Here is a 57,671-nt window from a genome sequence, read left to right as displayed (position 1 = left end):
CAAAAGCGCACCAAGTTGTTACCGAAGCCGTGCACAAGCATGGTGGTAAGATTGCCCTTCAGTTGCTGCATGCTGGCCGCTATGCAATGCACCCATTCGCGCAAAGTGCTTCGGGTATTAAAGCGCCAATCGCTAAGTTCGCACCGAGTGAGATGAGCCCTCGCCAAATTAAAAAGACCATTGGTGCCTTTGCCAACAGTGCAGAGCTAGCTCAAGTCGCTGGCTATGACGGCATTGAGATCATGGGGTCTGAAGGTTACTTGATTAACCAATTCATCTGTAAGCGTACCAACATGCGTTACGACGAATGGGGTGGCTCTTACGAGAAGCGTATGCGTTTCCCGCTAGAGATCGTTAAATCGATTCGCGAAGCGGTGGGTAAAGATTTCATTATTATTTTCCGACTGTCGATGCTGGATTTGGTTGAACAAGGCAGCACGTTTGAAGATGTTGTTCTTCTGGCTCAGAAGCTGGAAGAAGCGGGCGTGACGATCATCAATACCGGCATTGGTTGGCATGAAGCTCGTGTTCCGACTATCGCGACGCAAGTACCACGAGGCGCATTCTCTTGGGTGACGGAAAAAGTGAAACCACATGTGTCGATCCCAGTGGTGACATGTAACCGAATTAACACGCCAGAAGAGGCCGAACGTATCCTCAGTTCAGGACAGGCCGACATGGTATCAATGGCGCGTCCTTTCTTGGCAGACCCAGACTTTGTTAATAAAGCGGCTCAAGACCAAGCTCAGTTCATCAATACCTGTATCGGCTGTAACCAAGCCTGTCTTGATAACGTGTTTAAGGGTAAGCGAGCGAGCTGTTTGGTTAACCCACGCGCTTGTTACGAGACTGAAATTGTTGTTCAGCCAGCACAGGCGACTAAGAGCATTGCCGTAGTCGGCGCAGGCCCTGCAGGTTTAGCTTGTGCGACGACTTTAGCGCAACGTGGACACAAGGTTGACTTGATTGAGAAAAATGACCGTATCGGCGGCCAGTTTAGGTTGGCAATGCAGATCCCGGGTAAAGAAGAATTCAGAGAAACGATTCGTTACTTTGCTAACCAAATCGACGCATCAGGCGTGAACCTGAAACTGGATACTGAAGCAACGTTTGAGATGTTGTTGAAGTACGATGAAGTGGTGATGGCTGCGGGTGTTGAACCAAGAAAGCTCGATATTGAGGGCATCGACCAAGAAAACGTGGTCGATTACCAAACCTTGATTCGCGAAAAGACACCAGTAGGCGAAAAGGTCGCGATTGTTGGTGCTGGTGGTATTGGTGTCGATGTAGCAACCATGCTAACCGAGCCTACTTCTCACAGTTTAGATGACTGGCTGCATGAGTGGGGCATCGATAAGAATATGGAACACCCAGGTGGGCTTTACCCTTACCCTGATTCGTTCAGCGATAAAACCGTTTGGGTGATGCAGCGTAAAGCGGGTCGTGTTGGTAAAGGTCCTGGCAAGACTACTGGTTGGATTCATAAGCGCACCCTAGAAAAACGCGGTGTAAACCTTTTAGGTGGCGTGAGCTACAACAAGATTGATGATAAAGGTCTGCATATCAGCGTTGGTAAGAAAGATCAGGTGCTCGATGCTGATTCGGTCATCGTATGTGCAGGCCAGGTGTCAGTTCGTCCATTCGAAGACATGTGGCAAGAGTTTGGTGGCAAACTGCATGTGATAGGCGGTGCTGATTACGCGGGTGAGCTGGATGCGGTACGCGCTATCCGTCAAGGTGTTGAGCTAGCGATTAAGTTATAGAATCAGCTATCAAGCTGTAATTTTATCGGTGGATATTGTTACTTAATTCGCTGAGTTAGATTTTGAACAAGGCTCCTAAGTCATAGATTTGGGAGCCTTTATTGTTTCTAATCTAGCCTAAATGGACAGCCGTTGAGATTTATTATCGTTTGTATTCTGTGCTAAAGTTCAAGTATACAAATAATAAAGAAATAGTAAGGACTTCAAATGGATGCTTTGGATCTATTGCTCAACAGACGCTCAATCGCAAAACTCTCTGATCCGGCACCTGAAGGTGTGGCGTTAGAAAACATCATCAAAGCAGGGCTGCGTGCTCCAGACCACGGTGCACTAACACCTTGGCGCTTTGTTATCGCGCAAGGTTCCGGTCTACAGAAGCTTTCAGACATCTTGGTGCGTGCCGCTGAAGCGGATGAAAGCGAAGAAGCGGTTATCGAGAAAGTAAAGAAAGCGCCGTTTCGAGCTCCAATGGTGATCACCGTGATTGCCAAAGTCACCGAGCACGAGAAAGTGCCTGCTATCGAACAACACCTCTCTGCAGGTTGTGCTGCACAGGCGATGCAAATGGCCGCAGTCGCACAAGGTTTCCAAGGTTTTTGGCGCTCAGGTAAGTGGATGTTCCACCCAGAAGTACACCAAGCATTTGGCCTAGAAGGCGACGATGAAATTGTTGGCTTCCTATACCTAGGCACTCCGGGCTGCACACCAATGAAAGTGCCAGAGCGTGACTTCTCTAAGTTCGTTGAGTTCTTATAAAGAAAGCTGAAGCTTGAATAGTGGAATGCTAACTGTATAAACAACCAGTTTTTCTTGATTTATTAGGGCCACATTAGATAATGTGGCCCTAATTGTTTGTAGCATCTGGAAAAACATGTCTCGCCTTATTATTGCTGAAAAACCAAGCCTCGGCCGCGCGATCGCCGCTGCACTGCCTAATCCACAAAAGAAAGACCAAGGGTTTATCAAATGTGGTAATGGCGATGTGGTGACTTGGTGTATTGGACACTTATTGGAGCAGGTTGAGCCAGACGCTTATGACGACCGTTATAAGAAGTGGAACTTAGCCGATCTTCCTATTGTGCCAAAGCAATGGCAGCTAAGACCGCGCAAGACTTCAAGCAAACAGCTCACGGTGATCCGAAAGCTATTGAAGGACGCGACCCAAATAGTCCATGCGGGAGACCCGGATAGAGAAGGTCAGTTACTGGTTGATGAAGTGATCGATTACTGCAAGGTATCTAAGGCCAAAAAAGAGTCGATGGACAGGCTGCTGATCAGCGACTTGAACTTACCTGCTGTGAAGCGTGCGCTCTCTCAAATGCGCAGTAACCGCGACTTTATCCCACTTTCTATTTCCGCTTTAGCGCGCTCTAGAGCCGATTGGCTGTATGGCATGAACATGACTCGTGCTTATACCTTACTCGGTCAAAAAGCCGGTTACCAAGGCGTATTGTCGGTTGGGCGTGTGCAAACGCCAGTACTCGGTTTGGTCGTAAGGCGCGATGAAGAGATCGAAAACTTTATTCCGAAAGACTACTTCACTTTGCACGCTTTGATCCCTTATCAAAATAACGGCCAGAGCTTTGATATTCGCGCGCGTTGGAAGCCAAGCGAAGCATGTAAACCATGGCAAGATGAAGAAGGGCGCGTGCTCAATCGAAAGCTGGTTGAGAATGTGGCTAACCGAATTGCGAATCAACCCGCGACGGTGACGGAATCAGAGCAAAAGCAAAGTAAACAAGCTGCGCCACTGCCTTACTCGCTGTCAGCTTTGCAGATTGATGCGTCTAAGCGTTTTGGTATGAGTGCTCAGCAGGTGTTAGACACTTGTCAGTCTTTGTACGAGAAACACAAGCTCATCACTTACCCACGTTCTGATAGCCGCTATCTACCTAAAGAGCACTACTCGCAGCGAGAATCGATCGTTGATGCTATCGCTAACAATGCCAAAGAGCTGCAAAGTGGCGCTCAAGGTGCGGACCTTTCTCTTAAATCCAAAGCATGGAACGACAGTAAGGTCGATGCTCACCACGCGATTATTCCTACTCCGAAGAAGTCATCAGTGAATGGCTTATCTGCTAATGAGATGAAGATCTATCAGCAAATCGCTCGCCAGTATCTAATGCAGTTCTACCCACCTGCGGTTTTTGCCGATGCTAAGCTGGTCTTTGATATCGCTGGTGGCGTGTTCATTGCAAAAGGGCGTCAGCTTATCAACCCGGGTTGGAAGGTGTTGATGGGTAAAACGGATACCGAAGAAAAAGGGGATGGCACGGATACGGTTCCCCCGTTGGAGAAAGGTACGGTGTTGACGTGCCGTGAAGGCGTGATTGGTGATAAGAAAACTGAGCCACCAAAGCACTTCACGGAAGCGACGTTACTTCAAGCGATGACAGGTATCGCGCGTTTTGTTGCGAACAAAGGCCTTAAAGCCATTTTGAAAGAGACCGATGGCCTTGGCACAGAAGCAACCCGTGCGGGTATTCTCGATACTCTATTCAAAAGGCAGCTGCTAACGCGCCAAGGTAAGAGCATTCACAGTAGCCCTGCGGGCAGAGGTTTGATTCATGCCTTACCAGAGGATTCTACCTTTCCAGACATGACGGCACACTGGGAGCATCAGCTGCAAGGCATGGCAGAACGAAATCAAGCGTATCAACCTTTCATGCAAGCGCTAGAAAGCAAGATTGATGGTTTGATGGGCAAGGTAAAAACCGGCGAAGTTCCTGAGTCTCTGCGCCATCTTCCTAAAGTCGAGAGACCTGCCTTCAAACGCCGTAAAGGCGGTGGTGCGAAGAAGTCTTATGCCAAGAACGGTTCGTATGCTAAGAATGGTTCGTACGCTAAGAAAGGTACTTCCGCTAAAAAGAGCACCAAAAGCTAAGACTTTTTGAGGTTAGGATTAACGTCCGACTTTACGGCCACAACGTTTAAACAGCTGCTGCCAATAGTCGACATGGCGACGAGTTGATGCTCGAAAAGCTTGATGTGCATCTTGAATGGGAAAGTAATAACTGTGCAGTTCAGGTTGCGCGTCAAACATCCCTAGTTGCGGGGCTAACTGCTGATAATAGCCATCCAGCTGCGCCATATAAGGCTGAACCTTGCCTATGTATTGCTGCTCGAATACATTGTTGAGATAACGAAACTTAGTGGTGTCTCGCTGCTTGCCGCAGATTATGTTGCCATCAAAAGTAGTGAGTTGCTTAGTAATGGTATCTAGCTCTGCCGAAGCAAGAGCCAGCGAATAGTATAAATCTCCGAGCGTTGAACTCTTCTCTAATACCTCTTGAACCTCAATGGTTTTGCCGGAAACGAGCGGAATGTTTAACGCTTGATTGATATGTTCTAAGGCATCACTGGTTTGTCGTACCTGATCGCCGATATCAGCGCGTAACCACTGACTACCCCGCATTTGTGACTGCATCGCATCGCTAGCATAGATGAGATTCCATTGATGCAGCGGAAACTGTGCGAGTTTCTGTTGCTCAATTTCTCTTAGCAATTCTACGATCTCTGGGTCTAATTCATTACTGGATAAACATTTACCCACACCTTCAAGTAGCGCGGCTTGATAATCGTAATTACGAAACTCATCCGCGACCTTTCCCAGAACCGAATTTCTTTCTGCTATCAGATTGAACAGTCCACATTGACGAAGCTGGTAGCTGTCGATGAGGCCGATAGAGAGTGAGGGCACGTCAAGAAGCAGTTCTCGTTTTCTCGGTAGGCTTTCAAATTCCCATTCCTCTTTTATCTCGTCAGCATCTTGTACTCTAGCTATCTTGGTTTGATAGTCGTCGAACAAGTCGCCGGGACCATCACTGAAACAGCCAGCTAGCATCACTGTCAGACAAAACAGCGTTGAGTGCTCAACTAGGTTTGAGAGATGCCCTGCATTCATCTGTGGATTACCAGTCTATTTCGCTGCCATCGAAATTGAAGAAGTGACCACTTACTTCGATATTCGCTGACTCGATGACTTTAATAAGGCCAGAAGCTGAGGTGTCGGTGTCGATCAGAGCGTTTGGCCCTCCCATTTCAGTCTGTACCCAACCTGGATGCAGTGCTAACACCGTAAAGCCATCATCGGTTAAGTCGTTGCTTAAGCTCTTCACCACGGAGTTTAGAGCGGCTTTAGAGGAGCGATAGATGTAACCGCCGCCTGAGGTGTTCTCGGTCATGCTGCCGACTCTAGAGGATAAACAAGCGACCTTTTTGATATCGCTGCCTTCTAATAAAGGCAATAGCGTTTCGACAAGCTTGAGCGGAGCGATGGTGTTGACTTCGAATACACGACGCCACTCTTCAACATCGGTATTACCCAGTCCGTAGCCTTTTGGACCATAGTAGCCAGCGTTGTTGATCAAGATATCAATCGACTCTATTTGCGAAGGGAGTTGGCTTACTGCTTGGTAATCGGTTATCTCTAATTGAATGCAGGTAAGGTTGGTGTTGTGGTCTGCCAGTGAGAGCAGTTCTTTTGCTGAATGGGTATCACGATAAGTCGCGTACACCTTGTGGTTACCTTCCAAGTATTGTCGAGTCAGGCTTAAGCCAATGCCGCGGTTCGCTCCAGTAATAAAAATAACGCTCATGGTGATTCCTTTTCAGTTCAATTAGTTAAGTTTGATGGCTTAACACGAGAAAATCAACGCTCCACCAACTGGCCATTAGCATTCCTACAAAAATCATTACTGCTGCCGCTGAGCCGCAGATCACCCCAAAGATGAGTATTACGCTTTTCATTGTAGTCTCTTTCCGTTAATTAATAGTAACGATAATCATTATCATTATCATTATCATTAATTCAGGTTGTCGCCAAGTCTGAGACTGTTATGATTTTGAGAAAGATACGCAATTAACCTGATTATGATTCCTTTAATTTACCACCCAATCTATTCACAGTTACCTTTACCAGAAGGTCATCGCTACCCAATCAACAAATATCAGTTGTTGCATAGTGCTGTTGAGGCGCTGATGGATCGTGAACCTCGATGGAAAAGCAAGTTTGAAGTGTGCCAACCAACGCCGGTTTCGGTTGAACAGGTAAAACAGGTTCACGATAGCGAATATGTCGATTTGCTCGTGTCTGGTAATTTGCCTGCGGCTAAAATGAGACGCATCGGTTTCCCGTGGAGCGAGCAACTTATTGAGAGAACACTCTACTCAAGTGGTGGAACCTGCTTGGCCGCTGAAATGGCAATAGAGAGTGGTTTAGCGATTCATTTGAGTGGTGGTTATCATCATGCGCATCATGATTTTGGCAGTGGCTTTTGTTTGTTGAATGATTTGGTTTTAGCGGCAAAACACGCTCTGACCTTTGAACATATCGATAAAGTGCTGATCGTTGATAGCGACGTTCATCATGGTGATGGCACAGCAACTCTTTGCCAAGAGAACGACGACATCATTACTCTGTCGTTCCACTGCGATAAAAACTTCCCTGCACGAAAACCGTTGTCTGATTTAGATGTGCCGTTAAGTCGTGAAACGGAAGATGAAGAGTTTCTAAGGTGTTTCGAACAAGTCACTAAGTTAGCGATTGCTCACCATCAACCTGATCTGATTATTTATGATGCGGGGATCGATATCCATCAAGACGATGAACTGGGTTATTTGAATGTCTCGACACAAGGGATATTTGAGCGCGACTGCTTGATGATTAGCTTAGCGAAATCAGACTCCATTCCGATGGCGTGTGTTGTTGGTGGTGGCTATCGAACACAGCATCAAGATCTGGTTCCTATTCACATGCAGTTATTGAAAGCGGCACTAGCCGTGAATAGTTGACCTGTTGAACTAGGTTTTCTCCAGATACAAAAAAGCCGCTGATTTCTCAGCGGCTTTCTTTAATGTGGTGGAGGGATAGGGATTTGAACCCTAGAACCGCTATTAACGGTTGCCGGTTTTCAAGACCGGTGCTTTCGACCACTCAGCCATCCCTCCAATGGCTCGTATAATATAAGGGTGGCTTTCGCTTGTAAATACCCTTATCAACTGACTGCTTTTTTTATGAACGCTTTTTGGTGTTTTTGTTCTAAATGATTATTTATTGTTCGGTTTATTAAGAAACCGACAAAATCTAATACTCAATAAGCCAAGTATTCCTAACTTTCGTTATACGCGAAGTGTTTCTGTACCATTAAAAAAAGAAAGTATCTAATTGGCTTGCAGGCAAAGTTATGAGGGGAGTGGCTTAGGCATAAGAACTTTCAGCTAGGGACTTTTAACTAGGAACTTGTAGCTTAGAACTCTGAGTTTGGAATTTAAAACTAGGTATAAAGTGAATGAGTTTGAAACTGGGACTGCAGAGAGTTTTGTTAGATGAGCTTTATATTTTAAAAAGCTTCAGATGCAAAAAAGCCGCTGATTTCTCAGCGGCTTTCTTTAATGTGGTGGAGGGATAGGGATTTGAACCCTAGAACCGCTATTAACGGTTGCCGGTTTTCAAGACCGGTGCTTTCGACCACTCAGCCATCCCTCCAGTGGCGTGAATAATATAAGGGGCAGAGGATCTTGTAAACCCTTAATTTTCATAATTTTGTTTTGTTGCTTGTTTTCTAATCACTCACGGCAATAAAAAAGGGAAGCGCTTGGCTTCCCTTTTCTGTGTGCTGATTATTTAGTCATTTTTTGTGTAGAAACGCTGTAGCTCGGTTAGGCCTTGCATCAACACAGGTAAGCGAGGGCTTACGTTTTTCAAGCGTTTGTAATTCTGGTCGTACAATTTGTAGTTGCCAAATTTATCTAATACCGTTGTTTGTTGGTCAGTAACAAGAGCAAGTTCACGAGAGTCGCCCGCGAGGATCCATTTTCTGTTACGTTCATTAAACAGGCTGCGACCACTACTGAAGTCCGTTGGATTCGAAGATACGCCCAATAGCTCTTGCATCAGTGTTACTGATACGTCTAGATGACTAGAACGGTGGGTGTATTCAGAAGCAGACTTACCTGGCCAGCTGATAAACAGTGGTACTTGTAACTGATAACGACTGTAGTTGGAGTTTGCACCCCAGCTGTTGGTTTTGGTTTCGTTAAACTCAGTACCGTGGTTAGAGGTAATGATAACTACTGTGTTGTCGGCGAGCTCTAAGCGTTCCAGTTCAGCGTAGATAGTTGCTAACTGAGCATCGGCCGCTGTTGCTGACTTTTGATAATCTGCAGCAAAACGTTCTGCTGTTGTTAACGTTGAGTCCGACTCTGAACTTGAATCGTAGCCGGCGAAGTTATCCAGTGTAGTCAGTTCAATAAAGTTAAACCAAGGGCGCTTAGCTTGCGGTGATTGAATCCAGTCAGACCAAGCTTTTATGGCACTCTGGTCATCATAAGTTGCTTGCTCTGGCATCACATCACGGCCTCGGAAGATGATATCCGAGTACAGTGCATCACTAAAGTTGTCGCCACTGAAAGCAGCAAACTTGTAATCGTGATTCTCTAAAACATCGAGTAATACTGCTCTTGACCCTTGAGCTTCAATGCTGCTTGCGTAGCTACTCGGTAGGCCGTAGAACAAGCCAAAAATACCAAACATATCGTTACTTGAACTGTAGTGGTTGGTGAAGTTGATCGACTGTTGTGCGTAGGCATAGCTGTTTGGCATCGCTGTCGCATTAAGTGCGTCAGAGCGAAGGTTGTTCACACTCACCATCAGGATATTAAGATCATCACTGCGGCGGTTGTATTGAATTTTTTCTAGCGGGTAGCTAACTAGGTTTACGTTCTCTTTGTTCGCTTCTAAACGCTCAAGGTACTCTTCACGGTCTAATAGGCCATGTTTTTCCATAAAGCTTTTCGCTGTCATTGGGTAAGACAGTGGGAAGTTCGCTTTCTGGCTAGTAATTGGGTTATAGAAGTACGCATCAGCCCACATGTAGGTCAAGTGGCTGCTGATGAAACACAGGAAGAAGACGGCAGTAATCGGACGGCCAATGTGTTTATGAGACAGTTTACGCTGCTTACGCCAAACCCACTCAGACAGACCAAGCTGTAGTAAGAAGATAAATGGCATAACAATGAAGAGGTGCTGCAAATCAGACGTGAATGCAGATTCCTCTCCACTGAATAAAACCTCCCACACGACAGGCGTCAGGTGGAGGTTTATATTTTGATACGTTTGGGTATCAATCAACAGGACAGTTAAACCTATGGTCGCGAAGATAACGGCAACCAAACGTAATAACTTCCTCGACGGAAGAACAAAAGTGAGCGGGAACAGCACTAATAGATAGAGCGCGAACACTAAAAAGCCAAAATGACCAACCCACGATGCAGCCAAATAGAATTGACCTAACAAGGTTTCTGGCCAAGCAGATTGAGTAATATAACGAGTACCAATCAACATCGCAGCAATGATGTTGAAAAATGCAAACCAGTGACCCCAACCAACCAGTCGAGATACACGATCGCTATATGAGTTTGCGCTGTCTACCATTTATAATTCTTTTATCCGTCAATCAAATTTAGTGAGACTTTTTATCTTCAAGAGAAGAAATTAAAGCCTCGGCAAATTTTTCAGCAATTCCTTTGCGTTGTGAAGCAGCAACATTCTGATTTAAGACATTGGTTGCGATATTTCCAGCGATCATCAGTGAAAGTTCTGGCGAAGCTTTGTGCTTAGATAGTACAGCACCTACTTCAGCTAGGATTTTTTCAACTTGATCATCTGTGTATTTAGATATAATCGGCATAAGGACTCTAATAATGATAGTAAAAGCGGCTTATGATAACCTACTATGCACGACAACTGAAACCTGAACGGTAATATTTTCACTATGAGCCTTCACCTTTCCAACGTAATTTTACACCAGCTGAGCAAGAACGATCAGGATGAGCTGATTGTTAACTATCGTGCTGAATCTCTAGAAAACGATGCTTCATCTGAAAGCCTAGTTGCTGAACTTCACCGTGTTTTTAATTCAAAAGCAGGCAAAGGGTTTGGTTCTTTCAAATCTGACAGCGAATTCCAGCAGTGGTTGCATCAACTTCGTGCTGGTGAGACAAACTTTTACGATTTTTCTCAAAAGAGTGCGCAACGTCTAAAAGACGAACTATCAAAGTACCCTTTCGCTGACGAAGGTATCTTGGTAATGGCTGAATATCAGTCACTTGCAACAGATTACCTTTTCATTGGTTTATTGCCTTCAAACCAAAGCTTAAAGGTAACTGAAGGGCTTGATATTAGTGCGACGGACTACCTTGATATCTCAAAAATGGATATCGCGGCTCGCCTAGACCTTTCAACTTATGAGACTGATAAAGAGTCAAACCGTTACTTAACTTATATTAAAGGACGTGTTGGCCGTAAAGTCGCAGATTTCTTCTTAGATTTCTTACAAGCGGAAGTCGGTTTGGATGCGAAACAGCAAAACCAAGTACTGATGCAAGCGGTAGAAGACTTCGTTTCTGACTCTAAATTAGAGAAAGAAGAAGCGATCAGTTACAAAAAGCAGGTTGCGGATTACTGTAACGAGCAGCTTAAAGCGGGCGATGAAGTGCAAGTTCGGGAACTTTCTGGTGAGCTGCCAGCAAGTACAGATGGCACAAGCTTCTTTGACTATACTAGTGAGCAAGGCTACGAGTTAGAAGACAGCTTCCCAGCCGATCGCGCAACTATGCGTAAACTAACAAAATTTGTTGGTGCTGGTGGCGGTTTGAATGTTAGTTTTGATAGTCTGCTTCTAGGCGAACGTATCTTTTACGATCCGGAGACAGACACGCTAACGATTAAAGGCACACCACCGAACTTACGTGACCAACTGACTCGCAATAAGTCATAGTCCGAAGTTAACGGATAAAAGCGGCAGCAGGATGTTGTCGCTTATTTTGTGCTTAATCTTTTAGCTACGGTCATGGCTTCAAGTTAACACGCACAAGGAATATAGATGGAACAATCATTAGCAAAGCCCAAACGCTTTAAAAAAACAGCCACCTTCTTGGTTGTGCTCTTGGCTCTGTGGTTACTTCCTTCATTGGCTCTTCTTAATTTAAGCCGTTCCTACACCAATTCTCTTGCTCAAATCGAAGAGCTCGGTATTCGAGTCAACGAGTTGAGGCAATCGCTTTATTTCTCAGAACCGCTTCGAGTCTCTCGTATCAATGATCTCGCACTCGATGCTCAATTGGTTTATTCGATCCGACTGCAGATTGAATCTGATTTCCAACACGCCTTGTTTCGTCCTGATGTGAACCAACTGTTATACGTAGCCGATCAGTTCCTTGAAAAGTTCGATGAGTTCATTCCAATCGAAAGCCAAGTTCAAGACATCGTTGATAACATTAAGATCTTGCGTGCGGATAAAGACCTTTCTCCTAAGCTAAAACCACTCCTCAACGAATTCGGCGTTGTGGTATTTGAAGCAATGTATTCTGACAATCAAAGTTCGTCAGCGACTTATCGCGCCTTTGATTCCATTCTGGAAAAATCTTATTCACTAGAAACCGAAGAGCAAGATGCACTCCAGCAGTTACTGGCGGATGCGTCAGCGTTGTTGAGTGATTACGCTCAGCTTAACTATTTGGTTGATAAGATTAAGAAAAACTCAGTGAATGAACAGATCATAAAACTCGAAGCTGAGTTTCATGATCGTCAATTTAACCTATTGTTGGTGATGCTAGGTTTAAGCTTGGTAGCGATGAGCGGGATAGTGTTTTGGGGCGTTAGGTCCACAAAAACGATGAAAGAAGCAGACCAAGAATTCAGCTCTGAACTAGAAATTAATTCAAGTAAGGAAGACGCTTCTTCTAGCGATGTTGTTTCCTCAGCAGTGCAACAAGCAGATAGCGACGCTTATGTATCCGAGAACAGGCCAAAGAGCCAGTCTTCCGAACTTCAACCTCCGCAGAGTGTTAACGTTACAAGCCAACCCGTTGTACCGCAAGACTCTATTCAGCAAGCCTCTGAGCAGGCACCAGTAGTCGAGAAACACGTTGCCAGTGTCACAGATTCAAAGCCTGCGATTGATATCGAAGACATGTTAGAAACACTCGACGGTGATGCTGAATCCGTCGAACTCTTGCTTGGTGTGTTTGTACAAGATCATGCAGGTGACTACGAGAAATTTAAGTCTTTGCTGACCAAAGATGAAACCTCCGCCGCTCGCATTGTACATAGCTTAAAAGGTGTAGCCGGCAGTATTAAAGCGTCTCGGTTAGCCATCATTGCCGCAAGTATTGAAATGACAATGAAGCAGTCCAGAGCGATCAGTGAACATGATTTAGCTGAACTAGAGCAGGCTATAAAAGCCTCTGTGGATTCTGCTCATGAATATTTAGACAGTCAGCGTTAACTTTTACAGGATTTTTGACAATACTCTGACGAAGCGCTCATACAATCCGCGCCCTTAGTCTTTGTCAGAGGTTTATATGTTACGAGTTTCGAGTCGAAGTTGGATGGTGTTGGTGCTTAGCATTGTGCTAAGTGGTTGTTCTCTCTTAGAAGTTAAGTTAGATAGTCAAACGACGCCTCTCACTCAACAAGAGTTAAATGCTCGGATCATGACGCGTGAATACGCCAAGATGTTCTTTACACGAGTAGAAGACTCAGCCGATCTCATCGCGCAATCTTACCCTGCTGATGACACATTACATCAATCTTATGTGTTGCTTTGGAAGATCCATGCAGAGCAGGGTTTACAACAAGCGGCTTACCAAACTTCCCCTATGTCTGCGTTAATTGATTCGTGGGTTTTCACTGCTCAAATGAATCAGTTTTATAGCCAAGGCGACGGCGCGGATCTGTTCGTGACGGATAATGCAGTAGAGACAGCTCGTTTTCTTGATCAAGAAGCCGAGAAGCTGGCAAAGGGTGTATTGAGCTCCAGTGATTTCAAAAACAGCAAAGCGTTCGTTGCGCAGTTTGCTGCTAGCCACCCATTTAAAGACCTCACATTCAGAAGCACACCTGCTTACCGTGAATGGCTAAGTTACCTTGGTAAAGACGAATCGCAAATCGTTCAGAGCTTAGGCACCATGCCAGAAGCCATGAGTGACGCATCTGATCGTTTAAGCCTTATGGCTGACCAGACACCGAAACTGATGTCGTGGAAGGCGGAGCTGGTTGCATTAAATAGCTCACTAACGGGTGAAGACCTATCGATGACGCTGGAAAGCCTTCGTCAAACATCAGCAAGCATGCAAGACTTCATTGAGAACAACCCGGAGTACATGCAAACACTGGCTTCTATTATGTCGACAGAAATGCAGCCTCTACTCAACGATCTTAGCGACAAGACAGACCAAAAATTAGCAATGCTCACTGAAGAGCGTGTGGCATTAGAAAAAATGGTGACACGTGAGAGAGAAGCTCTGGTAGAGATGATTGCGAAAGAGCGCATCGAGATTGCCGGCATTGTGACTTCAGAAAGAGAACTGTTCACGCAAGACCTTGACCGCGTCTCTCAAGAGGTGGTGGTACTGGCGATTGATAAACTGATGGAGTTAATCAAAGGTGTGATTATTTACTTCATCTTGTTTATCTTAGTGGTGTTCTTTGCACCGTTAGGCATCGGTTACTGGTTGGGTAAACGAACCGCCAATAAATAGATAAATACATAAATAAGTAAATCAGCAGATCAAAAAAAGAGCGCTCTAGGGCGCTCTTTTTGCATTTATCCATTAACGTTTTGAGTTACGTTCGAAAGCGTTAGCTCCTGAACTTAAGCTTGTTGCTTGCTTAACTCTGTCGCTTCTTCTGCTTCAAACGCTGGTGCTGTTGGTTCACACTTATCAACGAACCAACCCATGTAAGATGTCACGATAGTCACGATGATACAGATGAAGCTTAACCACATGAAGGGTGCGTAAGACAGCGTCGCAACACCAAGAATACTCGCCATGTAGATACCGTTATCACTCCACGGAACCATACCCGACGTTAGCGTGCCACCAAACTCAGCATTACGAGATAGGTTCTTACGCTTGTAGCCTAAACGGTCGTAGTTTTTCGCACAGATTTTTGGCGTAAGGATTAACGATACGTACATTGCAGAACCGAACACGTTACCCATGAAGGCCGTACCAATTGTGCTCGTCGCTAGTGAGCCTGCGCTGTTTACGCGGCGCTCAAACACCTTAGCGATTGTCTCTAGTACGCCCACTTTATCCAGTAAGCCACCGAAACCTAGACCAAATACGATAACCGCAACTGAACCTAGCATTGAAGACATGCCGCCACGGTTAAGAATCGAATCAATAAACTCGACGCCAGATGAGATTGAGAACGGTGCCCAAGCAGTGTTGAATGCCGTTAGGAAGTCGATATCTTGGATCATGACTGCCCAGATAATACCCAGCAGAGAACCAAAGCTGATGACCGGGAATGAAGGCATACGGAAAGCCAACAGACCAAGTACGATAAGTACTGGAACGAATGAGTAAGGCGTGATGTAGAACTGAACTTCCATCGCTTTGATGACAGAGTCTACTTGGCTCATATCAACGTTGCCCGCGTAGTGGAAACCAAACGCAGTGAACATGATACCGGTAATTACGTAGCTGATTAACGCAACTGGCAACATGCCCTTGATGTGTTCAACTACTTCAACACCAGACATTGAAGAAGCCAGAATCACTGAATCAGAAAGCGGAGACATCTTGTCACCGAAGTAACAACCTGACAGCACGGCACCTGCAGTAATCGGTGCTGGAACACCTAGACCTTGGCCGATACCCATCATCGCGATACCTGCTGTACCCGCAGCACCCCAAGAAGTACCGGTCGCCAATGCAGTTAGAGAACAGATGATCATGGTCGCTAAAAGGAAGATAGAAGGGTGGATAGCTTTCAGACCATAGTAAATGATAGTAGGTACGATCCCGCCTGAGATCCAAGTACCAACAAGAGCGCCAACGGCTAAAAGTATTAAAACTGCGCCTAAGCCATTGGATATTCCTTTGAGTGCTGCTTTTTCTAAGTCTTTGTATTGGTGTCCAAGACGAATACCAAGAACCATGATAATGAACCAGCCAATATACAAGGCGAGTTGAATTGGAAGGTCAAGCTTTGCAGTAAAGGAAAAAGCAAGGGATAGAAATAGTCCTAACGCGATGAATACCTGCAATAGGTTCGGTAGGCGAGTTTTACTCTGCTTCATAAAAGCCTCTTGTGATTTCGAGCATTTATAGTGCTTCGTTATAGTGTGTGGTGCAAAACGGACACTACAGTAATTAGTTTATTATATCGAAAAAATACGTCCAAGTTGTGATATTTGACTGTTAACTCAATCAATTGTGGTTTCATAATCTAAAATTTTGTTAAATTCATGATTGTTACATGTTGAAATCTGTCGCACGTTGTTTTCGTTTTGTAAAATAAAATTCTGATTAACCTTGGTTTGAAAGAGGGAATTACTGTTTGTGATGAGCGTCGATTGAATCGGTTTTGGCGATGTAAATGTTTGAATTTGACGATAATGGGCGCTTAATCAATGAGGTGGAGATGGAATGTCGATACAGAGATAACTGCATGATTCATTACGTTCACTTAAAAGAAACGAAAAAGTTACACTTTTTGACAAAAAGCACTTGAGTTCTGTTTCTGAAAAACTTATAGATGGGGGAGAGCAATTTTTAATTTATACATGGAGAGTGAGCGATGAGAGTAGGTCTAGTTGGTTGGCGCGGTATGGTTGGTTCTGTACTGATGCAACGTATGGTTGAAGAGAAAGACTTCGACTTGATTGAGCCTGTTTATTACAGCACATCTCAGATTGGTATTCCTGCCCCTGTTTTAGGTGGTAAAGATGCGGGTCTACTTCAAGACGCTTTTGATATTGATAGCCTAAAACAGCTTGATGCTGTGATTACCTGTCAAGGCGGCGATTACACATCAAAAGTATACCCAGCACTACGTCAAGCAGGTTGGAAAGGTTACTGGATTGATGCAGCATCTACTCTGCGTATGGACGCTGATTCAATCATCACTCTTGACCCTGTTAACTTGGCTCAAATCCAGCAAGGCATTCACAGCGGCACCAACACGTTCGTTGGCGGTAACTGCACTGTGAGCTTAATGCTTATGGCTCTAGGTGGCCTATACGAGAAAGGCATGGTTGAGTGGATGAGTGCCATGACTTACCAAGCCGCTTCTGGTGCAGGTGCTAAGAACATGCGTGAGCTGATCTCACAAATGGGTGTGATCAACGACAGCGTAAGCTCTGAGTTAGCGAACCCTTCAAGCTCAATTCTTGATATCGATAAGAAAGTGGCTGATACGATTCGTTCACCTTCATTCCCAACAGACCAATTTGGTGCTCCGCTGGCGGGCTCACTGATTCCTTGGATCGATGTGAAGCGTGAAAACGGTCAGAGCAAAGAAGAGTGGAAAGCGGGTGTTGAAGCGAACAAGATTCTTGGTCTAGATGGTCAGCCAATCCCAATTGATGGTACTTGTGTACGAATCGGTGCAATGCGTTGTCACGCTCAAGCACTAACGATTAAGCTTAAGCAAGACGTGCCAATGGACGAGATCGAAGAGATCATCGCAACGCACAATGATTGGGTTAAAGTGATTCCTAATGACCGTGACATCACGGCACAGGAGCTAACACCAGCGAAAGTAACAGGCACAATGTCTGTACCAGTCGGTCGTCTGCGTAAGATGTCGATGGGTAACGATTTCCTAAACGCCTTCACTGTTGGTGACCAACTGCTTTGGGGGGCTGCAGAACCACTACGTCGTACTCTGCGCATTATCCTTGCTGAGAAAGCGTAACTGCCTCATTTTTGAGAATAATTAACGAAGAAGCGCCTTAGGGCGCTTTTTTTGTTTCTGATGACAGAAGCCTGACTTTAAAACCTTACCTTTCGTGCGTCTTAAAGTTGGAGCTAGAAAATGAAAGCAAACCTTAAAGGTTTTACTCTTATCGAGTTGATTGTTGTTATCGTCATTATTGGTGTTTTAGCGGTTGTTGCAGCACCTAGGTTTTTAAACATACAACATGATGCTAGGGCTTCGGTTATGGAAGGATTGGGAGCATCTGTCCATACTGCGGCTGATTTGGCGTTTGAAAAAGCCGCAGTAGAAGGTATGGAAGACCAAGAATCATATTTGATTCCTGAGTACGGGCGAGTGAAGTTTGGTTATCCCGCGGTTGAAAAAGGGGGAATGGAAAACTTTTTGGCGATTGATTCAGGGTTTCATGACCTGACTAAAGAGTGGACATGGGCAGCGCATAATAATGGGCCAGTGAGCGAGCCAGACCTGTGGCTGATTACCCGGTCGGAATATTTGTCGGACGTTCTTCCTAATGACTTCAATACCGCTATCGAAAAGACCCAATGCTATGTGAAATACACGGCCGCAATGGAAGCAAATGATGATTACCAAGTGGAAGTTTTCACAGATGGCTGTTAGTTGCTTTAGTTAGGTAGTTAATAAAACAAAAAGAGCTCTTAGGAGCTCTTTTTTTGGTTTTTATTCGGTCTCGTCGGTGACGACCCGCTTGTCTGGATCTGCTAATTCGCTAGCACAGTGCTTGCAATAGATGGCGTCCGAATCATGACCCGCTCGGTTGCAGTTAGGGCACTTGACCAACTCTTTGTGCGAGTTCATCTCATTACTTAGTTCTGCAGTAATGATCCCGGTCGGCACCGCTAAGATAGAGTAACCCAATAACATGGTCAGTGATGCTATGGCTTTACCAAGCGCGGTCTGCGGCACCATGTCACCATAACCTACCGTAGTGATAGTCACGATGGCCCAGTAGATACTGTGAGGAATACTGGTGAAGCCATTGTCAGGACCTTCAATAACAAAGATCAGTGCGCCAAAGATAACCACCAAGATGCCGACGGTGCTAAAGAAGATCAGTATCTTTCGTCGTGCCATTAATAGTGAGCGCAACAGAATATTGGAATCTTGCAGGTATCGAACCAGCTTTAGGATTCGGAAGATACGCATCACACGCAGCAGTCTCACCACACCCATAAATGAAGCGCCTGGGAAGATGATCGCTAGGTAAGTCGGAAGAATCGCCAATAGGTCAACAACACCATAAAAGCTAGTGGCGTAAGATTTTGGTTTTGGAGAGCAATAGAGCCTTAACAAATACTCAAGAGTGAAGAGCGCAGTGAAGGTGTATTCGATATAACGCAGCTGTTGTGACCATTCGGTCATCACATTAGGGATGGATTCTAAGATCAAAACCAACAGCGAAGCCAAGATTGCAACGATCAGAGATATATCAAATGCACGTCCGGCTGGCGTGTGAGTACCAAAGATAATGACGTACAAATGATGCTTGAGTGGCTTGCGTGACATAAGGAGAGGTTCGTCTTCTGTTAAATACATTAACAGTCATTATACAAGCTTCATAATAACGAGGCGAGTGAAAGCCCAATTGCTTTACTCGCCTCATCTATATTTCAATATTGTTGCCCTTTATAGAGCAACCGAAATGTCGTTAAACGTTATGCCAAGCCTGGGAACAGATTACGTAGGCCATTGGCGATGAACTCGATGCCCAATGCGCCAAGAATCAGACCCATGATACGAGTGATCACGTTGATACCCGTTTGACCTAAAAAGCGAACGATAACTGGCGCTGAACGGAACAAAAGCCAAGAGCATGTTGCGAAAGCGATGATACTAATACCGATGCCGACCGTATCAATAGCAGCAGGGTAGCGAGACCCGTAAACAATCGTCGAGCTGATTGCACCCGGACCTGCCATTAGCGGCATAGCCAGTGGGACAACGCCGATTTGCTCTTTGCTGATGTATTCAGATTTCTCTTGTTTGTTCTGCTTATCTTCACCGAGTTTACCGCTCATCATCGAGAACGCGATGCTCAGTAATAACAAACCACCTGCCACACGAAATGAGTCTAGTGAAATGCTGAACATATCAAGCAGCATTTGCCCCGCAACAAGTGACACAATCAAGATCACGGCAACAGCAATGTTTGCTTGTAAGGCTGTCCTGTTCCTCTCTTCTGGCGGCATATGAGCCGTAAGAGAAACAAAAACAGGCATGATGCCGATAGGGTTTACGGCAGCAACAAGCCCAAGGAAGAATTGCATAAAGATTGCGAGTTCTAAGCCTTGCATGAGAGCGATCTCCAGTTAGCGTACTTTAAGGTTGAAGGGTTGATCTGTGAATAGTCTAGGCGCGTAATGTAAGGGACAAACTACATTTTCACGAATGAAAAAAACTAACTTGAAATGGGTGATTCTTTTTAGAAAAACTAATTGAATCTCACTTTTGTTTTAAGCCTGTTGCAAGCTAGTTGGTAGTGTTTCATTTTGTAATTTATTATTGAGTAACTGTTAACCGACGCACGAAATTAATAAAAATTATGTCAGAATCTAGCCCGTGCAACGGTATGGATATACTCTCAGTAGCACGAATATAGCTGTATACATGTAATTTAACGGACTAAAAATGAAACTTTTTTACAGTTTATTACGCTATGTAGAAAAAAGTTGTCTGTTTGCTTGTTTTTTGCACGAACGGAAAGTGTGAGTTTAATCTATATAAATCATGCTCTTAAGTTCATTTTTGCGATTGCCTTACTACTTTCTGGTTAATTCTTTTTGGGTAACTGATCTGGGTCAATTTTTTTCACACTGTGAAATAATATACTCAGCCCTGAAAGCAATTTACTAAGAACGCTGATGTTTAAGGTTAAAAGCAAGCAGCGAATTTAATAAAAAGTTTTTAATATTTATTATTTTAGGAGATCCACCATGCCTGTAACTAACTTAGCGGAACTTGATGCTCTAGTAGCTCGCGTTAAAGCAGCACAAGAAGAGTTTGCAACATTCTCTCAAGAGAAAGTAGACGCAATCTTCCGCGCAGCTTCTCTTGCTGCTAACCACGCTCGTATTCCACTTGCTCAACAAGCAGTTGCTGAATCTGGAATGGGTATTGTTGAAGATAAGGTTATCAAAAACCACTTTGCATCTGAATTTATCTACAACAAATACAAAGACGAAAAAACATGTGGCATCTTAGAAGAAGATGACAACCTAGGCACAATGACTATCGCTGAGCCTGTAGGTATCATCTGTGGTATCGTTCCAACAACGAACCCAACTTCTACAGCAATCTTCAAATCTCTAATTTCTCTTAAGACACGTAACGGCATCATCTTCTCGCCACACCCACGTGCAAAGAACTCAACTAACGACGCAGCGAAACTAGTTCTAGACGCAGCTGTTGCAGCTGGTGCTCCAAGAGACATCATCGGTTGGATCGACCAACCATCTGTAGAGCTTTCTAACGCGCTTATGAAGCACGACGGTATCGCACTTATCCTTGCTACTGGTGGTCCAGGCATGGTTAAAGCAGCATACTCTTCTGGTAAGCCTGCTATCGGTGTTGGTGCTGGTAACGTTCCTGTAGTTATCGATGAAACAGCTGACATCAAACGTGCTGTAGCGTCTATCCTTATGTCTAAAACATTCGATAACGGCGTAGTATGTGCTTCTGAGCAAGCTGCAATCGTAGTTGGTGAAGTATACGACGAAGTGAAAGAGCGTTTCGCTTCTCACAAAGCTCACGTTCTATCTAAAGCTGACGCTGATAAAGTACGTAAAGTGCTTCTTATCGACGGCAACCTAAACGCTAAAATCGTAGGTCAACCTGCTCCAGCAATCGCTGAAATGGCTGGTGTTAAAGTTCCTGCTGATACAAAAGTACTTGTAGGTGAAGGTCTTGGTAAAGTTTCTTACGATGACGAATTCGCTCACGAGAAACTATCTCCAACTCTAGGTCTATTCCGCGCAGACGACTTCGAAGACGCAGTTGCTCAAGCGGTAACTATGGTTGAAATCGGTGGTATCGGTCACACATCTGGTCTTTACACTAACCAAGATACTAACGCAGACCGCATCCGTTACTTCGGTGACAAGATGAAGACTGCTCGTATCCTAATCAACATCCCGACTACTCACGGTGGTATCGGTGACCTGTACAACTTCAACGTTGCACCTTCTCTAACTCTAGGTTGTGGTTCATGGGGTGGTAACTCTATCTCTGAGAACGTAGGTCCTAAGCACCTTATCAACAAGAAAACTGTAGCGAAGCGAGCTGAAAACATGTTGTGGCACAAACTACCTAAGTCTATCTACTTCCGTCGTGGTAGCCTTCCAATCGCAATGAGCGACCTAGAAGGTAAGAAACGCGCATTCCTAGTAACTGACCGTTTCCTATTTAACAACGGTTACGCTGATGACGTAGTTAGCTTGCTTAAAGCACAAGGCATTGAAGTTCAAACATTCTTCGATGTAGAAGCAGATCCAACGCTATCTGTTGTTGAGAAAGGCGCTGAAGCAATGAAGAGCTTCCAACCTGACGTAATCCTTGCTCTAGGTGGCGGTTCTCCAATGGATGCTGCTAAGATCATGTGGGTTATGTACGAGCACCCAGAAACTCACTTCGAAGAACTAGCAATGCGCTTTATGGATATCCGTAAACGTATCTACAAGTTCCCTAAAATGGGTCAAAAAGCTGAGCTTGTATGTATCACTACAACTTCAGGTACAGGTTCAGAGGTTACTCCATTCGCTGTTGTTACAGACGACAAGACTGGTGCTAAATACCCACTAGCTGATTACGAAATCACGCCAAACATGGCTATCGTTGATGCGAACCTAGTTATGAACATGCCTAAGTCTCTAACAGCGTTCGGTGGTTACGATGCAGTAACTCACGCTCTTGAAGCTTACGTATCTGTTCTAGCGAACGAGTACTCAGACGGTCAAGCTCTTCAAGCTCTTAAGATGCTTAAAGAATACCTACCATCAAGCTACAAAAATGGTGCGGCTGACCCAATCGCTCGTGAGAAAGTACACAACGCAGCAACTATCGCTGGTGTAGCATTTGCGAACGCATTCCTAGGTGTGTGTCACTCAATGGCTCACAAAATTGGTGCTGAGTTCCACCTACCACACGGTCTTGCTAACGCACTACTTATCTCAAACGTTGTACGTTACAACGCGAACGATAACCCAACTAAGCAGACTGCATTCTCTCAGTACGACCGCCCACAAGCACGTCGTCGTTACGCTGAAGTTGCTGACCACCTAGGCCTAAGCCAAGCTGGTGACCGTACTGCTCAGAAGATTGAACGTCTACTGACTTGGTTAGAAGAGCTTAAAGTTGACCTAGACATCCCACTATCTATCCAAGCTGCGGGTGTTAACGAGTCTGACTTCATTGCTAAACTAGACGAGCTAGCTGTTGAAGCGTTCGATGACCAGTGTACAGGTGCTAACCCACGTTACCCTCTAATCACTGAGCTAAAAGAAGTTCTAACAACTTCTTACTTCGGCCAACCATACGTTGAAGGCGAAACTTTCGAAGGTACTACAGTTATCCTTAAGAAAGCAGACCAAAAGCCAGCTGAAGTGAAAGCGCCAAAAGCTAAAAAAGAAAAAGCTAACGCATAATAAGTAAGCATTAGTTTTGAGATAAGTTTTCGCTAGCACGATACTTATCTATCGGGAAAAGATGAAAGCCCCAGTCGAGAGACTGGGGCTTTTTTTATGTTTGGTTAGTTTGTAAAACGGATTGAAAGGCAATAGCTCTGCTACTTAATATGAGCTGAGCCAGTCATGTTCAATTGGAATAGGGAGTTAAACCTCAGCTGCGACAACTCGCCCACTGAAGTAGTCATTCGAGACAATGTATTCAGTGGTTCGGGTCAGCTCGTCTTGCAGCTGAGCCCAGTGACATCGGTTGAGCTTGCCATCGGAGTTATGAACGGCGGGAACAACACCACCGACTCGAATACCAAAGGGAGTTAGCTCTTTCGCCCAACTATGGGTAAAGCCAGTGATCATTGAGTTTGCACTCTCTAAGCCGGACACATCGTGAAAGTCATCATGAGATATCACATTCACAATCACGCCTTCTTTATCTTCTTCTCGCAATCTCTCAGCACTGATTTGCCCAAATGCGAACAGGGTCGATGCCATCGATGAGAGATCATTAATAAAGCTACTCACAGGTTGATCGCCAATCAGACTTGGCATAGGGGAGCTTATCCAGTTATTGACCAGCACATCGGGTGTCGTGTTGAAGGTGGTTTGAATAAAATCATATACGCTCAGGATCGCTTGGCTGTCATTGCCTTTGAGCGTGTAGTGGTAAACCGAGTCAGAAAAGCGGGTACACTGTAGATACGTTGCCTGAAGTGCTTCCGTGTCTTTATCACAAAGGATGACGGTGGCTCCAAGGTTAACAAAGTGGTTCGCTATCGTCCCTCCTAGTCGCGAGCCGGCAGATGTCACCAATATGATTGAGCTTTTTATTTCCATCCCAGTACCTAAACAAATCGTCCATGTCGGATAAGGATGGGTTAAATTTCATACAATGGGTGTGAATTGGTTCAAACTAAGGTGCGCCAATTAATAAGTTTTTATGAACTTAGTGGCACGTCACATTTTGTAGTAACTTCAAGCGGTAACCGACATCTGGTGTTTTTAGGTTGCCTAAGGCTAGTGGTTCATATCATTCGTGTGAATGCTTTGAAGTGTGCGAGTTAGTCGAAGAATAGCTATGGATAGACAGCGAAAAAGGGAAAGGTAGGTGACCGCTAAACTTGAGCTTGAATTTGATACTGACGTTGCGCGGTGGTTAGCTCATTGTAGAGCGTAGCATGTGGCAAATCAGGTAAATGCTTGTTTGCGAGTTTGCGTCGGTCATGACCAGAAAGGTTTTGGTAAACCTCTTCGGGTAAGTCGGCCGTATCTTCAGGCATGAAGGCAAGCGCTTCAGGTTTTAAGTAATGGCTGAGCTTGGCGCTGGCAAGGCTAGCTTGATGAAAATGATTAGATTGCTGAGCTGAAATCTCATACGAAGATTGGTTTGAACGCAGTTGCTGAGGTTCTGCTACGCCAAATTGTTTGCGCAGGCGATCTTCATTTGTCTCTGTGATTTCAATGGTATCAATTGGCGTGCAATCACGAACATCATTAGAAAACATGGATAACAGCAACGCGAAATCTGCACGGCGACCTTGCTCAACCGCTTGGCTGATCCCGATGCCGAACTTCAGTTCGTTGATGATTCCTGCTTTGTCTAAAGTATGTATTTGCATGTCGCCTCTCATTGGATACACCTTTAACGGCATAGAGTCGGCAAACTTTAGTGTTTAATTTCAGGCAAATAGAGAATTTATGCAGAGTAGGGAACAAGGTTATAAATAGGTCGAGAAGTAATCTCTATTGCGGGTTTTCTACGAGATGCCTAGATTTTGTGGAATACGACAGATACAAAAAAGCTCACGCCGAGGCATGAGCTTTCAATAGATAACTCGCTATAAATAGCGCAGCGTAAGCAATAATTACTTAGCTAGGTTCTCTTCTACGAAAGACCAGTTTACTAGGTTCCAGAATGCAGCCATGTAGTCAGGGCGAACATTGCGGAAATCGATGTAGTAAGCGTGTTCCCATAGGTCAACAGTTAGAAGTGGAGTAACACCTTCTTCTGTTAGAGGAGTAGCAGCGTTAGAAGTGTTAACGATGTCTAGAGAACCGTCAGCTTTCTTAACTAACCAAGTCCAAGAAGAACCGAAGTTGTTGATTGCTGAATCAGTGAATTTCGCTTTGAATTCTTCGAAAGAACCGAATGCAGCGTTGATAGCTTCTGCAACAGCGCCAGTTGGTTCGCCGCCTGCTTTAGGAGCAAGACAGTGCCAGTAGAACGTGTGGTTCCAGATTTGAGCAGCGTTATTGAAAACACCACCAGTAGAAGTCTTAACGATCTCTTCTAGTGTTTTGCCTTCAAACTCAGTACCTGGGATAAGGCCGTTTAGCTTAACAACGTAAGTGTTGTGGTGCTTACCGTGGTGGAAATCTAGCGTTTCTGCTGAGATGTGTGGTTCTAGCGCGTCTTTCGCGTAAGGAAGAGCCGGTAGTTCAAATGCCATTGCTCAATTCTCCATTGATATGAAAGAGTTAACTCTTTCGATTGCTTCCAGTGATATTATTATTCATGGCTCGCTATACTGCCAACCATGGTCAATTTGCTGACTTGCGATATAGTTTAGCAAGTTTTTACTTTATTAAAAGCTTATTTCATTACTTTTGTGTGAATTGTTAGCTTAGCTTGTTAACCGCTTTTTTTATATGGTTTTTATTCTTTTAGTTTGGGGTAGAATAAAGCCAATAAAAGCCGTAATCCATTAACGAGGAAGCAATGGAAACTATCGATAAAATCAAACAGCAAATTGAAGAAAACACTATTCTACTGTACATGAAAGGTTCTCCTAAGCTACCTAGCTGTGGTTTCTCTTCTCAAGCGTCTCAAGCTCTAATGGCATGTGGCGAAAAATTTGCTTACGTAGATATCCTACAAAACCCTGATATCCGTGCAGAGCTTCCTGCTTACGCACAATGGCCAACTTTCCCACAACTTTGGGTTGAAGGTGAGCTAATCGGTGGTTGTGACATCATTCTTGAGATGTTCCAAAAAGGCGAACTTCAGCCAATCATCAAAGAAGCAGCGGCTAAAGTTGCTGGCGATGACGCTGAATAAGTTCTAGCCTTTGCGCTGAATAGTTAAAATGAGGGGCCTTAATTAGGCTCCTTTTTTGTTTGAATTGATCGAATCATTGACTCGATAAGGAATGAACAATGAACGTAAAACTTCATTATGTGCATGATCCAATGTGCAGCTGGTGTTGGGGTTACAAGCCAACACTTGAGTTATTGAAACAACAATTGCCTGCGAGCATTGAGTTTAACTATGTAGTGGGTGGTTTGGCCCCGGATTCTGATGAACCAATGTCAGAAGAGATGAAAGGCAAGTTGCAAGCGATCTGGAAGCAGATCGAAGCTAAGCTAGGTACTGAGTTTAATCATGAGTTTTGGACTGAGTGCCAACCGGTTCGTAGTACTTACCCTGCGTGCCGTGCTGTGATCGCTGCTGGCTTTCAAGATCACTACGAAGCGATGCTTGAAGCGATTCAACATGCTTACTACCTTCGTGCGATGCTGCCTCATAGCCAAGATACGCATTTGCAGTTGGCTGAAGAGCTAGGCATGAATGTTCAACAGTTTGAAAATGACCTTTCCAGCAAGTTATTGGAAAGTGAGTTAGATGACCAGCTAGGCTTTAAAGAAGCGATGGGTGTATTTTCTTACCCAACCTTAATGCTTGAAGTGAACGGCATCTTTAGTGAAGTTGAATTGGATTACCATTCAACGGAAGCGACGCTTAAGTCTATTCGCGAAATTCTTGTGAGTAATGCTCCCGCTGCGTAATTCAGCGAGAGTTGTCTGTATTGGCGCAATGACTTCTAAGGCTTACTCATAAGAGTAAGCCTTTTTTGTTTGGTGTCGCTAGTTCAATGAGAGTGAGCGGAAGGAAGAGTGGAATGAATCTCAGAGACAAAAAAGACCGCACGAGGCGGTCTTTATAAAAGTTAGCTTAGGGCTCTTTAACTAGAGAATCTAATTACAGAACCATGGCTGCAATCCAACCGAATACGATCAGTGGGATGTTGTAGTGCAGGAACGTCGGTACGACGGTTTCCCATACGTGCTCGTGTTGACCATCAGCATTTAGACCAGACGTTGGACCTAATGTTGAGTCAGAAGCCGGAGAGCCCGCATCACCAAGTGCTGCAGCTGTACCTACTAGAGCGATTGTTGCCATTGGCGAGAAGCCAAATGCTGCTGCTAGTGGAACGTAGATAGTTGCAAGGATTGGAATCGTAGAGAACGAAGAACCAATGCCCATAGTAACCAATAGACCAACAATTAGCATAAGCAGTGCTGCTAGAGGCTTGTTGTCGCCAATGCTTGTTGAAAGCGCTTCAACTAGAGATTCAACGCCACCTGTTTGCTTCATAACTGCCGCGAAACCTGCCGCTGCAATCATGATGAAACCGATCATTGCCATCATGTGAACGCCCTTGGTGAAGACATCTTGTGTCTCTTTCCAAGCAATTACGCCACCGAAGGTAAATACCATGAAACCCGCTAGAGCACCGATGATCATAGAGCCCGTCGACAGTTGAACTGTTAGCGCTGCGACGATACCCGCCGCTGCAACTAGGATGTGCTTCTTGTTGATCTCTTTAACTTCTGTTGAAACAACCGTGTGAGAGGTTTCTTTGTATTGGCGAGGCTTACGGTAAGTAAAGAATACTGCAGTAAGAAGACCGAAGATCATGCCAGCTGCTGGTAACAACATTGCCATAGGAACTTGGCTTGCTACAACGTTTTCAAGACCATTGTCGTGAAGGTTTTTAAGCAGGATGTTGTTTAGGAAGATTCCACCAAAACCAATCGGTAACACCATGTAAGGTGTAATCAAACCAAAAGTAAGTACACACGCAACTAGACGACGGTCTAGGTTCATTTTTGCGAATACGCCTAGTAGAGGTGGGATTAAGATTGGGATGAAGGCGATATGTACTGGAATCACGTTTTGCGAAGACATGGTCACTAAGATCAACGACGCAAGCATGCCGTATTTAAGACCAGTCGATGCCGCACTGTTTTCTTTGCCGTGAATGCGTTTGATAACGCTTTGAGCAAGGAGATCTGTGATACCAGAACGTGAGATAGCAACAGCGAATGTACCAAGCATAGCGTAGCTAAGTGCAATCGTTGCACCGCCGCCTAATCCACTTTCGAAAGCCGCGACTGCGTCGTTCAAGCTCATACCAGAGGCTACGCCACCGATAATTGCACTGAACGTCAGAGCAACGACTACGTTTACACGCATCAAAGCTAAAACAAGCATGATGCAAACTGAAATTACAACAGGATTCATATTATTCTCGGGATGTTGTGTTTTTTATGAAGGCAATACGAAAAAACGTTTACCGACTCTATTTTTTATTCTTCGTCAACAAGAGGCCAACCACCAAGGGCTTTCCATTTGTTTACAATGCCGCAAAATAACTCTGTGGTTTTTTGCGTATCATACAAAGCAGAGTGTGCTTCTTTGTTGTCAAATTCCATCCCTGCAGTGCGGCAAGCTTTAGCCAAAACGGTTTGACCGTAGGCAAGACCACTAAGAGCTGCAGTGTCAAAAGTAGCAAATGGATGGAAAGGGACGCGTTTAAGCTTACAGCGCTCACTTGCCGCATTAACGAAGTTCAAATCGAATGTAGCGTTGTGAGCAACCATGATTGCGCGACTGCAATCTGAAGCTTTTTGTTCTTTTCTCACTAGCTTGTAGATTTCTTTAAGGGCTTCTTGTTCCGACACAGCACCACGTAATGGGCTAAATGGGTCTTTAATTCCGTTAAAGTCTAATGCTGCCTGCTCTATATTTGCGCCTTCAAAAGGCTCAATGTGAAAATGAAGCGTTGATGCAGGGTGCAGATCTCCGTTCTCATCCATTTTTAATGTAATGGCACAGATTTCTAATAATGCATCGGTTTCAGCGTTAAACCCTGCGGTTTCCACGTCGATGACCACTGGAAAATAGCCACGAAAGCGTTTTTTTAGCGTCAGAGCTTCGTTTTCTACAGTCATGTTAGCCCAAATAAGTGTGATTAAGGCTGCATTATTGCAGATAATAGCAGTGATAAAAACTAGGGAAGGGCAATAAATCATAAATTACCTAATCCATTGCGGCTTGATAATTGCATATTTAAACGTGAGAGAAAAATGCGGCAATTGGCTGCATTGTTAAACGAATTGCTTAAGAGATACTCCACTTTATGAAGAAACAACTCATAACAGGTTCAATGCTATTTTCGCTACTTATGTCGTCACCAGTAATGGCACAAGAAAAGCGTTACGGAGCATCTCCTCAACAGTCAACGTGGGAGATGGTGGCCAACACGCCACTCGAATGCCGCTTGGTTCACCCTATCCCAAATTTTGGTGATGCTGAGTTCTCATCTCGCGCGAGTAAAAAAATCATTTTGGACTTTGAGCTTAAAATGCGTCGCCCAATGGGTGCTACGCGTAATGTTAGCTTAATTTCGATGCCGCCACCTTGGCGTCCGGGCGAAAGTGCTGATCGCATGACAACCATTAAGTTCTTCCAACAATTTGATGGCTACGTTGGCGGTCAAACAGCTTGGGGGATTTTGAGTGAGTTGGAGAAAGGGCGCTACCCGACATTCAGCTACCAAGAGTGGCAGAGCCGAGATCAGCGAATCGAAGTGTCGCTGTCGTCGGTGTTATTCCAAGAAAAATACAATGTGTTCAGTGACTGTGTTGCTAACCTGTTGCCTTACAGCTTTGAAGATATCTCTTTCACTATTTTGCACTACGACCGTAATAGTGATCAGCTGAACAAGTCGTCGCGCAAAAGGCTGAGCCAGATCGCCGATTACGTTCGCTATAACCAAGACATCGATCTTGTGCTGGTGGCAACGTACACTGATTCTGTCGACAGCAAAGGTATTAGCCAAAACCTTTCAGAGCGCAGAGCGGAATCGTTAAGAGAGTACTTCAAATCTTTAGGCTTGCCAGAAGATCGTATCCAAGTTCAGGGCTATGGTAAACGTCGCCCGATTGCAGACAACAATTCGCCAATTGGTAAAGACAAGAACCGACGCGTTGTTATCTCTTTAGGTCGTACACAGGTTTAAGCAGAATAATTGCTTGTTTTGAAATCAGATAGCCCGTCGTAATGACGGGCTTTTTTGTCTTTAAAATTTGGAGCTATTGTCTAAACGTAACTCGTTTAGTTCAAGCGGAAACGAGCGATCATTTCACAGTTGGTCGCGGTATCGATCTTTTCTACCATAGAAGCAATTTTAGGATTGGGATGGCGTTTCATGAAATCGATCAGCGCTTTCTTACAGCAACCAATAGAATCGATAAAACTGGAACATTGAGTGTTAGGGCACTGCGGGATCAGTGTCAGCACTTTTTCTGAAGCCAATTGAAGATACTTGAGCTCGTATTCGGTATCACCAGCCCATCGCCAGAATTGCGCGAGATTGTGACAAGAGATCACTGAGATCAGTAGGCGTTCGTCAGCCTGAATATCGGTACGCTCAGTGATTTCTTCGCTCAAGTTCAATGCTTGCTGATAGTGAAGAATACTTCGTACAGGATCGTCGAGCTGCAATGCAGTATCGGCAAGTAACGTGTGTTTTTCCCATTCGCTAATCATTGTATTACCTCATTAATCAATAGGTGTTTAATTTAAATGATAATCATTATCATGTAAAGTTTCATCAATGAGATTGTTAAGAATATATAGGGCATGTTGACCTTTTGAGCTTGTTTTTGCAGCGAGTTGCTGGGTTTATATGGAAGGATGAGGCTTTGATATGTCGTTTGTTTGTAAGAGAAGTTGATAACGTAGTCGTTAATAACCAGCAAACGCTGCCCAAAGGGTTCGGCAAAAAGCGTTTTTCTCTTTGTTGAGGGAGACTTGCTTAAAATGACTAGGCTACTTCTCCCTCGTCGCGATTAAAACGCTTTTATCTCGAACAAAATTCAACCGCAAAACATCAACAAGCCCTAGTAAAGAATATCGATTATGGGGAGAGTGATAAAAAAGAAGCGAGCACAGTGCTCGCTTCTTTTTTCATTTCTTCAGGCGTTCAAACCCAACTTCTCAAAGAGGTTAAGGAATTAACCTTCTAGACCTGCGCTTGCTTGTTTGTTCTGAATCAGCTCAATCATGTAGCCATCAGGATCTTTAACGAACGCAATGTGTGTAGAGCCACCTTTTACTGGGCCAGCTTCGCGAGTCACGTTACCGCCTGCTGCTTTAATCGCGTCACACGTTGTGTAGATGTCATCCACACCGATAGCAACGTGGCCAAACGCAGAACCAAGGTCGTATTCCGTGGTGCCCCAGTTGTAAGTCAGCTCAATCACTGCGCCTTGAGATTCGTCGCCAAAGCCAACGAAAGCCAGTGTGTATTCGTACTCTTTGTTTTCGTTCTTACGTAATAGCTGCATGCCCATTACATTGGTGTAGAACTCGATAGACTTGTCTAGATCACCCACGCGTAGCATGGTGTGTAAAATACGACCGTTTGACATGATTTGCTCCTAGCTTGTTATTGGTTGTTTCTTTTATAGCACTATATATGAGCAAGCTCATAAGCAACACCAAAGAGATGATGAGTTTGGTCATATTTTCTTATTCTCATCATCTATCTTACTCTCCCCCTTTACCTTTTTCTTATTTGTATTACAAAAAATCAAAGGGCGACGGCCTTATTAATTTGTCAGTCACTAGCACTTAATTCGCAGTTTTGCATAAATAGTAAGTTTGAGTGTTGGTCTTTTTTGTAATGGCCAAGAATGGCCTTGGTTGTTGAATTGTGACTTATATCTCCATCTTGTTGCTGATTTCCTTTCGTTTTTACAATTGGCATCTAACTTTCCATTTTATCAATTTATGATTACGCCAACATATCCCTGTTTATAGAAAGGTTATTCCGATGTTTTACTTCGCTATTAAGGAATTTTCGATAAAATAAGCTAATAACCAATGGTTTTTACGAAAATACAAAGGGTGTCTATTTTTTGTACTTGTCTTTTTTTAACAATAGTTTGGGCTTGTATTGTTTGTTTTATGTTTGATGTTTGGGGTGGTTGTGTTTTCAAAGTAGTTGTCAAGTGTGTATCAAGTGTATCTTTTGCGATCTTTGCTAAATAGACAATCCTTACTATATAGTTTTTCAAGCGCACCAAATCGATTAAATATTCACTTTTGATTTGTGCGATTTTTCTATCATATAAGAATAAGTATTATTTTATTACATTAGCCTCGGCGTGAGGCATTGATGTGGAGTACTCAAATGACGAGTAAATGGTTTACACAACAAAGTTCAGATGTTTTAAACGAACTGAACGCAGATCAAACGACAGGTTTATCAACTTCTGAAGCGGATGCACGCTTAGAGAAGCACGGCACTAACGAACTGACTGCACAAGAGTCAGCTTCTGCGTGGGAACTGTATATTCATCAATATAAAAACCCACTGATTTTTATTCTAGCTGTTGGTGCAATCGTTTCTTGGTCTACTGGCCACGCGATTGATGCTATTGCTATTGCAGTGATTATCCTTATCAATACTGGTATCGCGTTCTGGCAAGAATTTAAAGCTCAGAAAGGGATGGAAGCGCTAAAAGAAATGGCAGCTCCGGAAGCCGAAGTGATGCGCGATGGTAAATGGATCAGTGTTCCAGCTAAAACCCTCGTTCCTGGTGACATCATCAAAATTAATACTGGCGATATTCTGCCTGCTGATGTTCGTATTCTTGAGTCAAACCGTCTGACGGTAGATGAGGCTGCACTTACCGGTGAATCTGAGCCAGTGAACAAGCAGTCTGAACGCCTTGAAGATGAGACTCTTGGTCTTGGCGATCAGAAGAACATGGGCTTCATGACAACAATCGTGACTACAGGTACAGGCCTTGCTGTTGTAACAAGCACAGGTATGCAAACTGAAGTTGGTCACATCGCTGATATGATGAACCAAACGGAAGAGACGAAAACACCAATGCAAGAGCGTATGGACACCATCGCACTCGCGTTATTGGTTGTTGCTCTTGTGGTTGTTGCTATTGTTTGTGCTATCGGTGTTTACCACGGTATGCCATGGTTAGAAATCCTAACAACAGGTATCTCTTTATCGGTTGCCGCTATTCCTGAAGGCTTACCAACGGTGGTTACTATCGTATTAACGATGGGCTCGACTAAGATGGTTAAGAATAATGCTTTGGCTAAACAGCTAGCAGCAATCGAAACGCTTGGTTCTACAACCGTTATCTGTTCAGATAAAACCGGTACGCTAACACAAAACCAAATGCAGGTAATGAAAGCGTACGATGTGTCTGGTCGTTACTGGGATGTGTCAGGCAAAGGTTTTGATCCTAAGGGTGAATTCATTACCAAAGGTCACAATGTCGAAGCGACAAACAGCCCTGCAATGATGAAAGGTCTTGTTGTTGCAACGCTTTGTAACGATGCTGAATATGTAAATGCTGATGGTAAATGGACGGTTCGTGGCAACCCGACAGAAGGTGCACTAATTGTTGCAGCTGCAAAAGCAGGTCTTAAACAAGATGAAATGCTATCAACGGGTGGCTACTCAATTGTTAAGAAGTTCCCGTTCGATTCTGGTCGTAAGATGGCTTCTGTTATCGTTCGTGACCCACAAGGTAAGCACTTCCTAGCATTGAAAGGAGCGCCAGATGTTGTTCTTGGTAAATCAACCAGCTTCATGGTTGACGGTGGTTTCGTACCAACGGTTGGCTGTGAAGTTTCAGGCAACTTGGCTCTCGATACCGCACCGTCTCAAGAACTTCATTTAGACTTTGAAGCGGCAATCCAAACCTTTGGTGGTGATGCTCTGCGTACACTTGCCGTTGGTTTCCGTGAATTAAAAGAAGAAGAGCTTGAGTTAGATTTCCCTGAGCTTGAAAAAGACGTCAGCATCCTGGGTATCTATGGCATCATGGATCCACCACGTCCAGAAGTGCGTGATGCAGTAAATAGCTGTTATAGCGCTGGTGTTCGTACGGTAATGATTACCGGTGACCACGCAGTCACGGCAGCAGCGATTGCTCGTGAAATCGGAATCATCCGTAGCGAAGACGATCTAGTGGTAACGGGTGCAGAGCTTGATCAAATGGATGACGAGAAGCTTTTGTCTATCTGTTCTCAGGTTGCAGTATTTGCACGTGTTACTCCAGAGCACAAGCTGCGTATCGTAAAAGCGCAGCAAGAGAACAACGAAGTTGCCTCTATGACCGGTGACGGCGTGAACGATGCGCCAGCACTGCGTCGTGCAGACATTGGTGTTGCGATGGGTATTACAGGTACGTCTGTTGCGAAAGACTCAGGTGACCTTATCTTGTTGGACGATAACTTCAGTACTATCGTGAAGGCGGTACGTCAGGGGCGTCAAATTTTCGATAACCTACGTAAGTTTATCCGCCAAGCACTTACAGCGAACGTGGGTGAGGTTTCGGTAATCCTATTTGCATTCCTACTCATGGGACCAGATGTAGTACTTCCGCTAACTCCACTAATGATTTTATGGGTTAACCTCGTTTCTGATGGTCTACCAGCACTCGCACTCGGTGTTGAGCCAGAAGAGAAAGATCTCATGGAGCGTAAGCCAGGCAAACGTGACCAAGGCTTCTTCTCTAATGGTCTGGGCGCTCGTATCCTAACTCGTGGTCTCGCATTAGGTGGTCTAAGTTTTGTGACATTCTCTTACGCACTCGACGGTGGTTACAGTGCTCAATACGCACAAACCGTTGCGTTTTTAACACTGATCTTTGCTCAACTTTGGAGTTTGTTCGATGCACGTACGTTTACAACGATTTATCGTAAGAACCCGTTCACTAACCACTACCTACTTGGTGCGGTGGCAGTATCGGCTATCTTGTCTTTAAGCGTTGTTTACACAAGCTTTGGTCAGCTGGTATTCAGCACAGAAGCATTAGAGTTTAATCACTTAATATCGTTAATCTTCATTGCAGCAGTACCAACATTTGTTCTATCTGCTATCAAAGAAGTGACTAAAGTGAAGTTTATCTAAGACAGACTTCTTAGCTAAATAATTGAATCCCGCCTTAAAAAGCGGGATTTTTTATGCCTGTTATCTTGGTAACGCAGAATTGGAAATGAAAACTGATGTAGAGGCGGTTTCTAGAGAGTGGCAATAAAAAAGCAGCGCTTTAAGCGCTGCCGTATTGATTAATCGTTGTGAACGGAAAGACTAATCTTCGCTCTTTTCTTTGAACTCACAGAGATCTTCAATGATACAGCTGCCACAGCGTGGTTTACGTGCGACACAGGTGTAACGTCCATGAAGAATGAGCCAATGGTGGACATCCAGTTTGAATTCTTTTGGGATAACTTTAAGTAGTTTTGCTTCGACATCGTCGACGGTTTTACCCATCGCTAGCTTAGTGCGGTTTGATACACGATAGATGTGAGTATCAACGGCAATGGTTGGCCAACCGAAAGCGGTATTTAACACTACGTTTGCTGTTTTACGTCCAACACCTGGAAGGGCTTCTAATGCAGCGCGATCTTCCGGTACTTCACCATTATGTAGGTCAAGTAGCATACGACACGTTTTGATGGTGTTTTCTGCTTTTGAGTTAAATAGGCCGATGGTCTTGATGTACTCTTTTAAACCATCAACACCTAGGTCGAAAATAGCTTGTGGCGTATTGGCTACAGGGTACAGCTTATCAGTCGCCTTGTTCACGCTGACATCGGTTGCTTGTGCAGACAATAGAACGGCAATCAGCAGTTCGAATGGGCTGTTCCAATTAAGCTCAGTCTCTGGCTTTGGATTGTTTTCTCTTAAACGCTCAAGTATTTCTACTCGTTTTACATTGTTCATAGCGACATTACTTTCAAATAGTTAGGGCATGAAGCTTGGATTGCTTCTGCTTTATCATCGGTTACGCGCTCTTATGAGCGTCATTATTATATGTACTGTTTAGATCTGATTTTTCCCGCTGGGTGATTGAGCTAACTCAGCGGGGTTTAAGTTAATTTAACTTATTAAGCATTGGTAACGCGAGCGCGTTCAATGACTGGTTTTTCTTGTTTTGGTTGTCTAGATTTTGCTTGGTTATCGATGATGTTTTTCAAAGCAATTAAGAAACCAACACCAATAAAGGCACCCGGTGGAAGCAGGGCTAACAAGAAGCTGTTGTCAAATTGGAAGATCTGGATTCGTAACACCGAAGCCCAGTCACCAAGCAGCAGGTCTGCGCCATCAAATAGAGTGCCGTTACCAATAATCTCACGCATCGCACCTAACACAACCAATACCGATGTCATGCCTAGACCCATCCAGAAACCATCTTGAGCCGCTGGTAGCACTTCATTCTTTGAAGCGAAGGCTTCCGCACGACCAATGATGATGCAGTTGGTTACGATCAGTGGGATGAAGATACCTAAAGATAGGTAAAGCCCATAGGCGTAAGCGTTCATCAGCAATTGAACACACGTTACTAGCGAGGCAATGATCATTACGAATACTGGGATACGCACTTCTTTTGGCACATGGTTACGAACCAAAGAAACAGAAACGTTTGAGCCGACCAGTACAAGCAAGGTAGCAATACCTAGCCCAAGTGCGTTAGTGACTGTTGACGATACAGCCAGCAGCGGACATAACCCAAGAAGTTGCACTAGGGCAGGGTTATTGGCCCACATGCCATTTTTGATCAGTGTTTTATGGTCACTCATAATTCACCACCACAATTTAGAGGTTGAGCAAGCAATGCTTGGTTGTTTTGGTTAACGTATTGAACCGCTTGTTTGACTGACTTCACGACCGCTCTTGGTGTGATGGTTGCGCCAGTAAACTGGTCAAAGTCACCACCGTCTTTACGAACCTTCCAACGGTCAAGGTTAGAATCTGTTACTTGTTTGCCTGCAAACGAAAGAATCCAATCACTCACACGCAAATCAATCTTATCACCCAAACCTGGGGTTTCTTGGTGAGAAAGCACGCGAGTACCTAAAATAGTACCGTCGATCTTCATTCCAACAATCACTTTAATCGCGCCGTTGTAGCCGTCTGGGGCAATCGCTTCGATCGCAATCGCACTCGGCTCACCATTGATTTTAGCAATGTAAGCCGGCATCGCTTGCTCAGTACCAAGCTCTTCTGCTTGAACCAAAGTACAAGACGAAAACAGCTCGTTGTCGTGCAGATCGTGTGGGATCACTTGGTTAAGAACAGACAGTAACTGAGCCTGTTCTTGTTGTTTGATCTGATCTTTGGTCAGGTAGTGAGTTACCGCGACCAAACCCGTCGAAGCACACGCAAAAATCGCGAGTACAAGGCCGTTTTTCTTAATTGCATTTAGCATGGTACCCGCTCCCTTAGTGGCCGTATGTACGAGGTTTGGTGTAGTAGTCAATCAGTGGAACACACATGTTGGCTAACAATACAGCAAACGCCACGCCATCAGGGAAACCACCCCAACTGCGGATGATAAAGACTAAACCGCCGATCAGAGCACCAAACACCAAGCGACCTTTGACTGTCGTGGATGCTGAAACGGGGTCGGTCGCAATGAAAAATGCGCCGAGCATAGTCGCCCCAGACAATAGATGAATGGTCGGTGATGCGGTCTCGCCAGGCGTGAACATCAAGAACACTAGGCTAAATAGGGTCAAGCTGCCCAGAAACGCGACTGGGATATGCCATTGAATCACGCGTTGTTTGATAAGCACCAAGCCACCAACAAGGTAAGCAAGGTTTACCCATTCCCAACCCACGCCAGCTAACCAGCTAAATTGAGGTTGGGACAGAGCTTCAGAAGCGGTGTTGCCTGCTGTTAGTGCGGTTTTGAAGGCATCGAGTGGCGTTGCCATTGTGGTGCCATCAATCCCTAAACGAGCTTGCTGTAGAGATAATCCTTCATTATTGAAACCTGTAAAGATCATCAAGAATGAGTCAACAAAACTGGTTGTTTCAGCCGTTAAGCTCGCGGGAGCATTCCAACTGGTCATCTGAACTGGGAACGAGATCAGCAGAACAACGTAAGCGACCATCGCTGGGTTAAATGGGTTTTGCCCAAGTCCGCCGTATAGGTGTTTCGCGATGACAATTGCGAAGAACATACCTATCACTAGAATCCACCACGGAGAGTGTGGAGGAATCGCGACACTGAGTAGCCAAGCGGTGACAACAGCACTGTAGTCACGTAGCGCCATCACTGGCGGACGCTTTCTTAGCAGCATGATTACCGCTTCAAAGGTAATCGCAAGTGCGATAGCAAATACTAACTGGATGAGCGTACCCCATCCGAAGAAGTAGGTTTGAGCTAGTAGACCTGGCAATGCACAAATAGCGACCCATTTCATCAGATCTGGGGTGCTTCTACGACTGTGTGCGTGCGGTGAGCTGGCGATAAAGAAGGCCACTACTCTTTCTCCTCATTATTCTTTTTATCTAGCTCTTGCTGTGCTTTTCTTGCTTTAGCACGAGCAATAGCGGCAGCAACAGCTGCTTTCTTAGGATCGACTGGTTCTTGTTGAGTTTCAGCCTTTACTTCAACTGCAGGTTCAACCACAGATTCAGGCGTTTCTGCTGATTCTTCCTGTTTCGCTTGTTGTGCCTTTCTTGCTTTAGCGCGAGCGATTGCGGCAGCAACGGCTGCTTTTTTAGGATCAACGGGTTCTGATTGAGTTTTAGCTTCAACCTCAATCACTGGCTCAGGAGTTTCTGCTGCTTCGTCTTGCTTAGCTTGTTGAGCTTTCTTGGCTTTAGCGCGAGCGATGGCTGCAGCAACAGCGGCTTTCTTAGGATCGACTGACTCTTGTTGAGTTTCAGCTTCAACTTCAATCACTGACTCAGGAGTTTCCGCTTGCTTAGCTTGCTGTGCTTTTTTCGCTTTAGCGCGAGCAATGGCCGCAGCGACAGCATCTTTCTTAGCGTCGCCAGTACTTTCAGTCGGAGCATCAGAAGCTGATTCTGCTTGTTGAGCTTTCTTGGCTTTAGCACGAGCAATAGCCGCAGCGACAGCATCTTTCTTAGCGTCGCCAGTACTTTCAACCGGAGCTTCGGAAGCTGATTCCGCTTGTTGTGCTTTCTTCGCTTTAGCGCGAGCTATAGCTGCAGCAACGGCGTCTTTCTTGCCATCAACTGAGCTTTCTGCCGGAGCTTCAGTAGCTGATTCTGCTTGTTGAGCCTTCTTCGCATTAGCACGAGCGATAGCTGCAGCAACGGCGTCTTTCTTAGCGTCGCCAGTACTTTCAACTGGAGCCTCGGAAGCTGAACCTGCTTGTTGTGCTTTCTTGGCTTTAGCGCGAGCAATAGCCGCAGCAACGGCATCTTTCTTAGCATCACCTGATTTTTCAGCTGGAGCTTCAGAAGCTGATTCTGCTTGTTGAGCTTTCTTGGCTTTAGCGCGAGCAATAGCCGCAGCGACAGCATCTTTCTTGCCATCACCTGAGTTTTCTTCAGGAGTATCAGCAGCTGCTTGTTGTGCCTTGCGCTCTCGAGCTTGACGTTTACGTTCTTCACGCAATTTCGACATTTCAGAGTTGTCTGGTTCAGCGCCATCCGCTTTCTGAGCCGCAGCTTGTTTCGCTTTTGCCTTCGCAATAGCAGCAGCTACTGCAGGTTTCACTGCCGGTTCTGCATTAGGTGTTTGGTCTGCCGCGGCTTTTTGCGCTTTAACGCGAGCAATCGCAGCTGCAATCGCATCATCACCATCGGCTGATTTCATATCTTTACGACGGTTGTCAGCAGCTTTCTTGAAGCGGTTTTCACGCTCGGCTTTATCACGCTCCATACGAGCGTTTTTCTCTTCGAAACGAATCTTGGCGCGCTCTGCGGCTGTCGCTTCGTCTTTTCTTGTTTTGATTTCGGCTTTCGCTTGGCGATAGTACTGAACAAGAGGGATCTCACTTGGGCAGACAAACGCACAAGCACCACATTCAATACAGTCTTTAATATTCAGCTCTTCACACTTATCCAACTCGTTGGCTTTGGCATGCCATTGCAGTTGTTGAGGAAGTAGAGACGCAGGGCAAGCTTCAGCACACGCGCTGCAACGAATACATTCCATCTCGTAAGTGCTTGGTGAGATCTCACGACGCGTTGGCGCTAAAATACAGTTCGACGTTTTAGTGATTGGCACATTGGCGTGTGGCAAGGTAAAGCCCATCATCGGGCCGCCCAAAATCAAACGTGGCAGTTTTTTATCCGCTTTGTAGCCAAACTCTTCAAGTAACTCGTGTACAGGTGTACCTAGTAGTGCCCACACGTTACGAGGTTGCTTAAAGGTTTTACCGGTTAAAGTCACCACGCGGTTAACTACTGGTTCACCGTCGATTACCGCTCTCTTAATCGAGTAAAGAGAGCCGACGTTTTGAACCAAAACACCAATGTCTGCAGGAATACCGCCAGCCGGAACCTCTTTATTAGTGAGGATCTTGATCAGCTGTTTCTCACCACCAGAAGGATACTTAGTTGGGATAACACGAATGACGATATCTTTGTCTTTCGCTGCAATCTCAAGTGCTTTTATCGCGTCTGGTTTGTTGTCTTCAATGCCGATAACCGTCAGCTTTGGTTGAAGAATGTGTTCTACCACTTCGATGCCTTTTAATACTTCATCGGCATGTTCTTGAAGCAACTTGTCATCAGAGGTGATGTAAGGTTCACATTCCGCAGCATTAACGATCAAAATATCGGTACGACCTAGACCTGATTGAAGCTTCTTAGCCGTAGGGAAACCTGCTCCGCCCATGCCTGAAATACCAGCTTGGCGAATCACATCAAGCAGTTCGTCAGAAGTCTTTGTCGAAAAATCTTCAACTGGATTTTTTTCAATCCAAGTGTCTAGGCTATCAGGTTTAATAACCACGCACATTTCGCTCAAGCCTGAAGGGTGAGCGGTAGTTCGCGGTTCGATAGCGGTAATCACACCCGATGTTGGTGCATGTACTGGCAAAGTAAAACCTGTATCTAAGGCCGTAAGTTGCTGACCTTTTAACACAGTGTCGCCAGCAGCAACCAATAGGTTACCTGGCTTACCGATGTGCTGTTTCACCGGAAGAACGATTTCTTCTGGAAGCCTTGCATGGACGATATCAGTAGTATTCGACTGTTTCTTGTTTTCAGCAGGGTGCACGCCGCCAGGGAAGTTCCAAATCGAGCCCGTGCGAATTTGTTCAATTAAAGAGATCATACTAACCCTATGCTTTAGGCTCTGACGCAGCCGCATCAGTCGCTTGGTTAGTGATATCAGTAACAGGAATGATGTTCATCTGCCATTTCCAATTTTCAGTCGTTGTTGCCACTGGAATCATTTCAATACAGTCAGTAGGGCACGGTGCGACACATAGATCACAACCTGTACATTCATCTTTAATTACTGTGTGCAGTGCCTTGGTGCCACCAACAATGGCGTCAACAGGGCAGGCTTGAATACACTTGGTACAGCCGATACACATATCTTCGTGAATGAAGGCAACGGTTTTTACTTTGTTATCTAAGTCATGAGCGGAGTCTTCAACTTCTACGCCCATTAAATCTGCTAGCTTCTCAATGGTTGCTTGGCCGCCCGGAGGACATTTGTTGATCTTGTCTCCGTTAGCGATCGCCTCTGCGTATGGGCGACAACCGGGGTAGCCACACTGACCACATTGAGTTTGCGGTAAAATGGTGTCGATTTGATCGACGATAGGATCGGCTTCAACTTTAAAACGGATAGAAGCAAAGCCCAAAATAGCGCCAAAAACAGCGGCTAAAACGGCTAGCGCAATGATCGCAATTAAAATGGTACTCATGCTTATTTCACCAACCCAGTAAAGCCCATAAATGCCAGAGACATTAGGCCTGCTGTGATCATCGCAATCGATGCGCCTTTAAATGGCATTGGAACATCAGCAACCGCAATACGTTCACGCATCGCAGCAAATAGGATCAATACAAGAGAGAAACCCACCGCTGCGCCGAAACCATAGATGATCGACTGAATGAAGTTGTGGTTTTCATTGATGTTCAGAAGTGCCACACCTAATACCGCACAGTTGGTGGTGATAAGAGGCAGAAAGATACCCAGCAGGCGATAAAGAGTCGGGCTGGTTTTGTGCACCACCATTTCCGTAAATTGAACCACCACCGCGATAACCAAGATGAAACTCATGGTACGCAGGTATTCAATACCCAGAGGGGTAAGGATGTAGGTTTCTACTAGGTATGCAGAGACCGACGCTAACGTTAGAACGAAAGTCGTCGCGAGGCCCATGCCAATCGCAGTCTCCAGTTTCTTGGAGACTCCCATAAATGGACATAGTCCTAAAAACTTCACTAGCACAAAGTTATTGACCAGCACTGTGCCAACCAACAACAAAAGGTATTCGGTCATAATTGATTAATTCTTGAGATTCCGATCCCGATATTATCCTGCTTTGCTCACCTAATAACAACCAAGGATCACTAGGGATTTAGACACTTGGTGAAAAAATCAACGGGTAACCGTTTGATTAAGATGGATCAGGTTAAGTATAGGTGTGTATTTGCTGGGAATGAAAAATAAGATTAACTCAATGATAACTCATCGAATCAATCCTATTTTCTTTGTTGTAAAAAGTGTCGAGGAACGAAATGACTTAGTTTTTATGACCCTGAGTTTTCTCAATTAATGTTTCGAACAGAGGCTCTGCGCACCAAAATGGGCATAAATAGCTTATGTTCCGGGTGCTCTTTTGGCTCATCACTTGCGAGTTGCAGAGAGAGCTTAACCGCTTGGTTAGCCATGACTTGGATGGGATAACGAATGGTAGTCAATCGAGGGTAAATGAAGCGAGCAATGTGGCCGTCATCGAAACCAATAACAGACATATCTTCTGGAATACGAACGCCATTTTCTTGTAATAACGCCAAACAGCCTGCTGCCATGTAGTCGTTATACGTGGCAATGGCAGTGATATCTGTGTTTTTTGCCATTAAGTTAACCATGGCTTGCTCACCGCCTAGTTCGTCAGGTTCACCATATTCGATGTACTCATCGTTCGATTCAATACCGTGATCTTTCAATGCATCCAAATAGCCACCTAAGCGGTCGTGAGCATCTTCAATATCGTGACTCGAGCAGATGTAGCCAATGTGTTTGTGGCCGTTTTTAATCAAATACTCTGTCGCGATGTAAGAGCCGCGGCGGTTGTCGAGAGCAATACAGCGGTTTTCGATATCGGGAACAATACGATTGATCAGTACCATTCCGGGTACTTCATTGGCCAGTTTGACTAACTCTTCATCGCTAATGCCTTTGCTATGAACGACGAGTGATTCGCAGCGGCTGTTGATAAGCAGATTAATGGCATTACGCTCTTTGGTGGCGTCATGGTAGCCACTGCCAATCAGTAACTGTTTTTCTTGCTCACTTGCCACGGTATCAATGGCTTTGATCATCGAGCCGAAGAACGGGGCAGAAACATCATTAACCAGCACACCAATCGCGTTTGAAGATTTGCTGACCAATGCACGGGCGTTGGCATTTGGGCGATAGCCGAGTTTTTCCATAGCGGCTTTTACCGCCGCAATTGCGGTTTCACTGGTGTGAGGTGCATTGTTGATTACTCGAGAGGTGGTCGCGATTGATACGCCTGCTTCCTTCGCAACATCTTTAATGGTAGCCATTCCGCTCTCTTATTTTGAATATAATGCTGTGCTAGTGGTTGGACATTTAACAACGGATAGTTAGCCAATTCAAATACTAAACATCAAATATGACGAGGTTTGATGGTTTATTTTTGGTTGGCTGATTTGTTTGAAAATAAAAAGCCAAGCTCTAGATTTGAGCTTGGCTTTTGAGTCACATTGGCGTGTGAACTGTTGTCGCGTGAAGTAAGGTAATCACAGGTAACCCAAAGTAATAGGGAACCAAGTGGCTTAGAGCAAGCCGCTTGGTCCGAATCTACTTACGATGCGCTTGTTAGCGTAACCTGATAACGATATTGATTGTCGGTGAGTTGAAACTCTTGGTGAACACTTGGACTCCAAGAGTCATCACCACCAACGCCCATATGTTGGTGATCAACGCGTACATAGATTTTTTCTTCACGAATTAGGTCATTGGTATGCTTAGCATCCGTTAATTGTTGCTGGCTGTACTGACTCACACTGAATGAAAAATCGCCTTCGATCCCGATATTTCCCACATTCAAGTTTTTGGTTCCGCAACGTAACCCGCTATCGGTTGGGAATATATACGGCGTGTGCATCTGATTCAGTGTTTGCTTGTGTAAACCGAATCGAGCAGCGGCCAAACGGTCTGGATAGTTTTCAAAAGGACCTAATCCCTGCCACGAAACTGGAGTTTCATTGGCTGTTTCGAGTGGTAAAGGCAGCTCCATCTCAAGGCCAATGCGCGGCATCGGCGGTAAGTGATCAGCTAAGTTGACATCAACCGCGATATTCATTTCACCTAGGTTATTTAAGGTGTATTGCCATTTTGTAATCGCTTGGATTTGGCCATTAAATTGGTAGGCGAATACTGACGTCACTTGTACTGAGTCTGCGAGTGCTTGCACGCCACAACTTGTACACTGACGTTCCCATTGACCAATGCCTGCAAGTTCCCAGCGACAAGCCCATGCATTTGGGTCGATGTTGTCTATCTCACTGATACCAATATCGTTATCAAGTGGCGCGCGATAGAAGTTATCGACAGGTGCCTTGATAACTTGCGGTTGCCCATCAACGATCCAGTGGGTCAACAATCCACTCTCTGTATCCCATTGCCATTGATGTGTTTCATCTAGGCTAGACACGACCACTTTATTGTCTTGCTGATTTAACTGAGGAGCCAAAGCATTTGTCGTGCTAGGGAATTGCAAGCCAGCATGGTTACGTAAAGCAAATTGCTCCGTCGCACAAACATGGCCTTCTTCTGCCCACTTGGTTGAATGAATCAGAGTAATATCGGTGTTGAGATGATATTCGGCTTGTGCTTTTGGCGTGAAAGTAAGGTCAATTACCAGCTCTTGTTTACTATCTTCAGCAACGGATAAGACGTGTTGCCCAGATTGAATCACTACGCCATTTTCGAGCAATTGCCAGCGTAAGATTTCATTGTCAGTCGCTCGGAACAGGTTTTCATTGGTTACCGTTAGGCGACATTGATCTTCAGTTTGCTCTGCTAATGTAACACTGATCATTCTCTGGCAGTATTTCGCCTCTTCCAAGGTCGGGTGTACGCTGCGATCTGGGAAGATCAAACCGTTGATGCAGAACTGACGGTCGTTGATGATGTCGCCAAAGTCTCCACCATAAGCCCAGAAGTGTTCACCGTTCTCATCCCACTGGCTTAACCCTTGGTCAACCCAATCCCAGATGAAACCGCCTTGTAGGCGAGGGTATTCTCGGAATGCATCCCAGTAATCATTAAAGCTACCTAAACTGTTACCCATTGCGTGTGCGTATTCACAAAGAATAAGCGGGCGTTGCTCGTTAGGCAGAGAAACCCATTTCTTGATAGACCATTTTGGAACGGCATCGTCTTCGATAGTGCTGTTAACGCGTGCGTACATTGGCGCAATGATATCGGTCGCTGTGGTATTGGAACCACCGCCTTCATATTGTACCGGGCGAGAAGGGTCGTACTGTTTCGACCAAGCATACATCGCATTGTGGCTGCTGCCGTGCCCTGACTCGTTGCCCAAAGACCAGATGATGATAGAAGGGTGGTTCTTATCACGCATGACCATTTGCGTGTAACGACTCATATAAGCGTGTGCCCATTGTGGGTCTGCAGACAAGCGATTCATAGGCTGCATGCCATGGGTTTCGATGTTCGCTTCATCACACACATATAAACCGTATTCGTCACACAGCTCGTACCATCGTGGGTGGTTCGGGTAGTGAGCGGTGCGCACAGCATTGAAATTGTACTGCTTCATTAGACAGATATCGCGGATCATGTCTTCTTCTGTCATCACATGCCCCAACTCTGGGTGATGCTCATGACGGTTGACGCCGCGAATCAATAGCGGTTTGCCGTTTAGCTTTAGCTGACCGTCTGTCATTTCGACTTTGCGGAATCCAACTTGATAAGCTTCACTTTCTATGTGGTTACCTTGCCTATCAAGCAATGACACGACAATTCGGTAAAGGTTAGGAACTTCTGCGCTCCATTTCTTCGGTTCTCGAATATGAAGAGTTTGGAATACCACATCATCGTAGGTGCCACGCTCGTCAATTCGTCGATTATGAGGGCGATCGATAAGCGGTTCAGTCACAGCGTTTTCACCGTCAAACAGTTGAACCTGAACTTGGTAAGTGTCTGGTGCCGTAATTTTGGTGACAATCGATAGTGAACCATCGCGATAGCATGCGTCTAAGTCCGGCGTAACGAACACATCTTCAATGCACTGCTTTGGTTTGGCTAGCAAGGTCACATCACGGAAGATACCGCTTAGCCACCACATATCTTGGTCTTCTAAATAACTACCATCACACCAACGTATCACCATAACAGACAGCGTATTATCGCCAACAGTTAGATACTGAGTTAAGTCGAACTCGGCAGGTAAGCGGCTATCTTGGCTATAACCAACCCAATTGCCATTACACCAAAGATGAAAAGCGGAATTGACGCCATCAAAGATAATACGTTGGGTGTTCTTTAGGTCATTTTTAGTCAACGTAATTTGAGTGCGGTAACAACCGGTTGGGTTTTCTGCCGGTACAAACGGTGGGTTCACTTCAAATGGGTATTTTACGTTGGCGTAGATAGGTTTATCGTAGCCTTGCATTTGCCAGTTCGATGGTACGGTAATCTCGTCCCATTGTGAGTCATTGAAACTTGTTTCGATAAATTCACCGTCAACTTGTTCAGGTGCATCAAAGTATTTGAACTTCCATTGTCCATTAAGAGATTTACGTTGTGACTCAATGCCGTCTCGAGCGTGTTTAAGGTTGCGGTAGCTTGATAATGGGCTGTGCGCATTAAGGCAGTGGATATTCACAGACTGTGGGTTTTCCCAATCGCGTCTTTGGATGATGTTTGAAAATGCCTTCATGGTATTCCTACTCTTAAAGTGTTCAATATTGGTAATAATTCTATTAAGTCATCGGTTTTTTAAGCCGTGATGACCGTTATCAAATCGTTGGTTTTGCGTATTGTTCTGTTGGCTTGTTCAGCTATTTAGTGAGCTGTTTTAATAAATAATCTTTTGCTTCGGGCATACCCTGTTCAGCCGCTTGATTAGCAATAAATGCGGCTTGTTTGATGTCATTGTTGCTTAGGGCTTGGTCAATGTTCTTTTGGATATTCAACCATTGCGCCTTTTGATTGGTTTCAACTGTCTGAGTTGACGGTTGAGAAACTTGCGTTGAACCTAAGGTTTCGGGCTCATTGTTGGATGAAACGCCAAGCTCAGCCAATAGGGTCAAAACCGCACTGTTTGTTGATTGGCTCGCCGTAACATCAATGACACCTACGCTGCTCAACGTGGCCGTCAACGGCAGTTGCTTATTGCCAATAATCTGCTGAGATTCTGAATACAGATCTTCAGGGTGAATTCGATTGATGGCGCTATCTAACTTGTTGCTATCGGCGCTGACCACAATAAATTGCGCGTTGTCTCGTTGAGGTTCGAGTGCAATTGATGCTTCAATCCTTTCTAAGCCTTGCATCGCTGTCGGGTAGTAAGTGAAGTCGTTAGTGTTGTATTGACCAAGCAGTCGCCATTGTTTGTCAAAGACATAAATAGACGGAGCGAAAAGCGCATCATTTTTAATGTATGAACGAATGAGTAAGGACAGCGATTCTGTCGTGTCACTGATTTGGTACGCGATGGTCGGAAAGCGTTGGCTATCCGCTTGTGTATTGTCATTTAACAATGAAGAGGAAAGGGTCGGTAAATGACCGTCCATAATCACTTGTTGGTGGAATGGAACAGACAATTGCGTCATTGGCAGCGCACTTAGCTGAGAACAGCATGCACTGTCATTGAAATCAGTCTTAAGTTCCTTTTCAGGTATTCCGCTGCATGCGCTAAGGGTGAGTGCCGCGACAATGATCACCAATGATTTTAATTTCATCTGATTGCTACCTTAGTAAAGGGGAAAACATCGGCTTTCCCCGTTAAATTGCTATTCCAGTGTTGAGCGTCAATTCGTTGATTGAACAGACGTTCGGGTGTGGTGGTTTACCACCAAGTTTCTACGTTGAAACCAAAGGTAATCTCGTCAACAGTCTCGGCGTTGATGCTTGTTGCCGTCCCATAAACCTCGTTACCACGATCCCATTCGTTGTTGGATTCAGAGTAAGTTGCAAAGATACGGATAGATGGGCGAGCCCATACGCCTTTGCCAGCTTGGAACATTTGAGCGACAGTCACTTTGTACATATCATTGGTGCCTGAGCCGTTTTGTGCTTCTACCGTTTCGTAACCGACTTCAAGTGCTGTCGACATATAATCTGTCCAAGCATATTGAGGACGTGCACCGACACTGAACCATTTCTCACCATCGTTGTTATCTAGGTTGTTATCTTGATAAGCGATGGAGTACATGACTTGAACATCTTCACTGATATTTAAGTCACCGTGGTTAAATAGACGCCAGCTGTAGCCATCATGTTCGACGCCAGTGCTGTACTTTTTGTCTGAACCACCTTCAGCACTCATTAATCCGCCAGCTAAGGCATCAGTACCGTATTGGAAGGCCAAGGTGTTTGAGCCGTAGTTCCAAGCTTGACGGTAAAGAGCAGAGAGCATTGCGCCAGAAGTAGTAATGTCTTTATCGTCGTAGCTCGAGTTTTGCGTGGTCACGTAGTTCAAACCAAGAGTAAGATCCGCAGTATCACTCAATTCAATACCGCTTAAGCGAGCATCAATATTGTGAAGACTACGCCCATCGTCACTTGACGAGTTTGGCGCCATCCAGGCCAAATGTGCATCCGCAAACCCTAGATCCCAATCTTCAATACCTAAACCCGTACTGGATGTATCCCAGTACTTAACATCAATCATGTGGACTTCATGGCGACGATAAAAACGTTCTCCGGCCCATACTTTCGCGTTAGGTTGTCCATCGATAAGACCATGGCCTGCTGACCAAAGCTGAATCGTACTTACGTCTCCCCAGCTATCACCGCTGCCTAGATAAATCGTGGTATCAAAATAAGCGTCATTGTCACGCCATACATCGGCTTTCACACCCGCTTCCCACCAATTCAGTTCATTACCTAAACGGTAGTTACCGTAACCTTGACCTGCTCGAATAACGTCGTTTCGTTCTCCTTTGCCATCGTTATGTTGGTCATTGTCGGTGTAGATGTTGCCCCATTTCGCATAACCAAAATACGTTACGTTTTCCACTGCAGCGAAGCTGATTAATGGGGTGAGGGCAAGAGTGAATCCTAATGCTTTAACTAGCATTTTTTGTTTCATGAAGTGTCTCCATTATTTTTTATTTATGGATATTTTTATGTTTGAGTCCTAACTCGAGCGAGAGTGTAAATAAACAATGGAAACGTTTTCATGATGAGGTTGGCATTTTTACGCTATTGATGGGTTTGTGATTATTTTGTGTGATTTTGATCAGGTTATTGAGCTTGTAGTGGCAGTTTTGTAGAGGTTTCTGTGGGTTTTTAATGGAATCGTTTTCTATTTCAGAGGTATTGAGGGGGTTGATAGTGCGTTAGAGCTGAAGTTTCTCGTTGTGTTCGAACATCGGTAATAGTGATGTGAGGCTAGATCTAGCAAGGGCTTGGGGCTTTTTTGAGAGGAAAAGCAGCCCAGTCAATGATAACTGGGCATGTGAGACAAGGAAGCAAGTATCAAATTAAATGCCGAAGCTAGGCTGCAAGCATTGCGTTCTATACCGTCAAGCTGGAATGTAAAAGTTAGGACCCAGGGAGACACTTCATAGTTGTACTCTAAAGGTTAAGAATACGAGTGTGGTGTGGTGAGTTCAAGAGGAAATGTGTTTGAGCCCATTTTCAAATTACAGATCCGCCATAACATAATGAATTTTAAGGGATTAATTGTTGTTGAGCTCCTGTTTATTTTAACGTTATAGCGCTTTATTTAATGTGGAATATCCCTATTTTTGAGGATTAGGAGCATATGTGCTGAGGTGGTGGTTGGCATAAATCTTTGAATTAGGAGGTATTGTTTGAATCTATTAATCTCAAAATATTTAATGGAAACGTTTTCATGATTTTGGGTTTGATCACAGAAACTCTCAGCTCAATAATTATGATACGGGGTAATTAAACGCGTTAAGGTTAAATAAAATGACGAATAAATCCCTAGTAGAAATTACGGGTAAAGACTCGCAACTGATCGTTGAACTTGGTGATTTCGCCGAAATTCTGCATTGGGGAGTACCAGTTCGTGGCGATCTAACGAACTTTCGTGTTTCTCTTCAAAGGCCAGTTCCTTACGGTCGCCTTGATAATGATGTCGCTATGTCACTGAGCCCAGAGCTCGGACGCGGTGTATTCAGCAGTCCGGCATTAGAAGGACACCGAGATGGGTTGGACTGGGCGCCTGTTTTCTCTATTACGGATATTCAACAAACACCATCTAGCCTAATCATTGAGAGTGAAGATGTGCGTGCAGGCTTACATTTAACAACCGAACTATGCCTTGATAAACATGATGTTGTGAAATCTCGTCACACCTTAACCAACCTTAAAGCCGGCCTTTATCAGGTGAACCGTCTCGCCAATACTTTACCATTACCAGCAAGAGCTGATGAGTTGATGACGTACTACGGCCGCTGGGTACATGAGTTCCAAACGGTGCGCCAGCCCTTACAACAAGGGGGCTATCAACAAGAAAATCGTCGCGGACGAACGTCTCATGAACATTATCCAGCGATGGTTGTCGGTACCGCCAACTTCAATGAAATGGCAGGTGATGTGTGGGGCGTTCACTTCGCTTGGAGTGGTAACCACAGATTGCGCGCTGATGTAAAAGCAGACGGTCGTCGCTACGTGCAAGCTGAAGTTATTTATCTACCGGGCGAGATTGCATTGGATGAAGGTGAAAGCTTAACGACACCTTGGTTGTATGCAAGTTTCAGTTCGGAAGGCCTAAATGGAATGAGCCACCAGTTCCACTCCCATGTGCGTGGTTCCATCTTGCCGGAGTCTTTCGCACAAAAGCCTCGACCTATCCATCTTAATACATGGGAAGGCATCTATTTTGACCATGATCCTGATTATATTATGTCGATGGCTAGCCAAGCCGCGGATATGGGAGTAGAGCGTTTTATCATTGACGATGGCTGGTTCAAAGGGCGCTGCGGAGACAAGGCTGCGCTAGGGGATTGGTTCTTGGATGAAGAAAAGTACCCAAATGGTTTAGAGCCGATAGTTGAACACGTTAATCAGTTGGGTATGGAGTTTGGATTGTGGTTCGAACCTGAGATGATCAATAAGGATTCTGACTTATACCGAGCCCATCCAGACTGGTTGCTTGCGGTTGACGGCTATGATCAACCAACGGGTCGCAATCAATATGTTATCGATCTTCAGAATCAACAAGCATTCGACTTTCTGTTTGAGCGCCTTGATCACTTCTTAAGTCAGTACAACATTGCTTACATTAAGTGGGATATGAACCGAGAGGTTGTACAACCTGCGCATCTAGGCAGGGCTGCGGCTCATCAACAAACCGCTCGTTATTATGAGTTGGTCGATAAAGTCCGAGAGAAGCACCCAATGGTTGATATTGAATCTTGTGCGGCTGGTGGTGGTCGTATCGATTTTGAGGTTCTTAAGCGTACGCAACGTTTTTGGGCTTCAGATAATAACGATGCCTTAGAAAGACAAACGATTCAGCGCGGGATGAGTTACTTCTTCCCTCCTGAGGTTATGGGAAGTCATATCGGTGCGAGCCACTGCCACAGCACTCGTCGTCGTCATAGTATTGAGTTTCGTGGCCTAACAGCACTGTTTGGTCATATGGGAATTGAATTAGACCCTGTGAAAGAAGTTCAAGAAGAGAAGCAGGGCTTTGAACACTACATCAAGCTACATAAGATGCTGCGCCCGTTACTGCATAGCGGGAGAACTTGGCGAGTTCCAACGGACGATAGTGCCCATCAAATCCATGCGGTCGTCTCCGAAGATGTGTCAGAAGCTGTGGTGATGATTGCACAGCTGGCGATGCCAACCAATTCGTTGAGTGGTCATTTGCGTATACCTGGGCTAGATCCACAAAGTTTATACAAGGTATCTGTGATTGATAAACCGTCAAATTACGATGATATTGTGAATTATCAACCGCCATGGACAGAGTCTGGCTGTGAATTATCAGGTGCTTGGTGTGCCGAGGTGGGGCTGACGATGCCAATACTCGATGCAGAAACAGCAATGCTAATTAAGTTTGAACGTATCGAGTAAGTTTTAGCATAGGCCTTATATTTGATGAACCGCGTAGGTGAAATTACGCGGTTTTTTATTGCCTTTAATAAACCGTCATGAACTATCAAATCAATTTGATGTGCCCTTAGAGATTGGAGATCTGTAGGTATTCCCACCGCGACACTGCACTTATGTAATCGTTCTCATGCCTCACTTCACACTACGAACTGTTTTTAGTACTTTAATTAGCGATATTCTCTGTCAATTCGAGGGTTTTATTGTTCGATCTCTCACTTTAGATATTTGACTGAAAACGTTTCCATTGAATGGTTGTTGATCACAGTATCTGTGCGTTGGAATGGTTACATTAGCGTCGGACTTGATACTTGAGTGTTTTAAGAAGCGACCACAGAGTGGCTCTAAAACAGAACTTGAGTGGATAAATTATTATAAATAAAAGGTAAGCGTTTCAACGTCTGTTAGGAGATGAAGTTACGCGCCTGAAGGAAATACTATGTCTGATCAAATTACTCTACAAACCAAATTATCGTATGGACTTGGGGCTTTAGGTAAAGACTTTGCCTGTGCTCCAATCTACATCTTTTTAATGTTTTACTTCACTGATGTTGCTGGGCTGTCAGCGGCGTTCGTGGGTACTATCTTTTTGGCCGCGCGCATTGTCGACGCGGTGACCGACCCAATGATGGGCGTTATCGTTGATAACACGCGCTCTAAGTTTGGTAAATTCCGTCCTTGGATAGTGATTGGAACTCTGTTGAATGCTGTAGTGCTTGTTGGCCTTTTTAGTACGCATATGTTTGAAGGCACTACGTTATACATTTATGCAGCGGCTGCTTATATTCTGTGGGGCCTTACCTACACTATTATGGACATTCCATACTGGTCTTTGATTCCTGCACTATCGAGCTCTCGTCAAGAACGTGAAAAGCTGGTTGTTTGGCCACGATTGTTTGCTAGCTTGGCGTGGTTTATTACGGGTACTTACGGGCTACACATTGTCGGTAAACTGGGTGATGGCGACCAAGGACAAGGTTTCTTCAACGTTGCTATGTTGATTGCTGTGCTGTTCGTGATGAGTGCATTCTTGATTGCTCGCAACGTAAAAGAAAAATCTGCACCAGCAAATGCCAAACCAGCTGAGCGTTTCAGCTTTAAAGATGTAATGGTTATCATTGGTAAGAATGACCAACTAAAAGCACTTATTGGTACCGTATTGTCGTTCCAAATAGCAAACTTGCTGGTGGGTGGTTTTGCGATTTACTACTTCTCTTACGCTTTAGGCAACGCTGACTTGTTCCCCGTTTATATGATGGTGGCAGGTATCGCTGAAGTTGCAGGTGTATTCTTGTTCCCTCGTATTGCATCAGTGTTACCACGCAAGCACCTATGGGTTATTGCTTGTGGCTTCCCAGTGCTGTCTTGTATCACTCTACTTGTCATGGGCTTTATCGCTCCAGGTAACGCGATTCTAATCGGTATCGCAGGTGCTGCTATCAAGTTTGGTGTGGGTATCGCTAACGCACTGCAAACTGTAATGCTTGCCGATGTTGTTGATTACGGTGAACACAAAACGGGTCGTCGCAGTGAGAGTGTTATCTTCTCTGTTCAAACGATGCTTGTTAAGTTTGCAGGCGCGGCTGGTGGTTTTATTGTTGGTATGGGCTTGTCTGTGGTGGGTTATGTACCAAACGTGGAACAGTCTGACAGCACTATCATGGGACTGCAGTTTATGATGGTAGGTTTACCAGCGATTCTAATGACGGTAAGTGCTCTTGTTTATAAGCGCTACTACCACCTGCATGAAGGGTTTGATCAAGACCAAGCCGGTAAAGAGACTCAGACTAATGTTGTTACAGCAGAAGCATAACCGCTAAAACGACGTCTCATCTAGAATAACGCTCAGTTTAGTCACTAAGCCCAAACGCCTCCTTGTGAGGCGTTTTTTTATGGATGTTAGCTAATCAAAGCTGTGCCTGTAGAGCTTTTGTTTCGACTAAAACGCAAAAAGCTGCATCGAGTGATGTGGCTTCTTTAAATTTGGCTCCCCTGCGGGACTCGAACGCGGACGGCCAGTTCTGAGACATAAACTTGGAACAAGTTAGTTGCAGTTATATACGAAAAAGCCCAATCTTTCGATTGAGCTTTCTTCTAGAATTTGGCTCCCCATGTCGGGACTCGAACGTGGCCAACTAGGTCTGAGACATTGGTTTGGTACAAACCAGTCGCTTTAAAACGCAAAAAGCCGCGTCGAGCGATGCGGCTTCTTTAAATTTGGCTCCCCCTGCGGGACTCGAACCTGCGACATACGGATTAACAGTCCGCCGTTCTACCAACTGAACTAAGGGGGAATTGCTTGTTAGCGACGCGAATTCTAATAATTGTCCGGATTTCTGTCAATAAAAAATATCAGAAAAAAGTAAGATAAAAAACTTTACTTTCTTGAACGCCTTATTGGATTTAGCTTTGCTTTAGTTATCCACCAAAATTGTGGATAAGTGTGTGTGTGAAACTTTAACAACAATAATTGGGATAAATCGAAAAATGCAAAAATCTTATCTAACGTAATGTATTTAAAAGATTTATAGCAAAATATCGCAATTGTATAACTTTTGTAGATTATAAAACGAACAGTAAAACAAGCGGTATTTTTAGGTTTTTTGGGGAAAAGTAGTGGATTAAAATTCGAGTAATTTAGCTGGGGAAACTTTGCAGGGGCACGGATAATACCAAGTTCTAAAAATAAAAGCTATAACTGATCTCGAATCTTAAGATGCATTTCTCTAGATAATAGTTGCAACTACACTCCACCTAGAGTGACAATGACCTGATTAAAAAAACAGTATGGAAATGGCGACCTATGAGCAAACTCTTTGACTTGGTATCGGACTACAGCCCGTCCGGTGACCAGCCGACGGCGATAACCAAATTACTAGATGGACTAGATTCTGGTTTGGCACATCAAACTCTATTAGGGGTAACGGGCTCTGGTAAAACATTTACCCTTGCCAACGTCATTTCCCAATCTCAAAGACCTGCGATCCTGTTAGCGCCTAACAAGACATTGGCGGCTCAACTTTACGGTGAGATGAAATCTTTCTTTCCAAACAATGCCGTTGAGTATTTTGTTTCTTACTACGATTACTACCAACCTGAAGCCTACGTTCCAACCACGGACACGTTCATCGAGAAAGATGCGTCTGTGAACGCTCATATCGAACAAATGAGGCTTTCGGCAACCAAAGCCTTATTAGAACGAAAAGACGCCATCATTGTGGCTTCTGTGTCGGCTATCTACGGTCTTGGTGATCCTAAGTCTTATTTGAAGATGATGCTTCATTTGAGTCGTGGTGAGGTGATGGATCAGCGAGACATCCTACGCCGCTTGGCTGAGCTGCAATATTCAAGAAACGATGTCGCCTTTGAACGTGGTCAGTTCCGAGTTCGTGGTGAGGTGATCGATATCTTCCCGGCTGAATCTGACCAAGATGCGGTTCGAATTGAAATGTTCGATGACGAAGTGGACTGCATTAGTATCTTTGATCCACTGACTGGTGCGGTTAAGCAAAGAGACTTGCCGCGCTTTACGGTTTATCCAAAAACTCACTACGTAACCCCAAGAGAGAAGATCCTTGAGGCGATTGAGAACATCAAGGATGAACTGCGCGATCGTGCTCAATACTTAAAAGACAACAATAAGCTTTTGGAAGAGCAGCGTATCTCTCAAAGAACTCAGTTTGATATTGAGATGATGACTGAGCTTGGCTTCTGTTCCGGTATCGAAAACTATTCACGATACTTGAGCGGCCGTGCGGAAGGGGAAGCGCCGCCAACGTTATTTGATTACCTGCCTGATGATGGTTTGCTGATCATCGATGAGTCACACGTGACTGTGCCGCAAATTGGTGCGATGTATAAAGGTGACCGTTCTCGTAAAGAAACCTTGGTCGAGTTTGGTTTTAGACTGCCTTCTGCATTGGATAACCGCCCAATGAAGTTTGAAGAATTCGAGTCTATAGCCCCACAAACGATTTTTGTGTCGGCAACGCCGGGTAATTACGAGATTGAGAAATCAGATGGCGAGATTGCTGATCAAGTGGTGCGTCCTACTGGCCTGTTAGACCCAATCATCGAAGTACGTCCGGTTGCGACTCAGGTGGATGACTTGCTGTCTGAAATCAGAATCCGTTCAGCGAAAGAAGAGCGCGTGTTGGTCACAACACTAACGAAGAGAATGGCGGAAGACTTAACCGAATACCTAAGTGAGCACGGCGTTAAAGTGCGTTACTTGCACTCGGATATCGATACGGTTGAGCGTGTGGAGATCATCCGAGACCTACGTTTGGGCGAGTTCGACGTGTTAGTGGGTATTAACTTACTTCGTGAAGGTTTGGATATGCCTGAAGTGTCGCTGGTGGCGATTCTTGATGCAGACAAAGAGGGCTTCTTGCGTTCTGAGCGTTCTCTGATCCAAACCATTGGTCGTGCTGCGCGTAACTTGGAAGGTCGAGCGATCCTTTATGGTGATTCGATTACTAAGTCGATGAGAAAAGCGATTGATGAAACCGATCGTCGTCGCGAGAAACAGCAAGCCTACAACGAAGAGCAAGGCATCACGCCGCAAGCGTTGAAACGCAATATCAAAGACATTATGGAACTGGGTGATCTAACCAAGTCGAAGCAGCAGCGCCAATCGAAACAAGTTCCTCTATCTAAGGTGGCAGAGCCTTCTGAAAGTTATGCAGTACTTACGCCGCAACAGCTTGATAAAGAGATCAGCAAGCTAGAAGCTGCGATGTATCAGCATGCTCAGAATCTGGAATTTGAATTGGCCGCACAGAAGCGTGATGAAATTGAGCAGTTAAGAAAGCAGTTTATTACCAACAGCTAATCTCACTTTTCACTCGAGAAGTGATCCCCTCAAGACAAGAATTGAGAGTGTTTCAGACAAAAAAACAGCCAGTAGTAAATGTTCTACTGGCTTACGTTTGTGAACACTCGGTCCACTAACAACGTCAGTTGGCTAGGTGACCCGAAGGTCATTTGTACTGTTGCATCGTTCGTGCCAGATAGATAAAACATTGATTGTTTGATGTCTCGTCCTAAAATACGTTGACAGTATTTCTACTAAGCCAACAGCGTCAGCTGTTGGCTTTTTTCATGCACCTC

General features: G+C 44.8%; 42 protein-coding genes and 3 tRNA genes (1 of these 45 running past the window's edge). 17 read left to right on the top strand and 28 right to left on the bottom strand.

The features are described 5' to 3' along the window. The 3 genes from MSG36_RS04015 to MSG36_RS04005 all read left to right on the top strand — a co-directional run. Nucleotides 1–1,763 carry the 3' portion of an NADPH-dependent 2,4-dienoyl-CoA reductase gene (locus MSG36_RS04015; RefSeq protein WP_248366457.1) on the top strand. 247 nt of this gene lie to the left of the window's left edge, so the window shows 1,763 of its 2,010 coding nt (coding positions 248–2,010); its start codon lies off the left edge, out of view; its stop codon occupies nucleotides 1,761–1,763. Between the two features lie 207 nt (nucleotides 1,764–1,970). Beyond that, nucleotides 1,971–2,519, top strand: a complete 549-nt coding sequence (locus tag MSG36_RS04010; protein WP_017070328.1) for an NAD(P)H nitroreductase — start codon at nucleotides 1,971–1,973, stop codon at nucleotides 2,517–2,519. A gap of 115 nt (nucleotides 2,520–2,634) precedes the next feature. Beyond that, on the top strand, nucleotides 2,635–4,647 hold the full coding sequence (locus tag MSG36_RS04005; protein WP_248366454.1) for a DNA topoisomerase III: 2,013 nt from the start codon (nucleotides 2,635–2,637) through the stop codon (nucleotides 4,645–4,647). A gap of 18 nt (nucleotides 4,648–4,665) precedes the next feature. Here MSG36_RS04005 and MSG36_RS04000 read toward each other — a convergent pair whose 3' ends face one another. Together MSG36_RS04000 and MSG36_RS03995 are read right to left on the bottom strand one after the other, a co-directional pair. Further along, on the bottom strand, nucleotides 4,666–5,667 hold the full coding sequence (locus MSG36_RS04000) for a DUF3080 domain-containing protein (protein WP_248366451.1): 1,002 nt from the start codon (nucleotides 5,665–5,667) through the stop codon (nucleotides 4,666–4,668). Between the two features lie 7 nt (nucleotides 5,668–5,674). Next, nucleotides 5,675–6,361, bottom strand: coding sequence for an SDR family oxidoreductase (locus MSG36_RS03995; RefSeq protein WP_248366448.1), 687 nt, complete (start codon nucleotides 6,359–6,361; stop codon nucleotides 5,675–5,677). 274 nt (nucleotides 6,362–6,635) lie between these two features. On the opposite strand from MSG36_RS03995, the gene MSG36_RS03990 reads away from it, so the two are divergent. Beyond that, complete coding sequence (locus MSG36_RS03990; protein WP_248366445.1) at nucleotides 6,636–7,556, top strand: histone deacetylase; 921 nt, start codon at nucleotides 6,636–6,638, stop codon at nucleotides 7,554–7,556. Between the two features lie 65 nt (nucleotides 7,557–7,621). Here MSG36_RS03990 and MSG36_RS03985 read toward each other — a convergent pair. From MSG36_RS03985 to MSG36_RS03970, 4 genes are all read right to left on the bottom strand, one after another. Then, nucleotides 7,622–7,712 (bottom strand) — tRNA-Ser (locus tag MSG36_RS03985). A 447-nt stretch (nucleotides 7,713–8,159) separates the two neighbouring features. After that, nucleotides 8,160–8,250 (bottom strand) — tRNA-Ser (locus tag MSG36_RS03980). 138 nt (nucleotides 8,251–8,388) lie between these two features. Next, entirely contained in the window at nucleotides 8,389–10,197 is a 1,809-nt protein-coding gene (locus MSG36_RS03975) for a DUF3413 domain-containing protein (protein WP_248366442.1), read from the bottom strand. A 28-nt stretch (nucleotides 10,198–10,225) separates the two neighbouring features. After that, nucleotides 10,226–10,453: a YejL family protein gene (locus tag MSG36_RS03970; protein WP_017068253.1), complete on the bottom strand. Its 228-nt coding sequence runs from the start codon at nucleotides 10,451–10,453 to the stop codon at nucleotides 10,226–10,228. Nucleotides 10,454–10,537: 84 nt separating this feature from the next. Here MSG36_RS03970 and yejK point away from each other — a divergent pair, with 84 nt between their 5' ends. The 3 genes from yejK to MSG36_RS03955 all read left to right on the top strand — a co-directional run bounded on the left by yejK (nucleotide 10,538) and on the right by MSG36_RS03955 (nucleotide 14,306). Further along, on the top strand, nucleotides 10,538–11,542 hold the full coding sequence (yejK, locus tag MSG36_RS03965; RefSeq protein ID WP_017061190.1) for a nucleoid-associated protein YejK: 1,005 nt from the start codon (nucleotides 10,538–10,540) through the stop codon (nucleotides 11,540–11,542). A 105-nt stretch (nucleotides 11,543–11,647) separates the two neighbouring features. After that, complete coding sequence (locus MSG36_RS03960) at nucleotides 11,648–13,051, top strand: Hpt domain-containing protein (protein ID WP_248366440.1); 1,404 nt, start codon at nucleotides 11,648–11,650, stop codon at nucleotides 13,049–13,051. A 76-nt stretch (nucleotides 13,052–13,127) separates the two neighbouring features. Beyond that, nucleotides 13,128–14,306, top strand: coding sequence for a hypothetical protein (locus MSG36_RS03955; protein WP_050711757.1), 1,179 nt, complete (start codon nucleotides 13,128–13,130; stop codon nucleotides 14,304–14,306). A 113-nt stretch (nucleotides 14,307–14,419) separates the two neighbouring features. Here MSG36_RS03955 and nhaC read toward each other — a convergent pair whose 3' ends face one another. Next, nucleotides 14,420–15,856, bottom strand: coding sequence for a Na+/H+ antiporter NhaC (gene nhaC / locus MSG36_RS03950; protein WP_017063453.1), 1,437 nt, complete (start codon nucleotides 15,854–15,856; stop codon nucleotides 14,420–14,422). 500 nt (nucleotides 15,857–16,356) lie between these two features. Between nhaC and asd the strand changes: the two genes are divergently transcribed. Together asd and MSG36_RS03940 are read left to right on the top strand one after the other, a co-directional pair. After that, the gene (asd, locus tag MSG36_RS03945) at nucleotides 16,357–17,475 is read left to right on the top strand and encodes an aspartate-semialdehyde dehydrogenase (protein ID WP_248366438.1); all 1,119 of its coding nucleotides are present in this window, start codon (nucleotides 16,357–16,359) and stop codon (nucleotides 17,473–17,475) included. A gap of 120 nt (nucleotides 17,476–17,595) precedes the next feature. After that, entirely contained in the window at nucleotides 17,596–18,117 is a 522-nt protein-coding gene (locus MSG36_RS03940; RefSeq protein ID WP_248366436.1) for a prepilin-type N-terminal cleavage/methylation domain-containing protein, read from the top strand. Nucleotides 18,118–18,177: 60 nt separating this feature from the next. On the opposite strand, the gene MSG36_RS03935 is transcribed toward MSG36_RS03940, so the two are convergent. Together MSG36_RS03935 and MSG36_RS03930 are read right to left on the bottom strand one after the other, a co-directional pair. Continuing rightward, nucleotides 18,178–19,023 carry an ion transporter gene (locus MSG36_RS03935; RefSeq protein WP_050620964.1) on the bottom strand — a complete coding sequence of 282 codons (846 nt, stop codon included), beginning with the start codon at nucleotides 19,021–19,023 and terminating at the stop codon, nucleotides 18,178–18,180. Nucleotides 19,024–19,172: 149 nt separating this feature from the next. Next, entirely contained in the window at nucleotides 19,173–19,811 is a 639-nt protein-coding gene (locus tag MSG36_RS03930; protein WP_004734056.1) for a YchE family NAAT transporter, read from the bottom strand. Between the two features lie 639 nt (nucleotides 19,812–20,450). Here MSG36_RS03930 and adhE point away from each other — a divergent pair. Beyond that, nucleotides 20,451–23,156 carry a bifunctional acetaldehyde-CoA/alcohol dehydrogenase gene (gene adhE / locus MSG36_RS03925; protein ID WP_248366433.1) on the top strand — a complete coding sequence of 902 codons (2,706 nt, stop codon included), beginning with the start codon at nucleotides 20,451–20,453 and terminating at the stop codon, nucleotides 23,154–23,156. Between the two features lie 186 nt (nucleotides 23,157–23,342). Here the strand turns inward: adhE and MSG36_RS03920 are convergent, their stop codons facing one another. From MSG36_RS03920 to sodB, 3 genes are all read right to left on the bottom strand, one after another. Then, entirely contained in the window at nucleotides 23,343–24,026 is a 684-nt protein-coding gene (locus tag MSG36_RS03920; protein WP_248366430.1) for an SDR family oxidoreductase, read from the bottom strand. A gap of 278 nt (nucleotides 24,027–24,304) precedes the next feature. Next, a complete protein-coding gene (locus tag MSG36_RS03915) occupies nucleotides 24,305–24,808 on the bottom strand; it encodes a VC2046/SO_2500 family protein (RefSeq protein WP_261881426.1) in 504 nt (167 codons plus the stop codon). Nucleotides 24,809–25,054: 246 nt separating this feature from the next. Next, nucleotides 25,055–25,639 (bottom strand): superoxide dismutase [Fe], encoded by a 585-nt coding sequence (gene sodB / locus MSG36_RS03910; protein WP_004734050.1) that lies wholly within the window; start codon nucleotides 25,637–25,639, stop codon nucleotides 25,055–25,057. Between the two features lie 269 nt (nucleotides 25,640–25,908). Between sodB and MSG36_RS03905 the strand changes: the two genes are divergently transcribed. Beyond that, the gene (locus tag MSG36_RS03905) at nucleotides 25,909–26,247 is read left to right on the top strand and encodes a Grx4 family monothiol glutaredoxin (protein ID WP_004741702.1); all 339 of its coding nucleotides are present in this window, start codon (nucleotides 25,909–25,911) and stop codon (nucleotides 26,245–26,247) included. 98 nt (nucleotides 26,248–26,345) lie between these two features. Then, nucleotides 26,346–26,975: a DsbA family protein gene (locus MSG36_RS03900; protein WP_048610518.1), complete on the top strand. Its 630-nt coding sequence runs from the start codon at nucleotides 26,346–26,348 to the stop codon at nucleotides 26,973–26,975. 193 nt (nucleotides 26,976–27,168) lie between these two features. On the opposite strand, the gene MSG36_RS03895 is transcribed toward MSG36_RS03900, so the two are convergent. Further along, nucleotides 27,169–28,494 carry a Na+/H+ antiporter family protein gene (locus MSG36_RS03895; RefSeq protein WP_029235135.1) on the bottom strand — a complete coding sequence of 442 codons (1,326 nt, stop codon included), beginning with the start codon at nucleotides 28,492–28,494 and terminating at the stop codon, nucleotides 27,169–27,171. A 65-nt stretch (nucleotides 28,495–28,559) separates the two neighbouring features. Then, nucleotides 28,560–29,204, bottom strand: a complete 645-nt coding sequence (gene rnt, locus MSG36_RS03890) for a ribonuclease T (RefSeq protein ID WP_017061178.1) — start codon at nucleotides 29,202–29,204, stop codon at nucleotides 28,560–28,562. A gap of 188 nt (nucleotides 29,205–29,392) precedes the next feature. Between rnt and MSG36_RS03885 the strand changes: the two genes are divergently transcribed. Continuing rightward, nucleotides 29,393–30,274 carry an OmpA family protein gene (locus tag MSG36_RS03885; protein ID WP_004734048.1) on the top strand — a complete coding sequence of 294 codons (882 nt, stop codon included), beginning with the start codon at nucleotides 29,393–29,395 and terminating at the stop codon, nucleotides 30,272–30,274. 95 nt (nucleotides 30,275–30,369) lie between these two features. Here MSG36_RS03885 and MSG36_RS03880 read toward each other — a convergent pair whose 3' ends face one another. Together MSG36_RS03880 and gloA are read right to left on the bottom strand one after the other, a co-directional pair. Further along, nucleotides 30,370–30,804, bottom strand: coding sequence for a DUF2753 domain-containing protein (locus MSG36_RS03880; protein ID WP_004734047.1), 435 nt, complete (start codon nucleotides 30,802–30,804; stop codon nucleotides 30,370–30,372). 467 nt (nucleotides 30,805–31,271) lie between these two features. Beyond that, nucleotides 31,272–31,688, bottom strand: a complete 417-nt coding sequence (gene gloA / locus MSG36_RS03875) for a lactoylglutathione lyase (protein ID WP_004734046.1) — start codon at nucleotides 31,686–31,688, stop codon at nucleotides 31,272–31,274. Between the two features lie 764 nt (nucleotides 31,689–32,452). Here gloA and MSG36_RS03870 point away from each other — a divergent pair. Next, complete coding sequence (locus MSG36_RS03870) at nucleotides 32,453–35,206, top strand: cation-transporting P-type ATPase (RefSeq protein ID WP_048610520.1); 2,754 nt, start codon at nucleotides 32,453–32,455, stop codon at nucleotides 35,204–35,206. Nucleotides 35,207–35,386: 180 nt separating this feature from the next. Here MSG36_RS03870 and nth read toward each other — a convergent pair whose 3' ends face one another. The 11 genes from nth to MSG36_RS03815 form a co-directional block, all read right to left on the bottom strand. After that, complete coding sequence (gene nth, locus MSG36_RS03865; protein ID WP_048610522.1) at nucleotides 35,387–36,022, bottom strand: endonuclease III; 636 nt, start codon at nucleotides 36,020–36,022, stop codon at nucleotides 35,387–35,389. Nucleotides 36,023–36,186: 164 nt separating this feature from the next. Continuing rightward, the gene (locus MSG36_RS03860; protein WP_012603531.1) at nucleotides 36,187–36,879 is read right to left on the bottom strand and encodes an electron transport complex subunit E; all 693 of its coding nucleotides are present in this window, start codon (nucleotides 36,877–36,879) and stop codon (nucleotides 36,187–36,189) included. Further along, on the bottom strand, nucleotides 36,876–37,508 hold the full coding sequence (gene rsxG, locus MSG36_RS03855; protein ID WP_248366427.1) for an electron transport complex subunit RsxG: 633 nt from the start codon (nucleotides 37,506–37,508) through the stop codon (nucleotides 36,876–36,878). The genes MSG36_RS03860 and rsxG overlap by 4 nt, the downstream gene beginning before the upstream one ends. Before the next feature lie 13 nt (nucleotides 37,509–37,521). Continuing rightward, the gene (gene rsxD, locus MSG36_RS03850; protein WP_061040162.1) at nucleotides 37,522–38,568 is read right to left on the bottom strand and encodes an electron transport complex subunit RsxD; all 1,047 of its coding nucleotides are present in this window, start codon (nucleotides 38,566–38,568) and stop codon (nucleotides 37,522–37,524) included. Further along, nucleotides 38,568–41,342, bottom strand: coding sequence for an electron transport complex subunit RsxC (gene rsxC / locus MSG36_RS03845; RefSeq protein ID WP_248366425.1), 2,775 nt, complete (start codon nucleotides 41,340–41,342; stop codon nucleotides 38,568–38,570). The genes rsxD and rsxC overlap by 1 nt, the downstream gene beginning before the upstream one ends. Before the next feature lie 7 nt (nucleotides 41,343–41,349). Further along, nucleotides 41,350–41,943: an electron transport complex subunit RsxB gene (gene rsxB / locus MSG36_RS03840; RefSeq protein ID WP_048611571.1), complete on the bottom strand. Its 594-nt coding sequence runs from the start codon at nucleotides 41,941–41,943 to the stop codon at nucleotides 41,350–41,352. 2 nt (nucleotides 41,944–41,945) lie between these two features. Then, nucleotides 41,946–42,524, bottom strand: a complete 579-nt coding sequence (gene rsxA / locus MSG36_RS03835; protein WP_004734039.1) for an electron transport complex subunit RsxA — start codon at nucleotides 42,522–42,524, stop codon at nucleotides 41,946–41,948. Between the two features lie 269 nt (nucleotides 42,525–42,793). Continuing rightward, nucleotides 42,794–43,798 carry a substrate-binding domain-containing protein gene (locus MSG36_RS03830; protein WP_048611573.1) on the bottom strand — a complete coding sequence of 335 codons (1,005 nt, stop codon included), beginning with the start codon at nucleotides 43,796–43,798 and terminating at the stop codon, nucleotides 42,794–42,796. A 281-nt stretch (nucleotides 43,799–44,079) separates the two neighbouring features. Then, nucleotides 44,080–47,181: a beta-galactosidase gene (locus MSG36_RS03825; RefSeq protein WP_248366423.1), complete on the bottom strand. Its 3,102-nt coding sequence runs from the start codon at nucleotides 47,179–47,181 to the stop codon at nucleotides 44,080–44,082. A 121-nt stretch (nucleotides 47,182–47,302) separates the two neighbouring features. Continuing rightward, nucleotides 47,303–48,205 carry a MalM family protein gene (locus MSG36_RS03820; RefSeq protein ID WP_248366421.1) on the bottom strand — a complete coding sequence of 301 codons (903 nt, stop codon included), beginning with the start codon at nucleotides 48,203–48,205 and terminating at the stop codon, nucleotides 47,303–47,305. A 107-nt stretch (nucleotides 48,206–48,312) separates the two neighbouring features. Then, complete coding sequence (locus MSG36_RS03815; protein ID WP_052878987.1) at nucleotides 48,313–49,557, bottom strand: carbohydrate porin; 1,245 nt, start codon at nucleotides 49,555–49,557, stop codon at nucleotides 48,313–48,315. Between the two features lie 848 nt (nucleotides 49,558–50,405). Between MSG36_RS03815 and MSG36_RS03810 the strand changes: the two genes are divergently transcribed. Both MSG36_RS03810 and melB read left to right on the top strand, forming a co-directional pair. After that, nucleotides 50,406–52,523, top strand: coding sequence for an alpha-galactosidase (locus MSG36_RS03810; RefSeq protein ID WP_248366419.1), 2,118 nt, complete (start codon nucleotides 50,406–50,408; stop codon nucleotides 52,521–52,523). Nucleotides 52,524–52,998: 475 nt separating this feature from the next. Beyond that, entirely contained in the window at nucleotides 52,999–54,372 is a 1,374-nt protein-coding gene (melB, locus tag MSG36_RS03805; RefSeq protein WP_248366416.1) for a melibiose:sodium transporter MelB, read from the top strand. Between the two features lie 405 nt (nucleotides 54,373–54,777). On the opposite strand, the gene MSG36_RS03800 is transcribed toward melB, so the two are convergent. After that, nucleotides 54,778–54,853: transfer RNA gene (locus MSG36_RS03800), tRNA-Asn, on the bottom strand. A gap of 509 nt (nucleotides 54,854–55,362) precedes the next feature. On the opposite strand from MSG36_RS03800, the gene uvrB reads away from it, so the two are divergent. Beyond that, nucleotides 55,363–57,393, top strand: coding sequence for an excinuclease ABC subunit UvrB (uvrB, locus tag MSG36_RS03795; protein WP_050652938.1), 2,031 nt, complete (start codon nucleotides 55,363–55,365; stop codon nucleotides 57,391–57,393). Nucleotides 57,394–57,671: the final 278 nt, after the last annotated feature.

The sequence above is a fragment of the Vibrio sp. 1CM8B genome (assembly GCF_023161685.1).
Taxonomy (GTDB): Bacteria; Pseudomonadota; Gammaproteobacteria; order Enterobacterales; family Vibrionaceae; genus Vibrio; species Vibrio coralliirubri.
Note: the sequence above shows the minus strand (reverse complement) of the source record. Positions and strands in the feature narration are given on the sequence as shown.

Coding starts and splice junctions, on each gene's coding strand:
- MSG36_RS04010 (WP_017070328.1), top strand. CDS start 1,971: ATGGATGCTTTGGATCTATTGCTCAACAGACGCTCAATCGCAAAACTC.
- MSG36_RS04005 (WP_248366454.1), top strand. CDS start 2,635: ATGTCTCGCCTTATTATTGCTGAAAAACCAAGCCTCGGCCGCGCGATC.
- MSG36_RS04000 (WP_248366451.1), bottom strand. CDS start 5,667: ATGAATGCAGGGCATCTCTCAAACCTAGTTGAGCACTCAACGCTGTTT.
- MSG36_RS03995 (WP_248366448.1), bottom strand. CDS start 6,361: ATGAGCGTTATTTTTATTACTGGAGCGAACCGCGGCATTGGCTTAAGC.
- MSG36_RS03990 (WP_248366445.1), top strand. CDS start 6,636: ATGATTCCTTTAATTTACCACCCAATCTATTCACAGTTACCTTTACCA.
- MSG36_RS03975 (WP_248366442.1), bottom strand. CDS start 10,197: ATGGTAGACAGCGCAAACTCATATAGCGATCGTGTATCTCGACTGGTT.
- MSG36_RS03970 (WP_017068253.1), bottom strand. CDS start 10,453: ATGCCGATTATATCTAAATACACAGATGATCAAGTTGAAAAAATCCTA.
- yejK (WP_017061190.1), top strand. CDS start 10,538: ATGAGCCTTCACCTTTCCAACGTAATTTTACACCAGCTGAGCAAGAAC.
- MSG36_RS03960 (WP_248366440.1), top strand. CDS start 11,648: ATGGAACAATCATTAGCAAAGCCCAAACGCTTTAAAAAAACAGCCACC.
- MSG36_RS03955 (WP_050711757.1), top strand. CDS start 13,128: ATGTTACGAGTTTCGAGTCGAAGTTGGATGGTGTTGGTGCTTAGCATT.
- nhaC (WP_017063453.1), bottom strand. CDS start 15,856: ATGAAGCAGAGTAAAACTCGCCTACCGAACCTATTGCAGGTATTCATC.
- asd (WP_248366438.1), top strand. CDS start 16,357: ATGAGAGTAGGTCTAGTTGGTTGGCGCGGTATGGTTGGTTCTGTACTG.
- MSG36_RS03940 (WP_248366436.1), top strand. CDS start 17,596: ATGAAAGCAAACCTTAAAGGTTTTACTCTTATCGAGTTGATTGTTGTT.
- MSG36_RS03935 (WP_050620964.1), bottom strand. CDS start 19,023: ATGTCACGCAAGCCACTCAAGCATCATTTGTACGTCATTATCTTTGGT.
- MSG36_RS03930 (WP_004734056.1), bottom strand. CDS start 19,811: ATGCAAGGCTTAGAACTCGCAATCTTTATGCAATTCTTCCTTGGGCTT.
- adhE (WP_248366433.1), top strand. CDS start 20,451: ATGCCTGTAACTAACTTAGCGGAACTTGATGCTCTAGTAGCTCGCGTT.
- MSG36_RS03920 (WP_248366430.1), bottom strand. CDS start 24,026: ATGGAAATAAAAAGCTCAATCATATTGGTGACATCTGCCGGCTCGCGA.
- MSG36_RS03915 (WP_261881426.1), bottom strand. CDS start 24,808: ATGCAAATACATACTTTAGACAAAGCAGGAATCATCAACGAACTGAAG.
- sodB (WP_004734050.1), bottom strand. CDS start 25,639: ATGGCATTTGAACTACCGGCTCTTCCTTACGCGAAAGACGCGCTAGAA.
- MSG36_RS03905 (WP_004741702.1), top strand. CDS start 25,909: ATGGAAACTATCGATAAAATCAAACAGCAAATTGAAGAAAACACTATT.
- MSG36_RS03900 (WP_048610518.1), top strand. CDS start 26,346: ATGAACGTAAAACTTCATTATGTGCATGATCCAATGTGCAGCTGGTGT.
- MSG36_RS03895 (WP_029235135.1), bottom strand. CDS start 28,494: ATGAATCCTGTTGTAATTTCAGTTTGCATCATGCTTGTTTTAGCTTTG.
- rnt (WP_017061178.1), bottom strand. CDS start 29,204: ATGACTGTAGAAAACGAAGCTCTGACGCTAAAAAAACGCTTTCGTGGC.
- MSG36_RS03885 (WP_004734048.1), top strand. CDS start 29,393: ATGAAGAAACAACTCATAACAGGTTCAATGCTATTTTCGCTACTTATG.
- MSG36_RS03880 (WP_004734047.1), bottom strand. CDS start 30,804: ATGATTAGCGAATGGGAAAAACACACGTTACTTGCCGATACTGCATTG.
- gloA (WP_004734046.1), bottom strand. CDS start 31,688: ATGTCAAACGGTCGTATTTTACACACCATGCTACGCGTGGGTGATCTA.
- MSG36_RS03870 (WP_048610520.1), top strand. CDS start 32,453: ATGACGAGTAAATGGTTTACACAACAAAGTTCAGATGTTTTAAACGAA.
- nth (WP_048610522.1), bottom strand. CDS start 36,022: ATGAACAATGTAAAACGAGTAGAAATACTTGAGCGTTTAAGAGAAAAC.
- MSG36_RS03860 (WP_012603531.1), bottom strand. CDS start 36,879: ATGAGTGACCATAAAACACTGATCAAAAATGGCATGTGGGCCAATAAC.
- rsxG (WP_248366427.1), bottom strand. CDS start 37,508: ATGCTAAATGCAATTAAGAAAAACGGCCTTGTACTCGCGATTTTTGCG.
- rsxC (WP_248366425.1), bottom strand. CDS start 41,342: ATGATCTCTTTAATTGAACAAATTCGCACGGGCTCGATTTGGAACTTC.
- rsxB (WP_048611571.1), bottom strand. CDS start 41,943: ATGAGTACCATTTTAATTGCGATCATTGCGCTAGCCGTTTTAGCCGCT.
- rsxA (WP_004734039.1), bottom strand. CDS start 42,524: ATGACCGAATACCTTTTGTTGTTGGTTGGCACAGTGCTGGTCAATAAC.
- MSG36_RS03830 (WP_048611573.1), bottom strand. CDS start 43,798: ATGGCTACCATTAAAGATGTTGCGAAGGAAGCAGGCGTATCAATCGCG.
- MSG36_RS03825 (WP_248366423.1), bottom strand. CDS start 47,181: ATGAAGGCATTTTCAAACATCATCCAAAGACGCGATTGGGAAAACCCA.
- MSG36_RS03820 (WP_248366421.1), bottom strand. CDS start 48,205: ATGAAATTAAAATCATTGGTGATCATTGTCGCGGCACTCACCCTTAGC.
- MSG36_RS03815 (WP_052878987.1), bottom strand. CDS start 49,557: ATGAAACAAAAAATGCTAGTTAAAGCATTAGGATTCACTCTTGCCCTC.
- MSG36_RS03810 (WP_248366419.1), top strand. CDS start 50,406: ATGACGAATAAATCCCTAGTAGAAATTACGGGTAAAGACTCGCAACTG.
- melB (WP_248366416.1), top strand. CDS start 52,999: ATGTCTGATCAAATTACTCTACAAACCAAATTATCGTATGGACTTGGG.
- uvrB (WP_050652938.1), top strand. CDS start 55,363: ATGAGCAAACTCTTTGACTTGGTATCGGACTACAGCCCGTCCGGTGAC.